Origin of the sequence: Actinokineospora pegani, from assembly GCF_009745975.1 — a bacterium.
Classification (GTDB): domain Bacteria; phylum Actinomycetota; class Actinomycetes; order Mycobacteriales; family Pseudonocardiaceae; genus Actinokineospora; species Actinokineospora pegani.
This window is the reverse complement of the sequence record NZ_WHOL01000117.1, coordinates 227,616-283,011: the sequence shown is the minus strand read 5'-3', so window position 1 is coordinate 283,011 and position 55,396 is coordinate 227,616. Positions and strand designations below refer to the sequence as shown.

60 protein-coding genes (2 of these 60 only partly in view) are annotated in these 55,396 nt (G+C 72.5%); 48 read left to right on the top strand and 12 right to left on the bottom strand.

Translation table 11 applies throughout. The features are described 5' to 3' along the window. Positions 1-1,172: the 3' portion of a lipopolysaccharide biosynthesis protein gene (locus GCL84_RS25540; protein ID WP_197523501.1), read on the top strand. 295 nt of this gene lie to the left of the window's left edge; the window shows 1,172 of its 1,467 coding nt (coding positions 296-1,467); its start codon lies off the left edge, out of view; it ends in the stop codon at positions 1,170-1,172. Beyond that, on the top strand, positions 1,169-1,975 hold the full coding sequence (locus tag GCL84_RS25535; RefSeq protein WP_156758083.1) for a glycosyltransferase family 2 protein: 807 nt from the start codon (positions 1,169-1,171) through the stop codon (positions 1,973-1,975). Before GCL84_RS25540 ends, GCL84_RS25535 begins: the two co-directional genes overlap by 4 nt. 121 nt (positions 1,976-2,096) lie before the next feature. On the opposite strand, the gene GCL84_RS25530 is transcribed toward GCL84_RS25535, so the two are convergent. Next, positions 2,097-3,260, bottom strand: coding sequence for a pyridoxal phosphate-dependent aminotransferase (locus GCL84_RS25530; protein WP_156758082.1), 1,164 nt, complete (start codon positions 3,258-3,260; stop codon positions 2,097-2,099). A 29-nt stretch (positions 3,261-3,289) separates the two neighbouring features. Between GCL84_RS25530 and GCL84_RS25525 the strand changes: the two genes are divergently transcribed. From GCL84_RS25525 to GCL84_RS25510, 4 genes are all read left to right on the top strand, one after another. Then, the gene (locus GCL84_RS25525) at positions 3,290-4,549 is read left to right on the top strand and encodes a DUF445 domain-containing protein (protein ID WP_407924431.1); all 1,260 of its coding nucleotides are present in this window, start codon (positions 3,290-3,292) and stop codon (positions 4,547-4,549) included. A gap of 88 nt (positions 4,550-4,637) precedes the next feature. Next, entirely contained in the window at positions 4,638-5,162 is a 525-nt protein-coding gene (locus GCL84_RS25520) for a PadR family transcriptional regulator (RefSeq protein WP_156758081.1), read from the top strand. Continuing rightward, positions 5,159-5,836 (top strand): ABC transporter ATP-binding protein, encoded by a 678-nt coding sequence (locus GCL84_RS25515; RefSeq protein ID WP_197523500.1) that lies wholly within the window; start codon positions 5,159-5,161, stop codon positions 5,834-5,836. Before GCL84_RS25520 ends, GCL84_RS25515 begins: the two co-directional genes overlap by 4 nt. Next, positions 5,837-8,146, top strand: a complete 2,310-nt coding sequence (locus tag GCL84_RS25510) for an ABC transporter permease (protein ID WP_156758080.1) — start codon at positions 5,837-5,839, stop codon at positions 8,144-8,146. A gap of 66 nt (positions 8,147-8,212) precedes the next feature. Here the strand turns inward: GCL84_RS25510 and GCL84_RS25505 are convergent, their stop codons facing one another. After that, positions 8,213-8,923 (bottom strand): phytanoyl-CoA dioxygenase family protein, encoded by a 711-nt coding sequence (locus tag GCL84_RS25505; protein WP_197523499.1) that lies wholly within the window; start codon positions 8,921-8,923, stop codon positions 8,213-8,215. 91 nt (positions 8,924-9,014) lie between these two features. On the opposite strand from GCL84_RS25505, the gene GCL84_RS25500 reads away from it, so the two are divergent. The 8 genes from GCL84_RS25500 (at position 9,015) to GCL84_RS25465 (ending at position 13,643) form a co-directional block, all read left to right on the top strand. Further along, on the top strand, positions 9,015-9,455 hold the full coding sequence (locus GCL84_RS25500; RefSeq protein WP_156758123.1) for a TFIIB-type zinc ribbon-containing protein: 441 nt from the start codon (positions 9,015-9,017) through the stop codon (positions 9,453-9,455). Positions 9,456-9,479: 24 nt separating this feature from the next. After that, on the top strand, positions 9,480-10,109 hold the full coding sequence (locus GCL84_RS25495; protein WP_156758078.1) for an AAA family ATPase: 630 nt from the start codon (positions 9,480-9,482) through the stop codon (positions 10,107-10,109). Between the two features lie 125 nt (positions 10,110-10,234). After that, complete coding sequence (locus GCL84_RS25490) at positions 10,235-10,702, top strand: helix-turn-helix domain-containing protein (protein WP_197523498.1); 468 nt, start codon at positions 10,235-10,237, stop codon at positions 10,700-10,702. A gap of 4 nt (positions 10,703-10,706) precedes the next feature. Further along, positions 10,707-11,336: a hypothetical protein gene (locus GCL84_RS25485; protein ID WP_156758077.1), complete on the top strand. Its 630-nt coding sequence runs from the start codon at positions 10,707-10,709 to the stop codon at positions 11,334-11,336. Positions 11,337-11,425: 89 nt separating this feature from the next. Continuing rightward, positions 11,426-11,719 carry a DUF2516 family protein gene (locus GCL84_RS25480; protein WP_156758076.1) on the top strand — a complete coding sequence of 98 codons (294 nt, stop codon included), beginning with the start codon at positions 11,426-11,428 and terminating at the stop codon, positions 11,717-11,719. 25 nt (positions 11,720-11,744) lie between these two features. Further along, on the top strand, positions 11,745-12,293 hold the full coding sequence (locus GCL84_RS25475) for a YbaK/EbsC family protein (RefSeq protein ID WP_156758075.1): 549 nt from the start codon (positions 11,745-11,747) through the stop codon (positions 12,291-12,293). Between the two features lie 97 nt (positions 12,294-12,390). After that, complete coding sequence (locus GCL84_RS25470) at positions 12,391-13,080, top strand: response regulator (protein ID WP_156758074.1); 690 nt, start codon at positions 12,391-12,393, stop codon at positions 13,078-13,080. Positions 13,081-13,202: 122 nt separating this feature from the next. Continuing rightward, positions 13,203-13,643, top strand: coding sequence for an SRPBCC family protein (locus GCL84_RS25465; protein WP_156758073.1), 441 nt, complete (start codon positions 13,203-13,205; stop codon positions 13,641-13,643). Between the two features lie 181 nt (positions 13,644-13,824). Here the strand turns inward: GCL84_RS25465 and purU are convergent, their stop codons facing one another. Continuing rightward, positions 13,825-14,697 carry a formyltetrahydrofolate deformylase gene (gene purU, locus GCL84_RS25460; protein ID WP_156758072.1) on the bottom strand — a complete coding sequence of 291 codons (873 nt, stop codon included), beginning with the start codon at positions 14,695-14,697 and terminating at the stop codon, positions 13,825-13,827. A 321-nt stretch (positions 14,698-15,018) separates the two neighbouring features. Next, entirely contained in the window at positions 15,019-16,134 is a 1,116-nt protein-coding gene (locus GCL84_RS25455; protein ID WP_235926692.1) for a UDP-N-acetylmuramate dehydrogenase, read from the bottom strand. 25 nt (positions 16,135-16,159) lie between these two features. On the opposite strand from GCL84_RS25455, the gene GCL84_RS25450 reads away from it, so the two are divergent. Genes GCL84_RS25450 through GCL84_RS25440 form a run of 3 tightly spaced genes read left to right on the top strand, consistent with a single transcriptional unit; the run spans position 16,160 to position 18,278 of the window. Beyond that, positions 16,160-16,660: a DUF2505 domain-containing protein gene (locus GCL84_RS25450; protein ID WP_156758070.1), complete on the top strand. Its 501-nt coding sequence runs from the start codon at positions 16,160-16,162 to the stop codon at positions 16,658-16,660. A gap of 5 nt (positions 16,661-16,665) precedes the next feature. Further along, a complete protein-coding gene (locus GCL84_RS25445) occupies positions 16,666-17,481 on the top strand; it encodes a class I SAM-dependent methyltransferase (protein WP_156758069.1) in 816 nt (271 codons plus the stop codon). 59 nt (positions 17,482-17,540) lie between these two features. Beyond that, positions 17,541-18,278, top strand: coding sequence for a MerR family transcriptional regulator (locus GCL84_RS25440; protein ID WP_156758068.1), 738 nt, complete (start codon positions 17,541-17,543; stop codon positions 18,276-18,278). Between the two features lie 49 nt (positions 18,279-18,327). Here the strand turns inward: GCL84_RS25440 and GCL84_RS25435 are convergent, their stop codons facing one another. Continuing rightward, positions 18,328-19,062 carry an SDR family NAD(P)-dependent oxidoreductase gene (locus tag GCL84_RS25435; protein ID WP_156758067.1) on the bottom strand — a complete coding sequence of 245 codons (735 nt, stop codon included), beginning with the start codon at positions 19,060-19,062 and terminating at the stop codon, positions 18,328-18,330. Between the two features lie 117 nt (positions 19,063-19,179). On the opposite strand from GCL84_RS25435, the gene GCL84_RS25430 reads away from it, so the two are divergent. From GCL84_RS25430 to GCL84_RS25415, 4 genes are read left to right on the top strand one after another with little or no spacing between them, the layout of a single operon-like run. Further along, positions 19,180-20,382 (top strand): L,D-transpeptidase, encoded by a 1,203-nt coding sequence (locus GCL84_RS25430; protein WP_156758066.1) that lies wholly within the window; start codon positions 19,180-19,182, stop codon positions 20,380-20,382. A gap of 15 nt (positions 20,383-20,397) precedes the next feature. Next, a complete protein-coding gene (locus GCL84_RS25425) occupies positions 20,398-21,222 on the top strand; it encodes an alpha/beta fold hydrolase (RefSeq protein WP_235926689.1) in 825 nt (274 codons plus the stop codon). Positions 21,223-21,236: 14 nt separating this feature from the next. Continuing rightward, positions 21,237-22,523, top strand: a complete 1,287-nt coding sequence (mshA, locus tag GCL84_RS25420; protein WP_235926687.1) for a D-inositol-3-phosphate glycosyltransferase — start codon at positions 21,237-21,239, stop codon at positions 22,521-22,523. Between the two features lie 20 nt (positions 22,524-22,543). Then, on the top strand, positions 22,544-23,035 hold the full coding sequence (locus tag GCL84_RS25415; RefSeq protein ID WP_407924433.1) for a type III secretion system chaperone family protein: 492 nt from the start codon (positions 22,544-22,546) through the stop codon (positions 23,033-23,035). Between the two features lie 63 nt (positions 23,036-23,098). Here the strand turns inward: GCL84_RS25415 and GCL84_RS29505 are convergent, their stop codons facing one another. Further along, on the bottom strand, positions 23,099-23,302 hold the full coding sequence (locus tag GCL84_RS29505; protein ID WP_197523497.1) for a hypothetical protein: 204 nt from the start codon (positions 23,300-23,302) through the stop codon (positions 23,099-23,101). A 271-nt stretch (positions 23,303-23,573) separates the two neighbouring features. Between GCL84_RS29505 and GCL84_RS25410 the strand changes: the two genes are divergently transcribed. From GCL84_RS25410 to GCL84_RS25370, 9 genes are all read left to right on the top strand, one after another. Continuing rightward, positions 23,574-24,479, top strand: coding sequence for a DUF4349 domain-containing protein (locus tag GCL84_RS25410; protein WP_197523496.1), 906 nt, complete (start codon positions 23,574-23,576; stop codon positions 24,477-24,479). A gap of 491 nt (positions 24,480-24,970) precedes the next feature. Continuing rightward, the gene (locus GCL84_RS25405) at positions 24,971-25,717 is read left to right on the top strand and encodes a phosphoglyceromutase (protein WP_156758062.1); all 747 of its coding nucleotides are present in this window, start codon (positions 24,971-24,973) and stop codon (positions 25,715-25,717) included. 279 nt (positions 25,718-25,996) lie between these two features. Beyond that, entirely contained in the window at positions 25,997-27,220 is a 1,224-nt protein-coding gene (locus tag GCL84_RS25400) for a sensor histidine kinase (RefSeq protein WP_156758061.1), read from the top strand. Then, the gene (locus GCL84_RS25395) at positions 27,217-27,906 is read left to right on the top strand and encodes a response regulator transcription factor (RefSeq protein WP_156758060.1); all 690 of its coding nucleotides are present in this window, start codon (positions 27,217-27,219) and stop codon (positions 27,904-27,906) included. The genes GCL84_RS25400 and GCL84_RS25395 overlap by 4 nt, the downstream gene beginning before the upstream one ends. 24 nt (positions 27,907-27,930) lie before the next feature. Then, a complete protein-coding gene (locus GCL84_RS25390; RefSeq protein ID WP_156758059.1) occupies positions 27,931-28,884 on the top strand; it encodes a Ppx/GppA phosphatase family protein in 954 nt (317 codons plus the stop codon). A gap of 88 nt (positions 28,885-28,972) precedes the next feature. After that, entirely contained in the window at positions 28,973-30,673 is a 1,701-nt protein-coding gene (locus tag GCL84_RS25385) for a hypothetical protein (protein WP_156758058.1), read from the top strand. Then, positions 30,670-31,476 (top strand): sugar phosphate isomerase/epimerase family protein, encoded by an 807-nt coding sequence (locus tag GCL84_RS25380; protein ID WP_156758057.1) that lies wholly within the window; start codon positions 30,670-30,672, stop codon positions 31,474-31,476. Before GCL84_RS25385 ends, GCL84_RS25380 begins: the two co-directional genes overlap by 4 nt. 40 nt (positions 31,477-31,516) lie before the next feature. Beyond that, on the top strand, positions 31,517-32,437 hold the full coding sequence (locus tag GCL84_RS25375; RefSeq protein WP_156758056.1) for a proline dehydrogenase family protein: 921 nt from the start codon (positions 31,517-31,519) through the stop codon (positions 32,435-32,437). Positions 32,438-32,534: 97 nt separating this feature from the next. Beyond that, complete coding sequence (locus tag GCL84_RS25370) at positions 32,535-33,389, top strand: thioesterase family protein (protein ID WP_156758055.1); 855 nt, start codon at positions 32,535-32,537, stop codon at positions 33,387-33,389. Here the strand turns inward: GCL84_RS25370 and GCL84_RS25365 are convergent. Continuing rightward, positions 33,362-35,587 (bottom strand): ATP-binding protein, encoded by a 2,226-nt coding sequence (locus tag GCL84_RS25365; protein WP_156758054.1) that lies wholly within the window; start codon positions 35,585-35,587, stop codon positions 33,362-33,364. The two genes, GCL84_RS25370 and GCL84_RS25365, sit on opposite strands and share 28 nt — an antisense overlap. Continuing rightward, the gene (locus GCL84_RS25360; protein ID WP_156758053.1) at positions 35,584-36,078 is read right to left on the bottom strand and encodes a hypothetical protein; all 495 of its coding nucleotides are present in this window, start codon (positions 36,076-36,078) and stop codon (positions 35,584-35,586) included. Before GCL84_RS25360 ends, GCL84_RS25365 begins: the two co-directional genes overlap by 4 nt. Before the next feature lie 58 nt (positions 36,079-36,136). On the opposite strand from GCL84_RS25360, the gene proC reads away from it, so the two are divergent. The 5 genes from proC (at position 36,137) to GCL84_RS25335 (ending at position 39,843) form a co-directional block, all read left to right on the top strand. Further along, on the top strand, positions 36,137-36,970 hold the full coding sequence (proC, locus tag GCL84_RS25355) for a pyrroline-5-carboxylate reductase (RefSeq protein WP_156758052.1): 834 nt from the start codon (positions 36,137-36,139) through the stop codon (positions 36,968-36,970). Positions 36,971-37,161: 191 nt separating this feature from the next. Further along, entirely contained in the window at positions 37,162-37,389 is a 228-nt protein-coding gene (locus GCL84_RS25350) for a helix-turn-helix domain-containing protein (RefSeq protein ID WP_156758051.1), read from the top strand. 146 nt (positions 37,390-37,535) lie between these two features. Further along, a complete protein-coding gene (locus GCL84_RS25345; protein ID WP_018684825.1) occupies positions 37,536-37,637 on the top strand; it encodes a 30S ribosomal protein bS22 in 102 nt (33 codons plus the stop codon). Between the two features lie 179 nt (positions 37,638-37,816). Next, the gene (locus tag GCL84_RS25340) at positions 37,817-38,845 is read left to right on the top strand and encodes an NAD-dependent epimerase/dehydratase family protein (RefSeq protein WP_156758050.1); all 1,029 of its coding nucleotides are present in this window, start codon (positions 37,817-37,819) and stop codon (positions 38,843-38,845) included. Between the two features lie 23 nt (positions 38,846-38,868). Further along, complete coding sequence (locus GCL84_RS25335; protein WP_156758049.1) at positions 38,869-39,843, top strand: lysophospholipid acyltransferase family protein; 975 nt, start codon at positions 38,869-38,871, stop codon at positions 39,841-39,843. Positions 39,844-39,848: 5 nt separating this feature from the next. Here GCL84_RS25335 and GCL84_RS25330 read toward each other — a convergent pair whose 3' ends face one another. Beyond that, positions 39,849-41,114 (bottom strand): cytochrome P450, encoded by a 1,266-nt coding sequence (locus GCL84_RS25330; protein ID WP_156758048.1) that lies wholly within the window; start codon positions 41,112-41,114, stop codon positions 39,849-39,851. Between the two features lie 280 nt (positions 41,115-41,394). On the opposite strand from GCL84_RS25330, the gene GCL84_RS25325 reads away from it, so the two are divergent. The 5 genes from GCL84_RS25325 to GCL84_RS25305 all read left to right on the top strand — a co-directional run bounded on the left by GCL84_RS25325 (position 41,395) and on the right by GCL84_RS25305 (position 43,552). Continuing rightward, positions 41,395-42,228, top strand: a complete 834-nt coding sequence (locus GCL84_RS25325; RefSeq protein ID WP_197523495.1) for a helix-turn-helix domain-containing protein — start codon at positions 41,395-41,397, stop codon at positions 42,226-42,228. A 2-nt stretch (positions 42,229-42,230) separates the two neighbouring features. Continuing rightward, positions 42,231-42,386, top strand: coding sequence for a DUF397 domain-containing protein (locus GCL84_RS25320; RefSeq protein ID WP_156758046.1), 156 nt, complete (start codon positions 42,231-42,233; stop codon positions 42,384-42,386). A 70-nt stretch (positions 42,387-42,456) separates the two neighbouring features. Beyond that, a complete protein-coding gene (locus GCL84_RS25315; RefSeq protein WP_156758045.1) occupies positions 42,457-42,903 on the top strand; it encodes a hypothetical protein in 447 nt (148 codons plus the stop codon). Between the two features lie 26 nt (positions 42,904-42,929). Then, the gene (locus tag GCL84_RS25310; RefSeq protein WP_156758044.1) at positions 42,930-43,151 is read left to right on the top strand and encodes a DddA-like double-stranded DNA deaminase toxin; all 222 of its coding nucleotides are present in this window, start codon (positions 42,930-42,932) and stop codon (positions 43,149-43,151) included. Beyond that, on the top strand, positions 43,139-43,552 hold the full coding sequence (locus GCL84_RS25305) for an Imm1 family immunity protein (RefSeq protein ID WP_156758043.1): 414 nt from the start codon (positions 43,139-43,141) through the stop codon (positions 43,550-43,552). The genes GCL84_RS25310 and GCL84_RS25305 overlap by 13 nt, the downstream gene beginning before the upstream one ends. Here GCL84_RS25305 and GCL84_RS25300 read toward each other — a convergent pair. The 3 genes from GCL84_RS25300 to GCL84_RS25290 form a co-directional block, all read right to left on the bottom strand. Further along, positions 43,549-44,448, bottom strand: coding sequence for an HAD family hydrolase (locus GCL84_RS25300; RefSeq protein WP_156758042.1), 900 nt, complete (start codon positions 44,446-44,448; stop codon positions 43,549-43,551). The two genes, GCL84_RS25305 and GCL84_RS25300, sit on opposite strands and share 4 nt — an antisense overlap. A gap of 94 nt (positions 44,449-44,542) precedes the next feature. After that, on the bottom strand, positions 44,543-45,847 hold the full coding sequence (locus GCL84_RS25295; RefSeq protein ID WP_156758041.1) for a DUF5667 domain-containing protein: 1,305 nt from the start codon (positions 45,845-45,847) through the stop codon (positions 44,543-44,545). A 137-nt stretch (positions 45,848-45,984) separates the two neighbouring features. Then, on the bottom strand, positions 45,985-46,665 hold the full coding sequence (locus tag GCL84_RS25290) for a sigma-70 family RNA polymerase sigma factor (protein ID WP_156758040.1): 681 nt from the start codon (positions 46,663-46,665) through the stop codon (positions 45,985-45,987). A gap of 233 nt (positions 46,666-46,898) precedes the next feature. On the opposite strand from GCL84_RS25290, the gene GCL84_RS25285 reads away from it, so the two are divergent. From GCL84_RS25285 to GCL84_RS25250, 8 genes are all read left to right on the top strand, one after another. Further along, positions 46,899-48,395 (top strand): AMP-binding protein, encoded by a 1,497-nt coding sequence (locus tag GCL84_RS25285; RefSeq protein ID WP_156758039.1) that lies wholly within the window; start codon positions 46,899-46,901, stop codon positions 48,393-48,395. A gap of 9 nt (positions 48,396-48,404) precedes the next feature. After that, positions 48,405-48,647 carry a glutaredoxin family protein gene (locus GCL84_RS25280; protein ID WP_156758038.1) on the top strand — a complete coding sequence of 81 codons (243 nt, stop codon included), beginning with the start codon at positions 48,405-48,407 and terminating at the stop codon, positions 48,645-48,647. Positions 48,648-48,684: 37 nt separating this feature from the next. Beyond that, entirely contained in the window at positions 48,685-50,253 is a 1,569-nt protein-coding gene (locus GCL84_RS25275) for a molybdopterin-dependent oxidoreductase (protein WP_235926685.1), read from the top strand. 129 nt (positions 50,254-50,382) lie between these two features. Then, the gene (locus GCL84_RS25270) at positions 50,383-51,054 is read left to right on the top strand and encodes a fasciclin domain-containing protein (protein WP_156758037.1); all 672 of its coding nucleotides are present in this window, start codon (positions 50,383-50,385) and stop codon (positions 51,052-51,054) included. Positions 51,055-51,411: 357 nt separating this feature from the next. Continuing rightward, the gene (locus GCL84_RS25265; RefSeq protein WP_156758036.1) at positions 51,412-52,206 is read left to right on the top strand and encodes a redox-sensing transcriptional repressor Rex; all 795 of its coding nucleotides are present in this window, start codon (positions 51,412-51,414) and stop codon (positions 52,204-52,206) included. Beyond that, entirely contained in the window at positions 52,203-53,507 is a 1,305-nt protein-coding gene (locus tag GCL84_RS25260) for a glutamyl-tRNA reductase (protein WP_156758035.1), read from the top strand. The genes GCL84_RS25265 and GCL84_RS25260 overlap by 4 nt, the downstream gene beginning before the upstream one ends. Next, complete coding sequence (gene hemC, locus GCL84_RS25255) at positions 53,504-54,463, top strand: hydroxymethylbilane synthase (protein ID WP_156758034.1); 960 nt, start codon at positions 53,504-53,506, stop codon at positions 54,461-54,463. The genes GCL84_RS25260 and hemC overlap by 4 nt, the downstream gene beginning before the upstream one ends. Before the next feature lie 24 nt (positions 54,464-54,487). Then, positions 54,488-55,396: the 5' portion of a bifunctional uroporphyrinogen-III C-methyltransferase/uroporphyrinogen-III synthase gene (locus GCL84_RS25250; RefSeq protein WP_156758033.1), read on the top strand. Its footprint extends 624 nt past the window's final position; 909 of the gene's 1,533 nt are visible here — the first part of the coding sequence; it begins with the start codon at positions 54,488-54,490; its stop codon lies off the right edge, out of view.

Sequence of the window (55,396 nt, the reverse complement as noted above, 5' to 3'; positions counted from 1 at the left end):
TGGCCACCAGCCTGGCGATGTACGCGCTGGTGTTCTTCGCCGCCCCGGCGTTCTGCGACCTGATGAACAGCCCCGGCGCGGTGCCGGTGGTGCGGGTGCTGTGCCTGGCCGTGGTCTTCGACGGCGTCGCCGTGGTCCCGGCCGCCATCCTCAACCGGGAGTTCTTGCAGCGCACCAGGTTCCTGTGCGACGCGGCCGCGTTCGTCGTGGTCACCTCGACCACGCTGGGGCTGGCGCTGTCGGGGGCCGGGCCGATGAGCTTCGCCATCGGGCAGATCGCGGGCAACGCGGTGTCGGTGGCCTGCTACCTGGCGCTGTGCCCGGTGAGGGTGCGGCCGGGCTGGGACCGGGCGGTGGCGGGCGAGCTGATCCGGTTCGGCCTGCCGCTGGCCGCGGCCAGCCTGCTCGTGCTGTCGGTGACCAATGTGGACAAGATGGTCGTCGGACCGGTGGTCGGCGAGGTCGCGCTCGGGCTGTACGTGATGGCGTTCAACCAGTCCTCGCTGCCGTTGCAGGTGTTCTCCGAGGCCGCGCGGCGGGTGTCGCTGGCCGGGTTCGCCAAGCTCGTCGACGACCGGCGCGCGCTGGAGCAGGCGCTCGCGCGGGGGGTGGCGCTGCTGGTGGCCGCGTCGGTGCCGGTGTGCGCGATGCTCGCCTGCTACGCCGCGCCCATGCTGCACGTGGTCTACGGCGCGCAGTGGGTGCCCGCCGCGGTGGCGTTGCAGGTGCTGGCGGTGCTGGGGCTGCTGCGCATCCTGCTGTTCATCGGCTACGACCTGCTGGTGGCGCTGGACGGCAACCGGGTGCTGATCGGGTTGCAGGCGCTGTGGCTGGGCGCGCTGGTGCCCGCGCTGCTGGTCGGCACGCACCTCGACGGCATCCGCGGCGCGGCGCTGGCCCAGGCGGCCGTGGCCGGTGTTGTGGTGCTGCCCGCGTTCGCCCTGGTCATCCGGCGGCGCGGGCTGCGGTTGCGCCCGTCGCTGCTGGCCATCCGCCGCCCGGCGGTCGGCGGCCTGCTGGTGGTCGCCTCCGCCTTCGCCGTCCGGTCGGTCCTCGACGGCCCGTGGACGCAGTTGCTCGTCGGCGGCGCGGTCGCCGTCGCCCTCTACCTGCCCGTCGTGTACCCGATGCGGTCGCTGCTGCCCGGCCGCGCACAGAAGGAGACGTCGTGACCGCCCCGCTGCACGACCGCAACACCCTCTCCGCCGCCACCCGCCGCGCCCTGCGCGACGCGTTCGGGCTGTGGCCGATGCACGAGGCGGTGAACAGGGTGCGCCTCGGCCCGAAGGTGCCCGCACTGCGCCGCTTCGAGGACGCCGAGGTCGCCCGCCTCGCCCCGGCGGTGTCACCGTCGTCGCTGGTCACGACGATCATCCCGACCTACCGCCGCCCCGACCTGCTGCCGCTGGCCATCGAGTCCGCCCTCGCCCAGACCATCACCGACAACCACGTCGTGGTCGTCGACGACGGCGGCGGCCTCCCCGAGCTGCCCGCCCACCCCCGCCTGTCGGCGGTCAGCCTCTCGCGCAACTGCGGCGTCCTCGGCCTCGTCCGCAACGTCGGCATCCGCCTGTCCACCTCGAAGTACCTGGCCTTCCTGGACGACGACAACACGTGGCGCCCGGACCACCTGGAGCTCTCCCTGGCCGCCCTGGCCTCCGGCGCCGACTTCACCTACACCGCCCTGGACCGCCGCCACCCCGACGGCACCCGCCTGGACATCCTCTCCGAACCCTTCGACCGCACCCGCTTCGCCGACGACACCCCCTTCGTCGACTCCAACGCCATCGTCCTGCGCCGCACCCCGGACGCACTGTTCAGCAGGCTCCCCCGGACCAGGGACACGCTGCCCAAAGAGGACTGGGAGTTCGTGCACCGCCTCACCCGGACCCGCGTGGTGACCCACGTCCCGGAGCCCACGGTCCGCTACCTGGTGAACACGTCCAGCTACTACACGACGTGGAAGAAGGACTGACACCGCGACGGCGTCACGTCCCGGAGCCGAGGCGGCGACCGCCGAGGTGCTCGGCGCGCACGCAGGCCCCGTCGTCGGATCGTCCCGGAACGCGCGTCGGTGGTCACCCGGTTGGTGAGGGTCAGCTGAGCTTGCTCAAGCGCGAGATCGCTTCGTCGAGGACCTCGTCCTTCTTGCAGAAGGCGAAGCGCACCAGGTGCTTCCAGTTCTCCGGGTGGTCCGTGAACACCTGCACCGGGACGGCCGCCACCCCCACCGACTCCGGCAGCGCGTAGCAGAACTCCACACCGTCGGTGTGGCCCAACGGTCGGATGTCAGCGCACACGAAGTACGTGCCCTCCGCCTGGCTGACCCCGAAACCCGCGGCCGCCAACCCTTCGGACAGCCGGGTTCGCTTGTCCGCCAACGAGTCCCGCAGCCCCTCCACCCAGGCCCGCTCGTTGCGCAACGCGTGCGCGACGGCCGGTTGGAACGGCGCGCCCGCCACGAAGGTCATGAACTGCTTGGCGGCGCGCACGGCGGCCACCAGCGCGGCGGGCCCGCAGACCCAGCCGATCTTCCACCCGGTGCAGTTGTAGCTCTTGCCCGCGCCGGAGACGGTCAGCGTGCGCTCGGCCATGCCGGGCAGCGACGCCAGCGGCACGTGCGCCCGCCCGTCGAACAGGAGGTCCTCGTAGACCTCGTCCGTGATCGCCACCAGGTCGTGGCGCACGCACACCTCGGCGAGGGCGGCCAGTTCCTCGGCGGTGAAGACCGAGCCGGTGGGGTTGTGCGGGGTGTTGACCACGATGGCCTTGGTGCGCGGGGTGACGGCCGCCCGCAGGGCCTCGACCGGCAGCGCGAAGCGGCCCGACTCCTGCCGTTCCAGGGGGAGCACGACGCGGGTGGCGCCCGCCATGGCGACCGAGGCGGCGTAGGAGTCGTAGTAGGGCTCGAAGAGCACCACCTCGTCACCGCGCTCGACCAGGGCCACCAGCGCGGCGGCGATGCCCTCGGTGGCGCCGACCGTGACCAGGATCTCGGTGTCCGGGTCGTACGGTGTGCCGAAGCGGGCGCGGGACTCGGCGATGGCCGCGCGCAGCTCCGGGGTGCCCGGTCCGGGTGGGTACTGGTTGAGCCCCGAGGTGATGGCGTCCCTGGCCACGTCCAGCATCGCGGCCGGTCCGTCGGTGTCCGGGAAGCCCTGGCCGAGGTTGACCGCCCCGGTGCGGGCGGCCAGCGCGGAGACCTCGGCGAAGATCGTCGAGGCGAACGGTCGCAGCCGGGGAACGAGAGGAGAGGGCACGACGCCACATCCTCACGCAGAATGGCGCCGTGGAGCAACTGAACCCGGTCCCCGGCGAGGCGGAGAAGCTGCGCGCCCTGCGCACGATGAAGCTCGTCGCACTGTCCTTCCTGCTCGCCGCCACCGTCATCTTCCTGGTGACAGTCCTGTGGACCGACCCGCCGCCGTGGGTCGGCTACGTGCGCGCCGCCGCCGAGGCGGGCATGGTCGGCGCCCTGGCCGACTGGTTCGCGGTGACCGCGCTGTTCCGGCGGCCGCTGGGCCTGCCGATCCCGCACACGGCGATCATCCCGACCAAGAAGGACGTCCTCGGCGACAGCCTGGGCGAGTTCGTCGGCTCGAACTTCCTGTCGGAGGCGGTGGTGCGCGAGCGGCTGCGCCGGGTCGGGGTCGCCGAGCGGCTCGGCGAGTGGCTGGCCAAGCCGGAGAACGCCGACCGGGTCACCGCGGAGCTGTCCACGATGGTGCGCGGCGCCGTCACCGTGCTGCGCGACGAGGACGTGCAGGCGGTGCTGGAGCAGGCGATCGTGACCAGGGTCATGGCGGTGCCGTGGGGCCCGCCGATGGGCAAGCTGCTCGAGCGGGTGATGGCCGACGGCGGCCACCACAAGCTCGTCGACCTCGTGTGCGACCAGGCCTACGAGTGGGTCAAGCGCAACGAGGAGCGCATCCAGGGCCTGGTGTCGAACCGGGCGCCGTCCTGGTCGCCGAAGTTCGTCGACTCGCTGGTGGCCGACAAGCTCTACGACGAGGTGCTGGAGTTCGCCTGGTCGGTCAAGGCCGACGGCAACCACCCGATGCGGCTGGCCGTGGACAAGTTCCTGCAGGAGTTCGCGGGTCAGTTGCAGACCGACGAGAAGGTCATGCGGCGGGCTGAGGACATCAAGCGGCAGGTCTTGGAGCACCCCGAGGTGCAGAACGTGTTCGGGTCGGTGTGGGCCACGGCGAAGAAGCTGCTGCTCAACGCAGCCGAGGACCCGTCGAGCGAGTTGCGGCAGCGGGTGCGGTCCGGGTTGCAGACCCTCGGTGGCCGGCTGGCCCAGGACGCTGGTGTGCGGGCCAAGGTCGACGGGTGGGTTGAGGGTGTTGCCGCGTACCTGGTGTTGAACTACCGCGACGAGATCACGACGCTGATCACTGACACCGTGCAGCGTTGGGATGCTGATGAGACCGCGCGGAAGGTGGAGCTGCAGGTGGGGAGGGACCTTCAGTTCATCCGGATCAACGGGACTGTGGTCGGGGCGTTGGCTGGGTTGGTGATTTACACGGTTGCTCAACTGATCGGTTAGCGGGCCGCGGAGCTACGGGGTGACCTGGGCCAACTGGGTCTGAGCTAGGTATTCGCAGTGTGTATACACGTGCTGTAGAGTGCTGGGTATGTCAATCGGACACGCTTTGCTCGGGCTCCTGGAGACCGGGCCCAGACACGGGTACGACCTCAAGCGCGTCTACGACGAGCGCTTTGGGCAGGATCGGCCGTTGGCCTACGGGCAGGTCTACTCGACCCTGTCGCGGCTGTTGCGCAATGGGCTGGTGGAGGAGCGCGGGGTTGAGGCGGGGGGAGGTCCGGACCGCAAGCGCTACGCCATCACCGATGCCGGGGTCACCGACGTCTCGTCCTGGCTCGTGACGCCGGAGAAGCCGGAGATCTACCTGCAGAGCGCGCTCTACACCAAGGTTGTGCTGGCCCTGATGTCCGGTCGCGACGCCGAGGACGTGCTCGACGCGCAGCGGCGGGCGCACTTGGGGGCCATGCGCGAGTTGACGCAGCGCAAGCAGCGGGGTGACCTCGCTGATCAGTTGATCTGCGACCACGCCCTGTTCCACCTGGAGGCCGACCTGCGCTGGCTCGAGCTGACCACCGCGCGCCTGGCCGACCTCGGCAAGGAGGTCATGCCGTGAACGAGCCGCTGCTGCGCGGGGTCGACCTGCGCAAGTCGTTCGGGCAGACGCCCGCCCTCGACGGTGCCGGGATGGGGGTCGCCGCGGGCGAGGTCGTCGCCGTCATGGGGCCGTCGGGGTCGGGCAAGTCGACGCTGCTGCACTGCCTGGCTGGGATCGTCCCGCCGGACGGGGGCACGGTCAGCTACGGCGACCGCGACCTCACCGCCATGTCGGACAAGGAGCGCAGCGCGTTGCGCCGCTCGGAGTTCGGCTTCGTGTTCCAGTTCGGGCAGCTCGTGCCCGAGCTGTCCTGCATCGAGAACGTCGCGCTGCCGCTGCGCCTGGGCGGGGCCAAGCGCAAGGCCGCCGAGCAGGCCGCCCGCGAGTGGCTGGCCAGGCTCGAGGTCGACCAGTTGGCGGACAAGCGGCCCGGCGAGGTCTCCGGCGGCCAGGGCCAGCGGGTCGCGGTCGCCCGCGCGCTGGTCACCCGGCCCAGGGTCGTGTTCGCCGACGAGCCGACGGGCGCGCTCGACTCGCTCAACGGCGAGCAGGTGATGCGGCTGCTGACCGCGACCGCGCGCGAGACCGGGGCCGCGGTCGTCCTGGTCACCCACGAGGCCAGGGTGGCCGCGTACTCCGACCGCGAGGTCATCGTGCGCGACGGGCGCACCCGCGAGCCGGTGGTGATCTGAGTGTCCGTGCGCACTGACCTGGGCATCGGGGTCCGGCTGGCCGTCGGGGGCGGCCGGACCGCGATGACCAGGCTCGTCCTCGGCGCCATCGGCGTCGGCGTGGCCGTCGCCGTGCTGCTGCTCGCGGCCTCGGTCGGCCCGCTGATGCAGGCCCGCAGCGAGCGGGCCAACCTGACCACGGTCTCGACGGAGGCGATCGCGGGCGTCGACCCGCTCTACGAGCACAGGGTCAGCGCCGAGCACCGCGGCGACGGGCTCAGCCTGCGGTACGTGAACGCGGGCGGGCCGTCCTCGCCGGTGCCGCCCGGCGCCGACCGGGTGCCCGCGCCCGGCGAGGCGGTCGTCTCGCCGGCCCTGGCCGAGCGGCTGGCCGAGCCCGGCGCGGCCGACCTGCGCCAGCGGCTGCCGGAACGGGTCATCGGCACCCTGCCCACGACCGTGCTCACCGACCCGCACGACCTGACCGCCTACCTCGGCGTCGGTCCCGAGGTGCGCGCCAGCGACCGCACCACCGAGGTCTACTCCTACGGCGGGTTCCCGGTCGACGAGTCCCTCGACCCGACCCTGCTGCTGCTCGTGCTGCTGGGCACGGTCGCGCTGCTGGCCCCGGTCTTCGTCTTCACCGCCGCCAGCACCCGCATCGCGGGCGCCGAGCGCGACCGCAGGCTCTCCGCGCTGCGGCTGGTCGGCGCCGACTCCCGCCAGGTCCGCCGGATCGCCACGGCCGAGGCGCTGGTCAGCGCCGTCGTCGGCCTGGTGGTCGGGGCGGGGTTGTTCTTCGCCGGTCGGGCGCTCGCGCCGGGGGTGACGATCTCGGGGGTCACGGTCAACTCCGCCGACGTGACGCCGATCTGGTGGCTGGCGGTGGCGGTCGTGGTCCTGGTGCCGGTGCTGGCCGTGCTGACCGCGCAGTTCGCGCTGCGCCGCACGATCGTCGAGCCGCTGGGGGTCGTCCGGTTCTCCAAGCCGATCCGGCGCAGGCTGCTGTGGCGGCTGGGCGTGGCCGCGGCGGGGGTCGGGCTGCTGTTCTGGCACGGCGGCGTCACGGCGGGCCACAGCCTCTGGGTCTACTCGATCACCGCGGGCGCTGCGCTGCTGCTGTTCTCGGTGCCCGCGCTGCTGCCGTGGGTGGTCGAGCGCTCGGTGTCGCGGGTGCGCGGCGGGCCGACGTCCTGGCAGCTCGCCGTGCGCAGGCTGCAACTGGACGCGGGCACCTCGGCGCGCGTCGTCGGCGGCGTCGCGGTGGTCCTCGCGGGCGCCATCGCGCTGCAGTCCGCGCTGTACTCGCAGTCCACCGAACTGGGCGGGCCGCAGGCGAGCCCGTCGGCCCAGAACTCCGGCATCGAGCTCTACCCGGAGGCGGGCCTGTCGGCGGAGGCGGAGCGGCTGGTGGCCGGGGTGCCCGGCGTGCGCCAGGCCTTCACCGAGGGCACGGTCACGTTCGTCAGCTCGGCGGACGAGGACACCGCCTCGATCCCGGTCTACGACTGCGCGACGGTCCAGCGCCTGTTCGCCGTCACCGACTGCGCGCCGGGGGTGGTCTACGGGGTCGGGGACACCAACCTGCAGGACTACCGCATGCAGGCGGGGGAGCAGTGGTGGGTCTACGAGTGGGACCACAAGACGAAGACCGCCACCAGGGGCGCGAGCTGGACGGTGCCGCAGGTGCGCTCGATCCCCGAGCCCGCGGTCAGCGGCGACCTGGACTCCTCGACCCGGCCCGAGTCGCTGTTCGTCACGCCGGGGCCGGGCTTCGTCCCCGACGTCACCGAGGGCCTGGTGACGCCCAGGATCCGGGTGTCGGTCGACGTCGCGGACCAGGGCGTCGCCGACCGCGTCTACGCCGCGCTGGCCCCGTTGTCGTGGCAGGTCATGGGCGTCCAGTGGGGCAGCCGGTCGGGCGATGACCGGGCCGCGTTCACCGCCATCAGCCGCGGCCTGCTCATCGGCTCGGTGTTCACGCTGCTGCTGGCCGGGCTGAGCCTGCTGGTGCTGGCCCTGGAGCACATCCGCGAGCGGCGCAGGCCGCTGGCGGTCCTGGCCGCCTCCGGCGTGCCGACCGGCGCGCTGGGCCGGTCGCTGCTGTGGCAGATCGCCATTCCGATCGCGGTGGGGGTGGTCATCGCGATCGGCGCCGGGATCGGGCTGACGGCCCTGGTCCTGCGGCTGGGGTCGACGCCGATGGTCGTGGACTGGTCGAGCGTGGGGCTGATGGTGCTGGCGGCCGCGGTCCTGGCCGGGCTCGTCTGGGCGATCACGCTGCCGTTCCTGCGCGGGGCCACCCGGCTCACCTCCCTCCGCACGGAGTGAGCTGAGCCGGGTCGGGGGGACACCCCGGGGAGCGGTGTCGGGGCCGCTTCCCGGGGGCTCCCCCGTTCACATGAGCAGGTACGCGGCTGAGCCGAGGCGCTCGATGGCCGCGTCGGCGGGCCGGTCGTCGAACAGGGTCGTGCCCGCGCCCCGGCGGTGGAAGCCGATCAGCACCGCGTGCCGGACGTCGGTGGGGTCGTTGCGGGCGCCCGAGTGCCACAGGTGCGAGTTGAACAGCCACGCCGTGCCCGCCTCGCCCACCAGCCGGGTCTCCTCGGGGTGGGGCTCGTGGCCCTCGGGGGCGACGAACGCGTAGTCCAGGTGCGAGCCGGGCACGACCCGCGTCGAGCCGTTGTCCTCGGTGAAGTCGGCCAGGGCGACGATCGCCGTGCACTCCTGCCAGCGCCCCGGGCCCGACCCGTCGACGCTGTTGGCGCGCAGCGCCTGGCCGCCGTGCTCGGGCGCGCCAGCCCGGTAGCGCACCTCGTCGACGCGGAACTCCGGGCCGAGCAGGTGGCGCACCGCGGCCAGCAGGCCGGGCCGCAGCCACAGCGCGTCGAACACCGGACCGGCCGCCAGCAGGCTCTTGAGGTGCAGCGTCGCGCTCTGCCCGGTCGCGGCGGGCAGCAGCCGCTCGACCTCGGCCAGCGCCGAGCCGACCTGGGCCGGGCGCAGGAACGCGTCGAACCGGCAGAAACCCAGTTCGTCGAGGTCCACGAGCTGCTGGGGTTGCAGCAGGTCGGAGCGGACCCCCAGTTCGAGGAGGACATCATGCACGCCTCCGGTGTAGTCCAGGGCCCGGCTGGGCGCCACCGCGTTCACCTGATGAGGACGTGGAACCGCGCACTCGGGCGCCGACATGGAGGAGATGCCGCCACCGGGGGCCCGACCTGCGTACCCTGGTCCCGTGATTTGTCCGAAGTGTCAGAACGTGATGCAGACGGTCGAGCGCCAGGGCGTGCACATCGAGCAGTGCCACGGCTGCAAGGGCATCTTCCTCGACCACGGGGAGCTCGAGCAGATGGCCGCCGCCGAGAAGCGCTACCACGCCGCCGCCCCGCCGCCGTCGTACCAGCCGGGCCCGCCCGCGGGGGCTTACCCGCCTGCGGGCGCCTACCCGCCCGCGGGCGTCCCCTACCCGCCACAGCCGCCCCGCGGCTACCGGGACTCGCCCCCCGGTTACCGGGACTCACCCCCGGGGTACGGCCACGCGGGCGGCTACCGCGACTCGCCCCCCGGCTACGGCCACCACGGCGGCTACGGCCACAAGAAGCGTCGCAAGAGCTTCCTCGAGGACCTCTTCGACTGAACCCCTCGTCCGACTGTGAACCCGATGATCTGCCCGGCCTGCGGTGAGTGGGCCGACACCCCGCTGGTCGAGGGCGACAGCGCCGCCGCCGAACTCGTCTGCGCGCTGTGCGGGCACCGGGAGCCCTACCGCAGGCTCCCGGTGTTCGCCCTGACCGGCCCGAGCGGCACCGGCAAGTCGACCGTGTGCCGCCGCCTGGGCCCCCTGCTCGGCGATCGCGCCATCGTGCTGGAACAGGACGTGCTGTGGGTCGGCGCCCTGCGCGACCCGCACGACGACTTCGCCGCCTTCCGCCAGACCTGGCTGCGCCTGCTGGCGATGCTCAACCAGTCCGGCCGCCCCGCCGTGCTCTGCGGCACCGTCGCGCCCCCGCAGTTCGAACGCCGCCCCGAACGCACCCTCTTCGGCGAGATCCACTACCTCGCCCTGGTAGCCGACGACGACGTCCTCACCACCCGCCTCCGCGCCCGCCCCGCCTGGCGCGAGTGGTCCGACGACCGCCGGATCGCCGACATGCTCGCCTACAACGCCTGGATCAAGGCCAACGCCACCACCACCACCACCGACGCCCCCATGACCCTCCTGGACACCTCACGCGCCACCCCCGAGCAGACAACGGCGGAAGTGGCCCGCTGGATCCTCGACCGCCTGTAACCCCACCACCACCCGCCCCGTTTTCGCTCTTGATGCAGCGCGCGCACCCACCGCCGCCCCAGCAACGGATCCGTTCTTGCAAGCACTCCGCTTGCAGTAGCTAGCACTTGGGCGTACCGTGGAACATGTCAGGAGGAGAGGAACCCCGGGTGAGCGAGTCCGAACCCGATGTCAGCCCCATCGACAAGGTCGCCGACCTGGGTCGCGACATCGGCGAGTACATCAAGGCGCAACGCAACACCGCCAAGATCTCCTTGCGCCAGCTCTCCAAGCTCGCAGGTGTCTCCAACCCCTACCTGAGCCAGATCGAACGAGGCCTGCGCAAGCCGAGCGCGGAGATCCTGCAGCAGATCGCCAAGGGGCTGCGGATCTCGGCCGAGGCGCTGTACGTGCAGGCGGGCATCCTCGACGTCCCCGTCGGGGGCCCGGTGCCCGACGCCGTGCGCGCCGACCCGGAGCTGACCGAGCGCCAGAAGCAGGTGCTGATGGACGTCTACGAGTCGTTCCGGCGCGAGAACAACGCAATCCGACAGTCCACACCGGAGGGGTCCGATGTGGATTATGTGAAACGGGACCCCAAGAGTGAGGAGTGACGACATGGCCACCACCGACACCGCCAAGGCCAAGCAGGACGCCGACAAGCTGCCCGCCCCGCTGCTGGCCGTCCTCGGCGCGGGCGACCTCGCCGCCAAGGCCGTCGCCGACGCGTTCGGCAAGGCCCGCGAGCGCGCCGAGGCCACCCGCAACGTCGTCGAGGAGCTGCCCGGCGAGGTCGCGGGGCTGCGCGAGCGGCTGGACCCGGCGGAGCTGCGCAAGCTGCTCGACGACTACACCTCCGCCGCCCTGTCGCTCTACGGCAAGCTGACCGAGCACGGCGTCGACGCCCTGGTCGAGCTGCGCAAGCAGCCCCAGGTCAAGCAGCTTGAGGAGACCCTCGAGGCCGCCCAGGCCCGCCTCGGCGACGCCGCGGGCGACGCCCGCGCCGCCGCGGACGACCTGCTGGCCAGGATCACCCGCCAGACCCGCTCGGTGGGCGAGAAGACCGCGCGCGCCGCCGAGGGCTTCGCCGAGGACCTGGCCGAGGAGATCGTCGAGACCGGTGGCGAGGTCGCGCACGAGGTGCGCAGCACCTCCCGCCGCGCGGCCAACAAGACCGCCCCGGCGTCGAAGACCCCGGAGCGCTCGACCACCCGCAAGCCCGCCGCGAAGCCCACCTCGGCCAAGTGACCGCGTTTGCCCAGTTGACGGCCCCCTGACCCTGGTCAGGGGGCCGTCGCGTGTGGTGGAGGTGTTCGGTGCACCCGTAGGCTTGGGGTGTGCCGCTCCTCGCCTCCTGGATCCTGCTGTTCATCTTCTGGGCGTCCGTCCCCGTCGGCGTCTTCGCCTTCGTGCACGCGCTGCTGCAACGGCCGGACGCCTACGCGGCCGCCGACCGCCGCACCAAGCCCTTCTGGCTGGGCGTCACCGGCGCCGCCGCCGCGGGGCTGCTCCTGGTCGTCGTGGCGGGCCTGCCGTGGCTGTTCTGGATGGCCGCCCTGGTCGCCGCGCTGGTCTACATCGTCGACGTGCGCCCCAAGCTCATCGACGTCCAACGCGGTCAGCGCTGGTAGGACGCCCCGGCGCTACCCTCGCCGGGTGACATGGACCATCGCGGGCAGCCTGACCGTCTCACCCGTCCTCGACCGGCTCGACCTGGTCGCCGAACCCGTCGCCACGGCGCTCCGAGCCGTCGCGGCCGAACGCGTCGGCGTCGCCGAGATCGATCCCGACCTCGCCGACACGGCCGCCTTCTGCGCGCACTACGGCTCCCCGCTGTCCGCCTCCGCGAACTGCGTGGTGATCCTCGGCAAGCGGGGCGAGGTGGAGACGATGGCCGCCTGCGTCGTGCTCGCCACGGCCCGGGCCGACGTCAACGGCATCGCCCGGCGGCACCTGGGTGTGCGCAAGGCCTCTTTCGCGCCGATGGACCGGGCGACCGCCGACAGTCACATGGAGTACGGGGGCATTACCCCGATCGGGCTGCCCGCGGGGTGGCCGCTGCTGATCGACCAGGCCGTCGCCGACGCTCCGGAGTTGGTGATCGGCAGCGGTGTCCGGGGCAGCAAGCTGCTGGTGCCCGGTGACCTGCTGGTCGGGTTGTCCTCGGCCGAGGTGATCGAGGGATTGGGCCGTCCGGTCGGGTGAGATCGGCGGGAACCTACCTTCGTCGGTTGTCCCCGACCCGGCGGTTCGGGTCCCATTTGCTGTGATCGCACGTGCCGGGCCGCGGGAAGGGCGGGTCATGACGACGCAGGTCGAAGCCGACAGGGACACCGCTCGGAGCACGATCCGGGTCGGGGTCGTCGACGACGAGGCCATGGCGAGGGCCCTCGTCGGCAAGATCCTCGCGTCCGCGCCGGACGTGACCGTGGTGGCCGAGGGCGCGGACGGGGCCGAGGCGCTGGAGCTGGTCCGGACCGCCGACCTCGACGTGCTGCTGCTGGACCTGCGGATGCCGAGGATGGACGGCCTCGGCGCGCTGCGCGAGCTGCGCAGGCTGCCCACCGCGCCCGCCGTCGTCGTGCTCACCACCTTCCACGCCGACGAGGCCGTGGCCACCGCGCTGAACCTGGGCGCCCGCGGTTTCCTGCTCAAGCACGTCGACCCCGCCGAACTGGTCCGAGCGGTGCGCATCGCCGCCAAGGGCGGCGCCGTGCTGGACCCCTCACTCACCCAGAACCTCATGGGCCACCTGGCCTCGCACCACCTCGACCGGATCGGCGCCACCAGCGAGATCGCCAAGCTCTCCACCAGACTGCTCGACGTCCTCAAACTCGTCGGCCTGGGCAAGAGCAACAACGAGATCGCCGCCGACCTGCGGCTCTCGGATTCCACGGTGCGCGGCTACGTCTCCGAGATCCTGGCCACCACCGGCTGCGCCAACCGAGTCACCGCCGCTGTGCTGGCCCAACGCGCGGGCCTACTGGACTAGCCCACCCAAAGGCACTCCCACACCCACCCAGCACACGCAGGCCCCCGAACAGACCTATCTCACCCCACAGGCCGAGCCGTGTCGTGAAGGCCATCCTCGCCGTATCGGTAACCTCCTCGGATATGAACCAGGTCCAGGCAGTCACCGCGCGCAGTTTCGCCGCCCCCGTGGACACCGTCCGCGCCGCTGTCGCCGACTACACGGGCGTCCGCAGCAAGATCCTCCCCGAGAACTACTCCGAGTACGAGGTCCGCGAAGGCGGCACCGGCGCGGGCACCGTCGTGCACTGGAAGCTGCAGGCCACCAAGAAGCGGGTGCGCGACTGCCTGCTCGAGGTCTCCGAGCCGCAGCCGGGCACCCTCGTCGAGGCCGACCGCAACTCCACCCTCGTCACCACCTGGACCGTTGACGGCTCCGCCGACGCCGCCTCGGTGCGCATCGCCACCACCTGGGAGGGCGCCAACGGCGTCGGCGGCTTCTTCGAGCGCACCTTCGCCCCCGCCGGGCTGCGCCGCATCCACGACGAGCTGCTGTCCAACCTGGCCAAGCACCTCAACGCCTGAGAGGTGTGAAATGCCGCCCCGGAGCCGAGCGGGCTCCGGGGCGGCGTCGTATCAGGCCGCCCACTCCCGGTCGTCGGGCGGCACCTTTCCGTTGTTGGTCGCGAACTCCCCAGTGATCATGAGCAATACTCTCCCCCGCGCGCGCCACCGGGGGCAACCGAATAAGCGGGCGGTCGGCTCGTCAGAGCACCACGGTCTTGTTGCCGTGCACGAGGATTCGGCCTTCCAGGTGTGCGCGCAGCCCGCGCGCCAGCACGACCTTCTCGATGTCGCGTCCCTTGCGGACCATCGCGGCCACCGGGTCGCGGTGGTCGACCCGGATCACGTCCTGCTCGACGATCGGGCCCGCGTCCAGCTCGGCGGTGACGTAGTGGCAGGTCGCCCCGATCAGCTTCACCCCGCGCCGGTGCGCCTGGTGGTACGGGCGCGCGCCGATGAACGAGGGCAGGAAGCTGTGGTGGATGTTGAGCGCGCGCCCCGCCCACGCCGCGCACACCTCGGGCGGCAGCACCTGCATGAACCTGGCCAGCACCACCGCGTCCGGGGCGGCCGCGTCGACGAGCTGGCGCAACTGCGCGAACGCCGCCGCCTTGCCCTCGGTGTCGACCGGGAACGGCACGTGGTGGAACGGGATGCCGTGCGCGCGGGTGATCGGCGCGAGGTCGGCGTGGTTGCCCACGACCGCGCGAACGTCCACGTCCAGCTCCCCGCTGTGCACGCGGCCGAGCAGGTCGTAGAGGCAATGGCCCTCTTTGGACACCAGGATCACCACCCGGCGCGGCACGCCGGTGTCGATCACCGCCCAGTCGGACTGGGCGCTGAGCCGGGTGGCCACCGCGCCGAAGCGGGCGCGCAGCTCGTCCACGCCGAAGGTGAGCGAGTCCGCGAGCACTTCCTGGCGGGTGAAGAACCAGTTGGTCTCCCGGTCTGTGTGGTAGGCGGCCTCGACGATGGAGCCGCCCAGTTCGGCCAGGAAGCTGGCGATCGTGGCGACGATGCCGGTGCGGTCGGGGCAGGCCAGGCGGATCACGTAGCGGCGTTCGGTGGTGGGCACGCGCTGATTGTCACACTCGGGCGTTGTCCACGATGGTGTGTGGGGCGGGGGCTGCGGGCGTGGGTTGGGGAGCCTGTCCTTTGGGGCCGCGGATTGTTTAACTCTGGGGAGCCGGTGTCAAGGGCGCTTCGCGTCGGCTTCGCCGATGGGCTTCGCCCACCCTTGACACCGGCTCCCCAGAGTTAAGTGCGGCCAGGAGTGGGTCCAGGCCGGGGACTGACAGGGCTTGGGGGGAGTGGTTGCCCGGTGAGATTTGGGGGGGCCTTGGGTGGGTGGGTGGGGTGTTGGGTCGGGTGGTGTTGGGTCGGGTGGTGTGGGGGGCTAGGGAGTGCTGGGGGTGGGGGTGTCGAGGGTGCAGTTGATCAGCACGGGCTCGGGGTGCAGGGCCACGCCGAAGGTTTTGTCCACGCCGGTGCGGATCGTTGTGGCCAGGGCCAGCAGGTCTGTTGTGGTGGCGGTGCCTCGGTTGGTGAGGGCGAGGGTGTGTTTGCTGGAGAGGGCGGCTGTGCCGGGGGGGATGGTGAAGCCCTTGGTGAAGCCGGCTCGTTCGATCAGCCAGGCGGCGGAGAGCTTTGTCGCGCCGGGGCCTGCTGGGTAGCGCGGGACGGTGACGTCCGGGCCCACGGTGTCGGTGATGCGGGTCATGACCGCTTCGGCGTTCTCGTCGGGGACGATCGGGTTGGTGAAGAACGAGCCCGCGCTCCACGTGTCGTGGTCGGTCGGGTCGAGCACCATTCCCTTGCCCCGGCGCAGTTCCAGCACCGCGGCGCGGGCGTCGGCCACCGGCACGCGCTCGTCCTGGCGCACGCCGAGCGCCCTGGCCAGCTCGGTGTAGCGCACCGGCATCGACCTGCCGTCGTCGGACAGGGCGAAGGTCGCCCGCAGCACCACGGCCCGGTCGGTGCCCTTGAGCACGCTGGTCCGGTAGCCCAGGCCCAGCTCGTCGGCGGTCAGGGTGCGGACCTCGCCGGTCGTGCGGTCGTAGATGTCGACCGATTGCAGCACCTGGCTGATCTCGACGCCGTAGGCGCCCACGTTCTGCACCGGGGTCGCGCCGACCAGGCCGGGGATGCCGGACAGGCACTCGATGCCGCCCAGCCCGGCCTCGACCGCGCCCGCCACGACCTGGTCCCAGTCCTCGCCCGCCTCGACGGTCAGCAGCACCCGGCCGTCGTCGTCCGGTTCGACCCTGGTGCCGCGGTTGGCCAGGTGCACCACCGTGCCGTCGAACCCGGCGTCGCCGATGACCAGGTTGGACCCGCCGCCGAGGACCAGCAGCCGGGCGTCGGCGGCGTCGGCGGCGCGCACGGCCTCGACCACCTCGTCCGATGTGGTCGCGGTGGCGAACGCGCTGGCTGGACCGCCCAGGCGCAGGGTCGTGTACCCGCTGAGCGGGACGTCGGAGCGCGGTCGGTCGCCGAGGGGGAGGCTCGTCACGGGCACAAACGGTAACCTCCGGCCCATGCCCAGCCGCATCGAGCACCGCGCCGAGTTCACCGCCCCCGCGAAGGCGGTGCACGCGGCCTTCGTCGACAAGGCCTTTCTGGACGCCCGCCTCAAGGAGCTGGGCGGCACCGGCGCGCGGTTGCTCGACTACACCTCGGGAACCGGGCGCGTCTCGTTCACCCTCCGCCAGGGCGTGCCCGCGGACAAGCTGCCCTCGGCCGCCCGCGCGCTGATCAAGGGCGACCTGGACGTCGAGCGCACCGAGACCTGGTGGCCCGCCGCCACCGGCTTCGCGGGCGACACCACCGCGGCGGTCACCGGTGTCCCCGGTTCGGTCAAGGGCGTGTTCGCCCTGGTCGACTCCGGTGCGGGCAGCACGTGGACGACCAGCGGCGAGGTGACCGTCCGGGTCCCGCTGGTCGGCGGCAAGATCGAGAAGACGATCGCCGAGCAGGTCGGCAAGCTGCTCGCCGCCGAGGCCGAGTTCACCGCGGCCTGGCTGGCGAAGCACGCCTGAGCGCGGTGGCCAAGACCCCGAGGCTGGCCGCGGGCCGGGCCAGGGCGCTGGGCGCCCCCACCCGGGGCACGACCAACCCCAACCGGCTGCGCCGGGTCGACCGCTGGCTGGCCGCCTGGCCCGCCACCCGGTCGGTGCTGCTGGCCGGGGAGGTCCCGCTGGTCGTCGACCTCGGCTACGGCGCCACCCCGGTCACCACGGTCGAGCTGGCCGCCCGGCTGCGCGCGGTGCGCCCGGACGTGCGGGTGCTGGGCCTGGAGATCGACCCGGAGCGGGTGGCCGCCGCGCTGCCCTCGGCCGACCCCCCGCTGCTGGACTTCCGGCGGGGCGGGTTCGAGCTGGCGGGCGCGCGGCCCGCGCTGGTGCGCGCGTTCAACGTCCTGCGCCAGTACCCGGAGGAGGAGTCCGCGCGCTCCTGGGCGGCGATGCTGGCCCGGCTGGCGCCGGGCGGCCTGCTGGTCGAGGGCACCTGCGACGAGATCGGCCGCCGCTGCTCCTGGGTCCTGCTGGACGCCTCCGGCCCCCTGACGTTCACCCTGGCCTGCAAGCCCGCCGACCTCGAACGACCTTCTGACCTGGCCGAGCGGCTGCCCAAGGCGCTCATCCACCGCAACGTGCCCGGCGAGCGCGTGCACGACCTGCTGACCGCCCTGGACGCCTGCTGGGACACCGCCGCCCCGTTCTCCCCCTTCGGCCCCCGCGCTCGCTGGGTGGAGGCCGTGCGGCTGCTGTCGGCGTCGTGGCCCGTGCTCGACACCCGGCGCCGGTGGCGGCTGGGCGAGGTCACGCTCCCCTGGGAATCGGTCGCGCCTTCGGCTTGACCTTCTCGTCGCGTCAACTTCTAGCGTGGTTGAGGACAGGGAAACGGGAGGTGGGAGCGGTGGCCTGGTCGATCCAGCAGGTCGCGCGGATGGCGGGGGTGACCTCGCGCACGCTGCGCCACTACGACGATATCGGCCTGCTGCCGCCTGCGTACGTGGGTGCCAACGGTTACCGCTACTACGAGCAGAACGAGATGTTGCGCCTGCAACGCGTCCTCGTGCTGCGCGAGCTGGGCCTCGGCCTGGACGCCATCGCGGCCATCGTCGACGACCAGCAGGACGCGGTGGTCGCCTTGCGCGCCCACCACGAGCACCTGCTCGCCGAGCGGGACCGCTTCGACCGCCTCGCCCACACCGTCTCCCGCACCATCGCCGATGTGCAGAGGGGAAAGACCATGAGCAACGTCGACCACTGGTTCGAGGGCATGATCGACACGGCCAAGCAGAAGGAGTTGGAGCAGGAGGCGCGGCAGCGGTGGGGCGACGCCGCCGTGGACAGGGTCAGGAACACCTGGAGCAAGGAGAAGGGCGAGCAGTGGGGCCGGGCCGTGCTGGCCTTCGTCGCCCACATCGACGCCGGGCGCGCGCCGGAGGACCCGGCCGTGCAGGAGACCGTCGCGGGCCACCACGAGTGGCTCAGCGGGCACTGGACGCCCAACCGCGAGTCCTACAAGGGCCTGGCGGACCTCTACGCGGACGACCCGCGCTTCCGGGCCAACTTCGACAAGACCGACGTGCGGCTGGCGGAGTACCTCCGGACGGCGATGAAGGTCTACGCCGACGCCAACCTGGACTAACCGGACACCGAACCCCGGGCCCCGCGAGGGGTCCGGGGTTGTCCGGGTGCTACTTCTCGCGGTGGGCCCGCGTGGCGGAGGCCTGGGCGCGGGGCTTCATGACGATCTGGTCGAGGTTCACGTGCGCGGGGCGGGTGACCGCGAAGGCGACCACCTCGGCGACGTCCGCGGCCGTCAGCGGGTCGATGCCCTGGTACACGGCCTCGGCGCGGGCGGTGTCGCCGTCGAACCGGGTGAGCGAGAACTCGGTCTCGACCATGCCGGGGAGGACCTCGGTGAAGCGGACCGGCTCGCCGAGCAGCTCGCCGCGCAGGGTGCGGTGCAGTGCGGACTGGGCGTGCTTGGCGGCGGTGTAGCCCGCGCCGCCGTCGTAGACCTCGACCGCGGCGATGGACGTGATCGTGACCACGTGGCCGTCGCCGGACTCGAGCAGCGCCGGGAGCAGGGCCTTGGTCATCCGCAGGGTGCCCAGGACGTTGGCCTCGAACATCCAGCGCCAGCGGTCCAGGTCGGCCTCGTCGACGCGGTCGAGGCCCAGGGCGCCGCCCGCGTTGTTCACCAGCACGTCGACCCGGCCCAGGGCGGCGGAGAAGGCGTCGACCGACTCCTGGGAGGTAACGTCGAGCTCGAGGGCCCGTCCGCCGACGGAGTCGGCGACCCGCCGGAGGCGGTCCAGCCTGCGGGCGCCGAGCACGACCTCGAAGCCCGCGCCGGCGAGGGCGGTGGCGGTCGCGGCGCCGATCCCCGCGCTGGCCCCGGTCACTACTGCAACGCGCTTGTCCACGAATCCGATGATCCCCGTTGGGCACAGCCGCCCCCAACCAGGGGCTTATGACAACTGTCACACCAGTTCGGCCCCACGCCCGGCCGCCTGGGACGTCTCCCGAACAGGGAGACACACATGAGGACTTGGAGGTCACCCGTGCCGTCGACGGCCGTGAAGACCAGAACATCCGCGCTGGTGGGAGGGTTGGTCTCGGCCCTGCTGGTGCTGGCGTCGTGCAGCTCCGGCGAGTCCGGGACGTCCGCGCCCGCCGAGCGGACCAGCGAGGCGCCGCCGCTGGCGAAGCTGACGGCCACGCCCGCCGACGACGCCACCGAGGTGCCGCCGGGCGAGCCGGTGACCATCACCGTGGCCAACGGCGCCATCGACGAGGTCGAGTTGACCAACGCCGACGGCAAAGCGGTCAAGGGCGAGGTGGCGGCGGACAAGCTGACCTGGACCTCCGGCGAGGTCCTCGGCTACGCCAAGACCTACAGCTACGACGCCTCCGCCACCGGGTCCGACGGCAAGAAGGTCGAGCTCAAGGGCTCGTTCACCACGCTCAAGCCCGGCTCCACCCCGCGCGCCACGATCAACCCGACCGACGGCGCCAACGTCGGCGTGGCCATGCCGATCAGCGTGAAGTTCCCCGAGGGCGGGGTCGCCGACAAGGCCGCGGTGGAGAAGGCGCTCAAGGTCACCACCTCGGCGCCGGTCGAGGGGTCCTGGGCCTGGCTCAACGCCCAGCAGGTCGACTGGCGGCCCAAGGAGTACTGGCCCGAGGGGGTCGAGGTCACCGTCAACGCCGACCTCTACGGCGTGGCCTACGGCGGCGGCGCCTACGGCAAGGCCGACTTGAGCACCGAGTTCACCATCGGCCGCAACCAGGTCGTCAAGATCAACACCCCCGACCACAGGATGGACGTCTACCGCGACGGCAAGCTGTTCACCAGCTACCCGGCCAGCAACGGCCGCGACGACGACCCGAACCTCAACACCCCCAACGGCACCATGATCGTCATGGCCAAGGAGGAGGTCGGGGACTTCTCCAACCCGCGCTACGGCTACACCAACGTCAAGAAGAAGTGGGCCGTGCGGTTCTCCAACCACGGCGAGTTCATCCACGAGAACAACGAGAACGCCGCCAACATCGGCAAGGCCAACACCTCGCACGGCTGCGTCAACCTGCTCGAGGCCGACGCCAAGGCCTACTTCGACTCCGCGCTGATCGGCGACCCGGTCGAGGTCACCGGCTCCAAGGCGGACATGCCGACCACCTCCGACGTCTACGACTGGCTGATCCCGTGGAGCCAGTGGCAGAGCATGTCGGCGCTGAGCTGAGGCGGGGGCTGGACCGTGGCAGGGGTAGTGAGGCTGGTCACCGGCCACGACGGGACCCGGATCGCCGTGCGCGAGTCCGGCGACCCGGCCAACCCGCCGGTGGTGCTGGTGCACGGCTGGGCGCAGTCCGGCGCGGTGTGGGACGGGCAGGCGCGCGCCCTGGCCGCGGACTTCCACGTCCTGGCGCCCGAACTGCGCGGCCACGGCGCATCCGAGGACCCCGGGTCCGGGTACGGCGACAGCGCCGCCTGGGCCGGGGACCTGGCCGCCGTCCTGGCGCTGAACGAGCGGCCCGCCACCGTCGTCGGCTGGTCCTACGGCGGCCTGGTCCTCACCGACTACCTGCGCGAACACGGCGACGACCGGCTGGCGGGCCTGGTCCTGGTCGGCGCGCTCACCGAGATCGGCCGGGGCAGGCCGGGCGGGACCGTCGGCGAGGCGATGCGCGCGGCGCTGCCCGCCGTCCTCGACGAGGACCCGGCCCTGGCCATCCCCGCCCTGGTCGCGCTGGTCGAGGGCATGACCGCCGAGCCCGCCCCCGGACCGGACGTGCAACGGCGGGTCGGCGCGGCCCTGGCCGTCGCGCCCGCCGTGCGCCGCGCGCTGTTCGCCCGCACCGTGGACAGCGCGCAGGTCCTGGACAAAGTTCGCAAACCGGCGGTGGTCGTGCACGGCACGGCTGACGCCGTCGTCGCCCCGGCCGCCGCGGAGTACGCGGCCGGGAAGATTCCGGGGGCGGTAGCGCGTTGGTTACCCGGAGTGGGGCACCAGCCCTTCACCGAGCGTGCCGACCTCTTCACCGACCTGGTCCGCGCGCTCGCGGGTGGTCGGAAGGAGTGACTGGAGTGCCTGGAGTGACGCAGCTTCACCGGCCGCGCAGGGTGGCGGTGCTGTCGGTCCACACGTCCCCGCTCGAACAGCCGGGCACGGGCGACGCAGGCGGGCTCAACGTCTACGTCAGTGAGACAGCGCGCAGGCTGGCCGCGCGGGGGGTGGCCGTCGAGGTGTTCACCAGGGCGACCTCGTCCGACCTGCCGCCGTCGGTCGAGCTGGCCCCCGGCGTGCTGGTCCGGCACGTCACCGCCGGGCCGTACGAGCCGCTGGAGCGCTCCGAGCTGCCCAGCCAGCTCTGCGCGTTCACCTCGGGGGTGCTGCGCGCCGAGGCCCGCCAGGAGCCGGGCCACTACGACCTCGTGCACTCGCACTACTGGCTCTCCGGCCAGGTCGGCTGGCTGGCCAGGGAGCGCTGGGGGGTGCCGCTGGTGCACACCGCGCACACCCTGGCCAAGGTCAAGAACGCCGCACTCGCCGACGGCGACGCCCCGGAACCCCGGGTCCGGGTGATCGGTGAGCAGCAGGTCGTCGAGCAGGCCGACCAGTTGGTGGCCAACACCGCCGTCGAGGCCGGGCAGATCGTCGACCTCTACGGCGCCGACCCGGACAAGGTCCGCACCATCGCCCCCGGCGTGGACCTGGACCGCTTCCGCCCGGCCGACCGGCACGCCGACCGGGCCGCGCTGGGCATCCGCCCGGACGCCGTCGTGCTCGCCTTCATCGGCCGGGTGCAGCCGCTCAAGGCCCCGGACGTGCTGCTGCGCGCCGCCGCCGAGCTGCTCGCCCGCGGCGGGGTGCCGCGCGAGCGCCTGGTCGTGCTGATCGTGGGCGGGCCGTCGGGCTCCGGCCTGGAGCAGCCCGCCGCCCTGCAGGAACTCGCGGCGAGCCTGGGCATCACCGACGTGGTGCGGTTCCTGCCGCCGCAGGCCGGGGCGGCGCTGGCCGCGGTCTACCGCGCCGCCGACGTGGTCGCCGTGCCCAGCCACAACGAGAGCTTCGGCTTGGTCGCCCTCGAGGCCCAGGCCTGCGGCACGCCGGTCGTGGCCGCCGCCGTCGGCGGGCTGCCGGTCGCGGTGTCCGACGGCTGCTCCGGCCTGCTGGTCGCGGGCCACCGCACCGGGGACTGGGCCGACGCCCTGGGCAGGCTGGTGCGCAGCCCGGCCCTGCGGTCCGAGCTGGCGGGCGGCGCGGTGCTGCACGCCCACGAGTTCTCCTGGGACCGGACAGCCGACGCCCTGCTCGCCGGGTACCTCGACGCGGGCCGCGCACTGCGGCGGGCACTGCCCCGTGTTGGAGTAGCGGTGTGAGCACCCAACTCGACCAGGTCATCAAGGCCGCCCTCGACGAGCGCGAGCTGGCCTACGACAACCCGCAGCCCGGCCGGTTCATGGTGGTCCTGCCCGGGACCAAGAAGCAGCAGACCAACTGCTGGCTGATCGTCGGCAAGCACGCCATGCTGGTGGAGGCCTTCGTCTGCCGCCACCCCGACGAGGCGTTCGAGGACGTGTACCGCTGGCTCCTGCGCCGCAACGCCCGCCTGTACGGCGTGCACTACACCATCGACAAGGCAGGCGACATCTACCTGGTCGGCCGCGTCGGCCTGCACGCGGTGACCCCCGACGAACTGGACCGCCTGCTGGGCCAGGTCCTCGAAGCCGCCGACGGCGACTTCAACACCCTGCTGGAGATCGGCTTCGCGACGGCCATCCGGCGGGAGTGGGACTGGCGGACCTCACGGGGCGAGTCGCTGGCCAACCTCAAGGCCTTCGAACACCTCCTCGAGCCCGCCCAGCGCCAACCCATGTCGGACGAGACCTGACACCACCGCTCTGTCGTCGCACCGAGGTGGCTGTAGAGCGTGTGACCTGGGTGCGGGTCAAGATCAGTGGGAGTCGCCGCACTTGGTGGGCTGATGGTCGTGACCGCGGGGTTCTTCGGATCGAGAGATCAAGGCGAACACGACGGCACCGAACATCAGGATCAGCGCCATGTGGAAGCTGCGTTCGGAACTACCGATCGATGGCCAGGACAGCAGGTCGACGAGCGCACCGAGCAGCCACAGCCCGACCGCGAAATATCTGGTCATTCCACAAGTGTTCCTGATCGGGACCGGTCAGCGCCGCGCCCAAGACGCGGCGGTGGTCAAAGGCACCACCCTGCTCGGCGCTGAGCCGTGGGCCGACGACACCCCGGCATGCGCTCACCTGACGGCCGCTGCGCTCGCCAACAATCTCCCCACCTGGTGCAGTCCAACCCTTCCCGTGTCGACGCGCAGTCGTGACCATCCCGGCTTGAACCGCTGTCCCCCCAGTTCCGTCTTCAGGGTGAAGCTCACTCGGACTGAGGGGACGCAGGACATGGACAGCACCACCTCGAGACGGGCCCGTCGCACGGCGGGCTTGCTGGTTTCCCTGACCGCGATGGTCGCCGTGGCGTCGTGCTCGGCGGACATGTCGGGGTCGGGCGCCGCGCCCGCGGCGGTGGCCCCCGACGCCGGGGTCGCGGCGCCCGAAGGGGCCAGGGGCGGTGGGGGGACGGGGCGCGAGCAGGCCCGGCAGCAGGAGCAGGTCGCGGCGCCGGGGGTGGACCGGAAGCTGGTCCGCCGGGCGGATCTGACGCTGGCCTCGGACGACGTCGGGGAGGCGGCGGACCGGGTGCGGTCGGAGGTGTTGGCCGTCGGGGGGTTCTCGGGGGACGAGAAGATCACCGAGCGCGTGGCGACGATGACGCTGCGGGTGCCAGCCGACAAGCTCGACGCGGTGCTCGGGCGGATCACCGGCGGGGAGATCGGCGAGGTGCGGTCGCGGGGGCAGTCCGCCGAGGACGTGACCGAGCAGTCGGTCGACCTGGAGAGCCGGATCAAGACCCAGCAGGCCAGTGTGGAGCGGGTGCGCGCGCTGCTGGCGGACGCGAGCTCGGTGGGCGACGTGGTCCAGATCGAGGGTGAGGTGACCCGCCGCGAGGCGGAGTTGGAGTCGCTGCTGGCCCGTCGGGACGCGCTCGCGGGCAGCGTGGCGTTGTCGACGGTGAGCGTGCGCGTCGAGCGGACCGATGCCGTCACCGCGCCCGAGGAGCCCGACGAGCCCGGGTTCCTCGACGCGTTGGCCGTCGGGTGGGACTCGCTGGTGTTCGGCGGCAGCGTGCTGCTGCGGATCGTCGGCTTCGTGCTGCCCTTCGCGGTGCCCGTCGCGCTGGTCTGGTGGTTGGCGCGGCGGCTGCGCAAGCGCTTCAAGCCGACCCCGGCGCCCGCGGCGCAGGACTGATGGTGGAGTCGCGGGGCGGTCCGAGCGAGGGGGGAGTCGCGTTCCCGGACCGCCCCGCGGCTCCAGACCCACCGGGCCACCGAGGCGGGGGGCACCTGGGGCCCATGTGGGTTCCTGCGGCTCGGCAGGGGAGTCGAGCCGCGCGGGACACCCCACACGGATCAGGGAGTGCATGGAGCTGATCCGTCGAGGCTGATGCCAACTTGTCAGATAGTGGACATCGGCACAAGGCCGCAACGTCCTTCGATCGGGCGGTTTTTGGTGGTCAACGTCTCAATCCTGTAACGCGCTTGTCCTGTTGTCGGGACCCATACCGGATGGCGACGTTTCCTACATCTGAATGGGTGTCCTCCTATAGGGGGATGACCTGGGCTGAGCCATTCGGGGCAACCCGGCGCGTCCGACGGACGCACGCGCAACCGCGATGCCCTGTCAAGCGCACCGCGCCCGCGGCGCTGCTGCGGGCGGCGCGGATCTGGCAGGCTGCGCGCATGTCCATCGGAACCTTGGTGCTGCTCCGGCACGGCGAGAGCGTCTGGAACGCACAGAACCTGTTCACCGGCTGGGTCGACGTCCCCCTCTCGGAGAAGGGCGTCGTCGAGGCGTCCAGGGGCGGGACGCTGCTCAAGGAAGCGGGCATCCTGCCCGACGTGGTGCACACCTCGCTGCAACGCCGGGCGATCACCACGGCCAACCTCGCGCTCGACGCGGCCGACCGGCACTGGATCCCGGTCAAGCGCGACTGGCGGCTCAACGAGCGGCACTACGGCGCGCTGCAGGGCAAGAACAAGAAGGAGACCCTGGCGGAGTTCGGCGAGGAGCAGTTCATGCTCTGGCGCCGCTCCTTCGACACCCCGCCGCCGCCCATCGAGAGGGGCAGCGAGTTCAGCCAGGACGCCGACCCGCGCTACGCCGACATCGGCGGCGAGGCCCCGCTGACCGAGTGCCTCAAGGACGTCGTCGTCCGGCTCGTGCCCTACTGGGAGAGCGAGGTCGTGCCGGACCTGCGCGACGGCAAGACCGTCCTGCTCGCCGCGCACGGCAACTCGCTGCGCGCGCTGGTCAAGCACCTCGAGGGCATCTCCGACACCGACATCGCGGGCGTCAACATCCCGACCGGCATCCCGCTGCGCTACGACCTCGACGAAGACCTCAAGCCGGTGACGGCGGGCGGGACCTACCTCGACCCCGCCGCGGCCCAGAACGCCATCTCCGCGGTGGCCAGCCAGGGCCGCTGACCCCTTCGCCGAGCAGAGCCGGGCGGGAGCGATCCCGCCCGGCTCTCCGTTTTCCCGACAGGTCCTCGGGCCGCAACCCGGGCGTCGGCCACGCGCCACCCGGGCGGCGGCAAGTGGGTGACACCGGGACCACCGGCGGCTTACTACCGACTAGTAGGACACGGTCGGGTGAACTGATGTCGTCCGCCGCGCGAACAACACCCAGGTCAGTGTCGCCACTGTCACGGAAAGCGTGATCAGGCTGGTCAAAACCCTCGTCCGGCTGCTTACGATCCCCCCGTGGCCGCTTCGGTCTGTACCGCGATCTCGCTCGGCGCCCTCGGGGTCGGGCTCCTCATCGGCTTCGTGCTCGGCCGGGGCAGGCGCGCCGGGGCGCGCCGGGGCCCGGTCGGCCCGACCGTCGCCGAGCTGGTGCGCAGGGTCATCCACTCCTCGCACTCCGCCGTGCTGGTGCTCAACCGCTTCGGCGACGTCGTCATCCACAACCCGAGGGCCGAGGCCCTCGGGTTGGTGCGCAACCACCGCGCCGACGACCGGGCCCGCAAGGCCGCCGAGGTCGTCCGGGAGACCGGCGACCCGATCGAGGTCGACCTGTCGCCGCTGGAGTTCCGGGGCGGGCGCAGCCCCGAGGCCGTCCTCGGCGAGATCCGCCCGCTCGGCGACGGGTTCACCGCCGTCGACGCCGACGACCAGTCCGAGATGGTGCGGCTGGAGGCGACCAGGCGCGACTTCGTGGCCAACGTCAGCCACGAGCTCAAGACCCCGGTCGGGGCGATGGCCCTGCTCGCCGAGGCCGTGCTCGACGCCGCCGACGACCCGGTCGAGGTGCGCCGGTTCACCACCAAGATCCTCAGCGAGGGCAACCGGTTGGGCACCCTGGTCACCGAGCTGATCGCGCTCTCGCGGCTGACCGGCGCCGAGCGGCTGCCCGACCTGCACGCCGTCGACGTCGACGCGGTGGTCGCCGAGGCGATGGGCCGGGCCGCCCCGGCGATGGACAAGGCAGGCATCCAGATCACCCTCGACACCGAGAGCGAGCTGCTCGTCGAGGGCGACCGGCCGCTGCTGGTCACCGCCCTGTCGAACCTGCTGGAGAACGCGCTGGCCTACTCCCCGTCCGGGTCCCCGGTCTCGGTGAGCCGCAGGCTCGCCGAGGACGAGATGGTCGAGATCGCGGTCACCGACCGGGGCATCGGCATCGCCGAGGAGGAGCAGCAGCGCGTCTTCGAGCGCTTCTACCGGCTGGACAAGGCCCGCTCGCGGGCCACCGGCGGCACCGGCCTCGGCCTGGCCATCGTCAAGCACGTCGCGGCCAACCACGGCGGCGAGGTCAAGCTCTGGAGCAAGCCGGGGCTGGGCTCCACGTTCACCCTGCGCATCCCCGTCCACCACGCCGCCGTGCTCGCGCGCGTCGGCGACCGGGGCGACCGCCAGCCGGCGGAAAGAGGAGCCCTGTCGAAAGTCGACAGCGGCGCTAGCGATCATCACGGAGGACCGGCATGACGAGGGTGCTGATCGTCGAGGACGAGGAGTCCTTCGCCGACCCGCTCGCCTTCTTGCTGCGCAAGGAGGGGTTCACCGCCGCGGTGGCGGTGACCGGGCAGCAGGCGCTGGAGGAGTTCGACCGCAACGGCGCCGACATCGTTCTGCTCGACCTCATGCTCCCCGGCATGAGCGGCACCGACGTCTGCAAGGCGCTGCGCCAGCGCTCCGCCGTCCCGGTGATCATGGTCACCGCCCGCGACAGCGAGATCGACAAGGTGGTCGGCCTGGAGCTCGGCGCCGACGACTACGTCACCAAGCCGTACTCGGCCCGCGAGCTCATCGCCCGCGTCCGCGCCGTGCTGCGCCGGGGCGGGGAGGCGGGCGGCGAGGGCGAGCTGCTGCCCCAGGTGCTCTCCGCCGGGCCGGTCCGGATGGACGTCGAGCGGCACGTGGTCACCGTGGCCGGGACCGAGGTGCCGCTGCCGCTCAAGGAGTTCGACCTCCTCGAGTACCTGCTGCGCAACGTCGGCCGGGTGCTGACCCGCGGCCAGCTCATCGACCGGGTCTGGGGCGCGGACTACGTCGGCGACACCAAGACGCTCGACGTGCACGTCAAGCGGCTGCGCTCGAAGATCGAACCGGACCCCGCCGCTCCCCGGCACCTGGTCACCGTGCGCGGCCTGGGTTACAAGTTCGAGTCCTGATCGGGGCAATGTACGGTTCAGCCCGTGCGCCTCGGTGTGCTAGACGTCGGCTCCAACACCGTCCACCTGCTCGTGGTGGACGCGCATCGTGGTGCCCACCCGACGCCCGCGCGCTCGGAGAAGACGGTGTTGCGGCTGGCTGAGCGGCTGACCCCGGACGGGCTGCTGTCCGCCAAGGGCGCGGACGACCTCGTCCGCACGGTGGCCGAGGCCAAGGCCTCTTCGGTGCGGCTGGGCTGCGCGCAGCTCCTCGCCTTCGCCACCTCCGCGGTGCGCGAGGCGGGCAACTCCGCCGAGGTCCTGGCCAGGGTCGCCCGGGAGACCGGGGTGGAGCTGGTCGTGCTCTCCGGCGAGGACGAGGCCAGGTACACCTTCCTCGCCGCCCGCCGCTGGTACGGCTGGTCGGCGGGCAACCTGCTGGTCGCCGACATCGGCGGCGGCTCACTGGAGCTCGCGGCGGGCATCGACGAGGAGCCGGACTTCGCCGTCTCCGTCCCGCTGGGGGCGGGCCGGGTCACCAGGACCCGGTTCACCGCCGACCCGCCGACCAGGACCGAGGTGGCCGCCACCGCCGAGTGGCTGGCCGACCAGCTCGCCCCGGTGGCCAAGCGCGCGGCCAAGTTCGGCGCCCCCGACCGGGCGGTCGCCACCTCCAAGACGTTCCGCAGCCTGGCCAGGCTGACCGGCGCCGCGCCGTCGTCGTCCGGGCCGCGGGCGCGGCGGGTGCTCACCGCGGCCGGGCTGAGCCAGCTCATCAGCTTCGTCTCCCGGATGTCGGCCGCCGACCTGGCCGAGCTCGACGGGGTCAGCCCGAGCCGGTCGCACCAACTGGTGGCCGGTGCGCTGGTGGCCCAGGCCACTATGCGAGCGTTGTCACTGGCCGAACTGGAAATCGGCCCGTGGGCGCTGCGTGAGGGTGTCATCCTTCGACGGCTGGACCAGACGAATGGTGAGGACCACACTGACAAAGCTGTATGACTGGTAAGTGGGCGGCCACCGACCGGGTGCCGCCGCGGGATCGTGTGGGCCCTGGACTGTTCGGCCCGCACGGGGCACGGTGGAGTGGATGAGTCAAGAAGGCGGACCGGAGCGCACGCAGCGCACCGTGGCCGAGTTGCTGGCCAAGTACGGCGGCAACTCGGACGAGGGCACGCCCAAACGGCGCCGCCGCAGAGCGGACGACGCCTCGGACACCGCGCCGCAGGCCATCATCGACCGGGTCATGTCCGACAGCGGCCAGATGCTGCCGATCCGCGACGACCAGGGCCCGCACGAGCGCGCCTCGCACCGGCCGCGCCGCGACCAGCGGCCATCAGAGCCCCAGGCGGATCGACAGCCCCCGGCCGACCGACAGCCCCCGGCCGACCGACAGCCCCCGGCCGAGCAACAGCCCCCGCGCAGGCAGCCGCCGCCGAACCAGCAGCGGCCGGGCCCCCCGCCGCCGCAGGCCAGGGCCGCCCAGGACCAGCAGGCCCCCGAGCGGCCGCCGAGCAGGCCCATGCCCAGTGGCGCGCACGAGCGCCCGCAGGTCGACCGGTCCCCGGCCGCCGAGCAGCCCCCGACCGAGCGCGGCATCCCGCCGCTGGCAGGTCCCCCGGACCGCCAGCCGCCGCCGCGCAGACGCACGCTCCCCCCGCAGGGCGGCGCCCCCGCCCAGCCGCAGGCCGACGCCGAGCCTGCGCCGCGCAGGTCGCTGCCGGCGCGCGGGCGCTCCGGCGACGCCGCGCTCGAGACCGGCCGGTTCGACCCGGCCGCCCGCCCCGACCAAGCCCGGCCGGAGCAGCCGCGCCAGGAGGGCCACCAGGAACCGCCGCGCCGCGACACCCGGATGGAGGGCACCCGCCCGGACATGCCCGACCTGGGCCGGGGCGAGAAGTCGGTGACCGACCTGCCGCGCCGCCAGCGCGGCCGCCAGGAGCCGCCGCAGCCCGACCCGATGACCGAGCTGCTCCCCAGGGTCCCCGACGACGCCGAGCCCGGCGCCCGTCGGCGCTCTCCGCTGCTGCCCCGGCGCGCCCCCGGCACCTCCCGCCGCCCCGGCGGACCCGCGCAGGGGCCGCCGGTCGCGCCGCAGCACTCCCAGCCGCTGCCCCGCGGCGGGGAGTTCGCGGGCAGCGCCGACGAGACCGCCATCGACCCGCAGGGTCCGCCGACGGAGTTCCACGAGCCCGTCGAGGGCTTCGACGACAAGGCCGCCGCCCGGTTCGACGGCTACCAGGCCCACGACGACTACCCCGAGCTCGGCGGCCAGCGCGGCCGCCCGGCCCTGGCGGACCGCGGCCAGGGCGGGTCCGACGAGTACGACCTGAGCAGGCTCGACGGCTTCGACCCGGACGCCGACGACGACGACCGCCCCGGCCGGACCAGGACCGACCAGCGCGGCGACTTCGGTGACCGCGATGACTTCGGTGACCGCGACGACTTCGACGCGCCCGGCGGCCAGGACGACCTCGAGGAGCTCACCGACCTCGACGAGGACGCCGACGACGAGGGCGGCGAGGCCTCCCCGGCCCGCGAGTGGCTGGTGATGGCGGGCCAGCTCGCGCTCGGCGTGGTCGGCGGCGCGGCCGTGTGGCTCGGCTTCAACTGGCTGTGGCGGGTGGTCGCGCTCGCCGCGCTGTTCGGCGCGGTGGGGATCATCGTCGGCCTGGTGCTCATCGTCCGCAAGATCCGCAAGGCCGAGGACCTGCAGACCACCGTGCTGGCCGTGCTCGTCGGCTTGGTCGTGACCGTCTCACCGGTGGTCCTGCTGCTGCTCGGCCGTTGACCGGCGTCCCGGTCGGCCTGTCCACGGCCTCGGTCTGGCCGCAGACCGCGGCGACCGCGTTCGCGCTGTCGGCCGACCTGGGCTACGACGGCCTCGAGGTGATGGTCTGGGCCGACCCGCTCAGCCAGGACGTCCCCGCGCTCGCCCGCCGCTCGCGCTCCACCGGGGTGCCGGTGCTGGCGGTGCACGCGCCCTGCCTGCTGATCACCCAGCGGGTCTGGTCGCCGGACCCGGTGGTGCGGCTGCGCAAGGCGGTGCAGGCCGCGCAGGACCTCGACGCGCGGACCGTGGTGGTGCACCCGCCGTTCCGCTGGCAGCGCCGCTACGCCGACGGGTTCGCCGACCTGGTCGCCGAGCTGGAGGACGCCAGCGGGGTCGCGGTGGCGGTGGAGAACATGTTCCCGGTGCGCCGCGGCCTGGGCCGGGGGCGCGCGGTGGAGCTCTCGGCCTTCCGCCCGTCCATCGATCCCACCGACGAGGGGCACCGCAACTACACCCTGGACCTGTCGCACTCCTCGGCCGCGCGGATGGACGCGCTGGCCCTGGCCGACCGGATGGGCGACGGCCTGACCCACGTCCACCTCGCCGACGGCAGCGGCCTGCCGCGCGACGAGCACCTGGTGCCCGGTCGCGGCGACCAGCCGTGCGGGCCGCTGCTGGAGCGGCTGGCCGCCACCGGGTTCGCCGGGCAGGTCGTGCTGGAGGTCAACACCCGGCAGGCCAGGGCGCCGGGAGCGCGGGTCGCCCTGCTGCGCGAATCACTCGCCTTCGCCCGCCTGCACCTGGCCCGCCAGCGTCCCTGACCAGGGGCGCGGGCACCCGGGCGGTCGTAGAGTCCGGGTGGTGAACCCACTGCGCTCCTTGATCCTCGCCGCCGCGCGCAACGGCCCGACCCGGAGGCTGGTGGCCACCGCCCCGGGCAGCCGGGCGGTCGTCCGCCGGTTCGTGGCGGGCGAGGGCACCGCGTCGGCCGTCGCCGCGACCCGGCGGCTGGTCGACTCCGGCCTGTCGGTGTCCCTGGACTACCTCGGCGAGGACACCACCGACGCCGCGCAGGCCGACCGCACGGTGGCGGCCTACCTCGACCTGCTCGCCGCCCTCGGCCCGCTCGCCGCGCACGCCGAGGTCAGCGTCAAGCTCTCCGCCGTCGGCCAGGTGCTCGACGAGCGGCTCGCCCTGGTCAACGCCGCCCGCATCTGCGCCGCCGCGGCGGAGGCGGGCACCACCGTCACCCTCGACATGGAGGACCACACCACCACCGACTCCACGCTGCGCGTGCTCGCCGAGCTGCGCCGCGAGCACCCGTGGGTCGGCGCGGTCCTGCAGTCGTACCTGCGCCGCACCCTCGACGACGTCCTCGCCCTGCGCGGCCCCGGGTCGCGGGTGCGGCTGTGCAAGGGCGCGTACGCCGAGCCGGAGCCGGTGGCGTTCCAGGGGACCGCCGAGGTCGACAGGAGCTATGTGCGCTGCGCCAACGCCTTGCTCGCGGGCGAGGGCGTGCCCATGCTCGCCACCCACGACCCCAGGCTGGTGCGCATCGTCGAGGAGCGCGCGCGGGCGCACGGGCGGGAGCCGGGCAGCTTCGAGTTCCAGATGCTCTACGGCATCCGCCCCGACGAGCAGGCGCGGCTGGCGGGAGCGGGGCACACCGTGCGCGTCTACGTCCCCTACGGTGGCCAGTGGTACGGGTACCTGATGCGCAGGATGGCCGAGCGACCAGCGAACACGGCCTTCTTCCTGCGCGCCCTGATGACCCGTTCCTAGTCCGCGAGAACGCGGGAGCGACCGGTCGCGCGCAGACGGGTGGCCCGGCGCGCGGCACGGCGTCGGGGAAGGCGGACCGGCGTGGCAGGCTGTGGCCATGAATAGCGCTGCTGGGCACGGCGACGTGCCTGCGTTCGCCCCGGCCGGGGCGGGGGCGTTCGCCTCAGCGGTGCGGGTGCGCCCGCTGGGCGACGGCACCTTCACCACCGACCTGCCCGCCGCGTGGACGGTCGGCGGCCGCCCACACGGGGGATTTCTCATGGCCCTGCTGGCGAAAGCCGCGGTGGCCACGCACAGCGGCAACGGCGCCCCGCTGGTCGACCCCCTCACGGTGAGCGCGCAGTTCCTGCGCCCACCAGGGGTCGGCCCGGTGCTGCTGCGCACCGACGTGCGCAAGTCGGGCAGGCGGACGACGGTCGTGTCCGTCTACTTGGAACAAAGCGGGCGCAGTTGCGTCGAGGCCGTGGTCACCACCGGCCGCCTGCCGCGCGAACGCGCCGCCTGGACCGACCTGCCCAACCAGGCCCCGGAGCCGCCGGGCAACGCCATCGACCTGGCGGCGATGCCCTCGGCGTCGGTCTTCAAGCTCAGCGAGTCCTGCGACGTGCGCCTCGACCCCAACGGCGCGGGTTTCCTGCACGGCCAGGTCGGCGACCCGCTGCGGCTGCGGCTGTGGGCGCGCCCGCGCGGCGAGCACCCCGACCCGCTGTTCGCGCTGGTCGCCGGCGACATCTCGATGCCGGTCACGTTCAACCTCGGTCGGGTCGGCTGGTCGCCGACGGTCCAGCTCACCGCGCACCTGCGGTCGCGGCCCGCGCCGGGCTGGCTGCGCATCCTGGTGGAGTCCAAGGCGGTGCACGGCATGTGGTTCGACGCCGACGCCACCGTGGTCGACTCCACGGGTCGGCTGGTGTGCCAGGCGCGTCAGTTGGCGCTGTCGGCGATGGGCTGATCGCTCGCGGCGTCGATGAGCGCGTTGGCCTCCTCGATCTGCAACCACGCCAGCCGGGGGCGCAGGCCGAGTTCCTGCTTGGCCGTCGCCAGCAGCTCGTAGGGCCTGCGCCGGTGGCGCAGCAGTTCGTCGTTCTCGGCGGTGAAGACGCGCAGCAGGGTGGCGCAGTGGTAGAGGTAGGCGGCGGCCTGGTTGGCCAGCCTGGTCAGCTCGGGTGAGCCGTCGCCCATCTCGCGCAGCCGGACGGCGGCCTCGGACAGGTGGCCCGGCGTGGGGCGCAGGTCGCGCAGCAGCCGCAGCAGCTCGGTCGCGTCGGCGTCGTCGGGGAGCTGGCCGGTGGCGATCTGCATCGCGTGCGTCTTGCGCTCCAGGTCCTCGGTGATCAGCCGGTCGGCCACGTCCGCCAGCGAGGGGCGCTCGATGACACCCGCGACGGCAACCATCGCGCGGGTGAACCGCCGCACGTCGCGGGGCAGGCCGCCCGCCAGGCAGTGCGCCAGCCGCACGAACGGCTGCGGCAGCCCGACGACCCAGCTGTTGAGCAGCGTCGAGGTGTCGGACAGGTCGAGGTGGTCGACGCGCACGATGTCCTCGAACGCGCTGTCGAAGGCGTCGCGCACCGGCATGCCGCGCCGCTCGAACGCCGCCAGCGCGTCGTCGGACACCGAGATCACGAACTGCGTCCGCGGCGCGGCGAACGCGCCCTTGATCTCGTTGACGAACCGCTGCGCCGCCTCCGGCGACTCGATCTTGTCCAGCTCGTCCACGGCGATCACCACCGCGGGCTCGCCCGGCGCCACCTCGGCCACCCGCCCGAGGAACGCGGCGAACTGGTCGATCACCTCCGGGTAGGTCAGCGCTTGCTCGGCCAGTTGCAGCGACCGGTTCCACGCCCCCTCGGTGCCCGCGACCGCGAGCTTGCCCGACCAGCCGTGGGTGTGGGTCTGCAAGTAGCGGATGCGCCGCAGTTGCTCCTCCGCGTGCTCGGCGAGCTGGGTGAACGGGCCCTGCCCGTCGCCTGCGCGCCGTCCGAGGAGCCACCGCCCGGCCGCGCGCAGCCCGCGCAGCGCGGGGAGCACCACCGGGGCCAGCGCGACGGCGAGCAGGACCACCGCCACGGCCGCCAGCACACCTGCCGGGATCAGGCCGAGGTGCGGATCGGCCGCCCGCTGCCACAGGGCCTTGCCGACCAGCCCGCCCCAGCCGACCACCGGCACCGCGGCCAGTGCCGCCGCGGCCAGGACGATCAGCGCCAGCACCGCGAACCGGGCGACGTGGTAGCCCGCCCCGGTCCGCCGCGGCCGCGGCCGCTCCTGCTCGGCCCGGTCCAGCACGGCCAGGCACACCTTGGCGAACAGGTGCAGCAGGAAGTCCCTGGCCTCGTACTGCACCGGCGCGGACACGACCACCTTGAGCGGGCGCACCCCGGCCGCGGCCTGTCCGGCGAACGCCTCGATCAGCGTCGTCTTGCCCACCCCGCGCGGCCCGGCCAGCCCGATCGACCCGCTGCGCACCCGCGCCACCGCGTCCCGGAACCGGACCACCGACCCGGTGACCTGCGCGTCCGTGGCGGCCCGGTCGCCGACCAGGCCGGGGGCGTCCCCCGGGGCGATCTCCAGGGTGGTGCGCTGCCCCGACGGACCCAGCTCGCGGTTGATCGCCTGCCGCATGACCGACAGCACGCTGGCCCGCGCGGCGGTCCGCCACGCCGCGCGGGCCTGCTCCAAGTCCTCCCTGGCCCGCCGGACCCGGTCGCGGACGGTGTCCGGCAGCACCTCCAGGAACATGGTCAGCAGCCCGAACAGGGCGATCAGCCCTGCGGGGACGACCGCGACGTAGCGCCAGAAGCCCATCGGCTCCCAGAACGAGATCACCGCCCCCAGCGGGACCAGCCCCACCAAGCCCAGCGCGACGCCGATGGTCCGGTCTCGCTCGGTCGACTCGACCGCGTTGGTGTTGCGGGCGGCTCCCAGCGCCCCGATGGCGTCGGCCAGCGCCTTCTCCGCGGCGTCGACCCGGACGGTCAGCGGGGACACCGCGGCCAGGATGTCGGCCCACTCCCCGTCGACCCTGGCCACCAACTGCTGCCGGTCCACCCCGGCGCGCTCACGGCCCGCGGCGATCTCGGGGTCGTCGGCGGCCTCGTCGGCGATCGCGGTCAGCTGCTCGTACAGCCAGGTGCCGCCCGGCTCGGTCACGGCTGCATGGCGCGGTAGCTGTCCACCGCCTCGTCGACGGCGGCGGGGACGTGGTCGTGGCGCAGCACCCGCTCCCACAGCTCGTCGTCGGTGCCGCCGCCGAGGTGGTTGCGGTCGACGGTCTTCTGGAAGGCGCCGAGCACCAGCGCGCCGCCCGCGGCGGCCAGCAGCACGCTCACGCCGAGGACCCACAGCCGGGCGCCGGGGTCGATGTCGTTCCACTGCACGCCGACGACCACGAGCAGCGGCACCAGCAGGGCCGCGCCGATCAAGCCCATCACCCCGGCGGGTGGCCTGCGCTCGACGGCCGCGCGGGACGCGGCGGCGCGGCGGACGTCGCGGGCGGCCTCGGCGGCCAGCTCCGCGCGGCGGGCGTCCAACTCGGCCCAGAGCTCGTCCTGCGGCATCCCCGCGGCGGTCATGGCGGCGACGGCGGCGGGTTGGCGGACGGCCTCTTCGATGATCTCGGTCAGCATCTCGTCCCGGGTCACCACAAGATCGTAGAGCCCTCGGCAAACCGCCCTCCCGGATGGCCGATAGCCTGCGGGTATGGCTGAGAACAGGGCGCAGCGGCCGGTCATCGGGGTGTTCGGTGCGGGCAAGATCGGGGAGGCGCTGCTGTCCGGCCTCCTGCACGGCGGGCGGGAGCCGGGTGAGCTGGTGTTCACCGAGAAGTCCGCGGAGCGCGCCGCCGCGCTGACCGAGGCGCACGGGATCGCCTCGGCAGGCGTGGCCGAGGCCGCGGCACGGGCCGACGTGCTGGTCGTGGCGGTCAAGCCGCAGGACATCGAGCCGCTGCTGGACCAGTTGGCCCCGGTGGTCGACAAGTCCAAGCTGGTCGTGTCGCTGTGCGCTGGGCTGCCCACGGCGCTGTTCGAGCGGCGGCTGGCCGCGGGCGTGCCGGTCGTGCGGGTCATGCCGAACACGCCGATGCTGGTCAACAAGGCCATGAGCGCGATCTCGGCCGGGGCGCACGCCGGTCCGGAGCACCTGGCGCTGGTCGAGGACGTGCTCGGCGTCGTCGGCAAGGTCGTGACCGTGCCCGAGGCGCAGCAGGACGCGGTGACCGCGCTGTCGGGCTCCGGCCCGGCGTACTTCTTCTTCCTGGTCGAGGCCATGATCGACGCGGGCATCCTGCTCGGCCTGCCGCGCGCGGTCGCCCAGGACCTCATCGTGCAGTCGGCCGTGGGCGCCGCGGCGATGCTCGACGAGGGCGGCAACCACCCGGTGACGCTGCGCGAGGCGGTCACCTCCCCGGCCGGGACGACGATCATGGCGATCCGCGAGCTGGAGCGGCACGGGGTGCGCGCGGCCCTGATCGCGGCCATCGAGGCCGCCCGCGACCGCTCCGCCGAACTGGGCGCCGCACACCGACAAGAGTGAGTTCCAGCCCGAGAATTTGATCGATACAGCTCCTAATAGGGCCTTGTCAGCGAGGTGCGGGCGGATTTTTTATCCGAATGAGGCGTCGCATCAGTCACACGTGTCCCGCTACCCTCGATCGGAGCACGTGCGTGTCGATACCGTTGGTGGGGAAGCCGACGGCGCGACGCGTGTTGAAGGTTGCGGTGATCATGGCTGTGAAACGCGAGGAGGGGCGGCGGGATGACCCGCCGACATTGCCCCAGGTCAAGTTCCTGACCGTCGCCGAGGTGGCCACGCTGATGCGGGTCTCCAAGATGACGGTCTACCGGCTGGTCCACGGCGGCGACCTACCCGCGGTGCGGGTGGGCAAGTCGTTCCGGGTCCCGGAGAAGGCGGTGCACGAGTACCTGCAGAACGCCTACTTCGACGCCGGGTGACGACGGGCCCCCTCGTCGGGGGCCGCGAGTCCACCAGGTAACCTGGACCCTCGTTGTGCCTGGTGTCTTGGCGCGCGTCCCCTGGACGTGGCAGCACCGGAGCGCCGGACACCAGTACGACCAACGGACAGGAGCTGAGGACCCACATGGGCTCGGTCATCAAGAAGCGCCGCAAGCGCATGTCGAAGAAGAAGCACCGCAAGCTGCTGCGCAAGACCCGCGTCCAGCGTCGCAAGCTCAAGAAGTAGCTTCTCGACAGCATTGCGACGGCGGCCTGTGCTCACTTGAGCACAGGCCGCCGTCGCGTTCGGAGCAACCACCCGAACACCCCATGTGACCTGCGTTAAGAGTCTGTTGCCCGAGTGGCGGGCCGGGCAGGTCCGCGTACAGTCGGTAGGGCCTACCGCCCCCTCTTGTCGGGATTGCCATGACACCCAAAGTGGTCCTGGTGACCGGTGTCGGCGGCTATCTCGGCGGCCACCTCGCCGCCCGGCTGGCGGCCAACCCGGACATCGAGCGCGTGCTCGGCGTGGACACGGTCCCGCCGCACCGCGACGTGGTCCGCACCCTGGGGCGGGCGGAGTTCGTCCGGGCCGACATCCGCAACCCGCTGATCGCCAAGGTCATCACCTCGGCGAACGTGGACACCGTGCTGCACGCCTCCCTGACCGCCGTCCCGCCGGGCCCGACCCGGCGCACCGCGCTCAAGGAGATGAACGTCATCGGGACCATGCAGCTCCTGGCGGCCTGCCAACGGGCCCCGTCGGTGCGCAAGCTGGTCGTGAAGTCCACGGCGGCGGTCTACGGGGCGGGCGCCCGGTCGCCCGCGGTGTTCACCGAGGACGACACGCCCAAGGACATCTCCGCCAGCGGGCCCGCGCGCGACGCGGTCGAGGTGGAGCAGTACGTGCGCGGGTTCGCCCGCCGCCGCCCGGACGTCGAGATCGCCCTGATCCGGCTGACCAACCTGATCGGCCCCCGGGTCGACACGCTGCTCACCCGCTACTTCTCGCTGCCGGTGGTGCCGACCGTGCTCGGCTACGACGCGCGCATCCAGCTCCTGCACTCCGAGGACGCCCTCGCGGTGCTCGAGCAGGCCGCGCTGCGCCCCGGCGGCGGGGTGTTCAACGCGGGCGGTGACGGGGTGCTGATGCTGTCGCAGGCCATCCGCCGCGCGGGCCGGGTGCAGCTCCCGATGCCCGCCGCCGCCATGCCCACCGCGGGCAGGCTGCTGCGCGGCGCGCGGCTGGTCGACTTCAACACCGACCACGTCCGCTACCTGAACTACGGCCGGGTCGTGGACACGACCCGGCTGCGCACCGTCTTCGGGTTCACCCCCCGGTGGACCACCCGGCAGGCCTTCGACGACTACGTGCACGGCAGCGGGATGCGCCCCGTGCTCGACCCGTCGCTGTTGGCCGGTTTGGAGAGCCGGGTCCTGGGGACCCGGAACTAGCCGACGCACGCGGAGGAGCAGGAATGCAGGAAGCCAGGGTGATCCCGCTCCAGCGGACCGAGCGGCACCGTCGGTTCAATCCGCCGCCGGTGGTCACCGAGGGGCCCGCTGTGGAGCCCACCCCGCTGCGGCCGGGGGCGGTCGAGCCGGAGGTGGCCGGTCTGCGCCGCGGTGTCGCCGACGCGCTGGCCTTCGCCCGCCGCCGGATGACCGGCGACTACCAGGTCGACGAGTTCGGCTTCGACCCCGACCTCACCGAGACCGTGCTGCTGCCCCCGCTGCGGGCGGTCTACCAGAAGTGGTTCCGCGTCGAGGTCAGCGGCGTGGAGAACCTGCCCGCCGACGGCGGCGCGCTGATCGTCTGCAACCACTCGGGGACCTTGCCGCTGGACGCGATGATGACCGCCATCGCCGTGCGGGACAACCACCCGGCGCAGCGGTACCTGCGGATGCTGGGGGCCGACCTGGTCTTCCAGGTGCCCCTCCTCGGGGCGCTGGCCCGCAAGTCCGGGCAGACGCTGGCCTGCAACCCCGACGCCGAGCAACTGCTGCGCTCGGGCGAGCTGGTCGGCGTGTGGCCGGAGGGCTTCAAGGGCATCGGCAAGCCGTTCTCGGAGCGGTACAAGTTGCAGCGCTTCGGCCGCGGCGGGTTCGTCTCGGCCGCCATGCGCACCGGGGTGCCGATCATCCCGTGCTCGATCGTGGGCGCCGAGGAGATCTACCCCAAGATCGGCGACCTCAAGGCCATCGCCCGGTTGTTCGGGCTGCCGTACTTCCCGATCACCCCGTTCTTCCCCCTCCTCGGCCCGCTCGGCGCCATCCCGCTGCCGTCCAAGTGGCACATCCGCTTCGGTGAGCCCATCCCCACGGACACCTACGAGAAGGACGCCCAGGACGACCCGATGCTGGTGTTCAACCTGACCGACCAGGTCCGGGAGACGATCCAGCAGACGCTGTACCGGATGCTGACCCAGCGCGGGAACCCGTTCCTCGGGTAGGAGGACTACCGCGCCAGGTGGTATTCCGTCAGACCCCGGATCACCGTCGTCTTCCGCCACTTGTGCCTGCCGACCGGCTTGAGGTCGGGGACGCGCTCGGCCAGTGCGGAGAGGGCGATCTCGCCTTCCAGGCGGGCCAGTGGGGCTCCCAGGCAGTAGTGCACGCCGCTGGAGAAGGACAGGTGCTCCCCGGCGTTCTCGCGGTGGACGTCGAACCTGTCCGGGTCCGTGAAGACCTCGGGGTCCCGGTTCGCCGCGCCCAGGCTGCACACGACCATCGTGCCTGCCCTGACCCGCTTGTCGGCGATCTCGATGTCTTCGTGCGGGAAGCGCTGGGTCATCTGCACCGGTGACTCGTAGCGCAGGACCTCGTCCACCGCTTTGGCCGCCAGGTCCGGGGCGGCGGTCAGCTCCGCCCACTGGTCCGGGTGGGCGGCGAAGGTGTGGACGGCGTTGCCGATGAGGTTCGAGGTCGTCTCGAAGCCCGCGATGAGGAGCAGTTCGCAGGTGGAGAGGAGTTCCTGCTCGGTCAGCTTGTCCTCGTCCAGTGCCTGCACCAGGGCGCTCACCACGTCGGGGCCCGGAGACGTGCGGCGTTCGGCGATGAGGCGGGCGAACAGCACCCGCAGGTCCCCGGTGGCGTCCCGCAGCGCCCTGGCGTGCGCGAGGGAGCGGACACCGTCCAGGGAGGCGCCCAGGACCCGGCCGTAGTGCAGGAACTGGGCCGAGTCGACGTCGGTGACGCCCAGGAGGTCGCTGATGACGGCGATGGGCAGCGGGGCGGCGAAGTCGGCGATGAGGTCGAAGGTGGGACGGGCCAGGGCGTCGTCCAGGAGGCGGTGGGTGGTCTTCTCGATGCTCTCCCGGTAGCCGGCGATCTTGGCCGGGCCGAAGGCGGGCCGGGCCAGGGCGCGCAGGCGGGTGTGGTCGGGGGCGTCCTGCTCCAGGAAGCTGTGGGACACCTCGTGCGCGGCGGGCAGGGGCGAGCGCGTGACCGGCTCGGGCTGTGCGCCGTCCGCCGTCCGGACCCCCAGGCGGCGGTCGCGGAGCAGCTTGGCGACCACGGCGTGCCTGCCCACCGTCACCGCACCGGTCCTGCTCCGGTGCACGCCCGTGCCCCCGCGCATGGCGGCGTGCCAGGGGTACGGGTCCTTGCGCCACGGGGCGGCGACCAGACGCGCCAGGGGGTCGCCGTTCGCGGCGATGCCCCAGACGGCGACGCGCATGAGGGTGAGCCTGCTGCCGACGACCAGTTCATCCCGGATACCCATGGGATTCAGACTAGGCGCGCGGCGGCCCGCGGGGGAAGGGCAGCCGCGATCGGGCCATCAGGCCACGATTTCTTTGACTCTCCAAACGGGTGAATTGGGCGGGTCTCGACTCCTTCGATCCTTTGTGGTCTGCTTGTTCTGACTAGTATTACCGTGTTTTATATGGTGTAACCGCGGTTCGGTGCCGAGTGCCGGTCGACGACCGCCCGTCGGATGCGTCCCACACAGTAAATTTCCCGCTTCAGCGCACGCGCGTCCTTGCGGGGGTGGAAAGGAAGACGTGTCCGGTCAGAGGAAGAATCCACAAGCGCGCGATCGCACCATCGGCGCGCAACTCAAGGCCGTTCGGGTGGAGCAGACGTCGCTGAGCCTGGAGGCCGCCGCGAAGGCCCTGGGTTGGTCGGCGGCGACCCTCAGCCGCACCGAGAACGGCAAGCGGCACATCACGAGCGAGGACGTCGCTGTCGTCTTGACTACCTACGGGGTGCCGGTGGCGCAGCGCGAGGAACTGATCGAGAGCGCCCGGTCGGGCGTGCAGGCGGCCGGGTGGTGGTCACGCCCGCTGCCCGGGGTGCTCCCGGACGTAGGCACCCTGGCCAGCTACGAGGCATCCGCCAGGGCGATCACGAACTGGTCGATCAACTCCGTCCCCGGGCTGATGCAGACCGAGCGGTACGCCAGGGGGATCATGGTGAGTGACGGCTACGGGCCGCAGGACGTCGAACTCCGCTGGCTCGCGCGCAAACGGCGGCAAGGGGTGCTGCCCAAGGTCGACTACGTGGCCTTCCTCCACGAGAGCGCCCTTCGCCACCCGTTCGGTGGCATTGACGCGCTTCGGGAACAGTTGGACCACTTGATGGAGGCATCCACTCGGGGCTACAGCGTTCGCGTCGTGCGGGGACGTGTGCCGCACCGCGCGCTAATCCATCCCTGGATGCTGCTGCACTTTCCCGAAGCGCCCCCGGTGGTGAATGTCGAGCTGTACGAAAGCAGCGTTTATCTGCACGACGGCGAGGTGGACAGCTATGAGAACATGCGCTCGGTGCTCGATCGTTTGGCCCTGTCAACTGCGGAAAGCCGCAGTACGATCGAGCAACTACGAGAGAGGTTGTGATCATGGAGTGGCGCAAGTCTTCCCGTTCCGGCAGTAACGGTGACTGTGTCGAGCTGCGGCAGGATTTGGCGGCCGTGCGGGACAGCAAGCGCCCCGGCGTCAGCCTGCCCGTCACCCGGGACGCCGTTCGCGAGCTGATCACCCGACTCACCCGCTGAGCAAGCCCCGGGTGGTCACCGATCCCGGTGACCACCCGGGCGCCAGGGAGCTCGTGTGAGCGTAGAACGGATGGCCGCTGCCGTGCGCGCGGCGCTCGACCAGCTCCCTCCCGTCGCGCTGGACGAGGCGGAGACTCGGCTGGATGAAGCCCATCAGGTGTTGCAGAACGCAGTGGGCGGGTCGAATCAGCCTGATATCGGCCAGGCTGTGGCAAAGCTCGCCGAGGCGCGGCAACACCTGGCGGACGTCCGCTCGTTGACCCAGCGGACGCGTGCTCTCCTGGAGGGGTACCTCGGCCGGGTGGCGGGCAGGTCCACGACGGTTGCTGCTGCCACGGCCCCCATCGGAAGGGCTGGTCCGCCTGTCGCCAGTTCGGGACCGCGCAAGCAGGAGCGCCCGCCCCCGCCTCCGGATGTGTTAGCTCTCCTCGGCGACCTGCCAACCAAGGTTCCCAAACCGAACCCGGATGGCCGCAAGACTTACGGCAAGGTCCTCGGCACCCGACCGGTGAAGTGATCAAAAGTGCGGACGACGCCGAGTCCATGGAGGTCAAGGAACTGCTGGCCAAGGCTGGACTGAACCCACGCGGGACAGTGGTCACGCAAACCCGCGAAGCCGTGCTGGTAATCAATAATCGCGCGTGTGAAGGTTTTATGGGGTGTCGGGCTTTGCTGCCGGTGATCTTGCCTGTCGGGTACACCTTGACCGTGTACGGTCCCGGTTATCACGAGGTCTTCAAGGGAGGAAAGAAATGGCCGAGCTAGGTGTCTGGTACGACCAGGACAGCAGCGACGCCTATCAGGAGGGTGATCCTGTCATCCCCGTGCGAACCGCCGGTGAACTGGACGCTCTGATCGACCGGGTGCGCGCGGAGACCGTGAGCCACCGCTGCCCAGCCATGATCCAAGTTGGTCTCCTCGGCAACGAGGGCTACCCCGTGCTCGAGGTCGGACTGGGCCAAGACAAGGGCTTCATCCACTACAACGCCCAGGACGCCAGGCGCACCATCGGCGACGGCGACCCCAACGCGAACGTTGAGTACGTCTACATGGGCAGCCTCGGCGAAGTCCCCGCCGACTCCGAGGTGTCGATCGACGTCGTCCGCCAGGGCCTCCACGAGTTCCTCGCCACCGGAACCCGCCTCTCGGTGGTCCGCGAGGACTAGACCAGGCGCTTGCGGTAAGCCAATCCCGCTGCCACGGCCCCAGCGAGCGCCCCCGCCCCCAACACCGACGGGACGCCGATCTTGGCGGCCTTGCGGCCGGTGCGGAAGTCCCGGATCTCCCAGCCGCGCTTGCGGGCGACCTCGCGCAGGGTCCCATCGGGGTTGACCGCCACCGCCGTGCCGACGACCGAGAGCATGGGGACGTCGTTGGACGAGTCGGAGTAGGCGGTGCAGCGGCGCAGGTCCAGGCCCTCGCGGGCGGCGAGGGAGCGCACGGCGTGGGCCTTGGCGGGGCCGTGCAGCATCTCGCCGACCAGCTTGCCGGTGAAGACCCCCTCCGCGCTCTCGGCGACGGTGCCCAGCGCGCCGGTGAGGCCCAGGCGGCGGGCGATGATGGTGGCCAGTTCGACCGGGGTCGCGGTGACCAGCCAGACGCGTTGACCGGCGTCCAGGTGCATCTGGGCCAGTGCGCGGGTGCCTGGCCAGATCTTGTCGGCCATCAGCTCGTCGAAGATCTCCTCGCCGAGGTCGATGAGCTCATCGACGGTGTGGCCCGCGACGAAGGAGAGGGCCTGTTCGCGGCTGCTCTTGATGCCGTCGGCGGTTTCCTTGCCGCCGACGCGGAAGAGCACCTGCTGCAGGGTGAACTTGAGCAGGTCGGAGTTGGTGAAGAACTTCCGGGCGGCCAGGCCGCGGGCGAAGTGGAAGATCGACGCGCCCATCATGATGGTGTTGTCCACGTCGAAGAACGCTGCGGCGGTCAGGTCGACCGGCGCCTGCGGGGGTACCGGGTCCGCTGCCTCGATGGCGACCGCGGCTTCGGCGCTCGCCGCGCCCGCTACCGCCGCGAGGCGCTCGAGTTCGGGGTCGTCATGACCCCCTCGCCACAGGGACACCGCGCGCCTTCCCTTCCTCGCTGGTCCGTCCAGCACAGCCTAGCGCCGAACGGTGTGGCCAACCCGACACGTCCCGGCGGGTCGCCCGCGGCGGCTAGCCGATTTCGATGCCCGGCAGCCCGAGCAGTGGCGGGATGGCGATCGTCGGCAGCGGCAACGGCAGGTTGAGCGACAGCGTCGGCGGGGCGGGCGGCGTCGAGCCACCGGGCTGTTCGGTCTTCGGCGGCGCCCCCGGCAGCAGGGTCGGCAGCTCCACCAGTGGCGGCCTGCTGGTCAGCGGCGGGTTCGCGGGGTCGGTGCCGCCCGCGTCGCCGCCTGCGCCGGGGGCGGTCCGCGGCGGCTGCGGGGCGCCGGGGACGGGCTGCCGGGTGGCCGTCGCCCCGCCGTCGGCGGGCGGGGTGTCCCCGGTCCGCGACGACGGCGGCACCGCGTCGGGCCGCACCGCGCACGGGGCCGTGGCGGGCAGCGGGCCGAGGTCGTCGACCGCGCCGGAGGTCACCTCGAAGCAGGGCAACCGCTCGGCCAGCGCCTGCGAGCGGGCCTGGATCTCGGTCAGCAGTGCGGAGGTGGCCTGCTCGCGGTTGGCCACGGTGGCGGGCAGCCGGTCGCGCACGGCGGCCAGCCTGCTCGCCTGCTGGGCCGCCCAGCCGCCGAGCACCGGCAACTGGCTGCCGTCGCCGGTGGTGGTCACCGCGAGCAGCCTGCGGGTGCCGGCGGCGGTGTCGGTGTCGAAGTCGTGCAGCGCGTCCAGGTAGGAGCCGATGGGCGCCGTGCCCGGGTCGCGGTGGCGCTGGGCCAGGGTCTCGATCTCGGCGATCCGGGCGGTGGCGAACTGCAGGTGCTTGAACGCCCGGTCCTCCTCGCCGAAGGTCAGGCCGAGCTCGGCGGCCTCGCCGGTGCGCTTGATGCCGTAGAGCGGGTCGCCGGGCAGCGCGTCCCTGGCCAGCAGCAGGCTCATCCCGCCCAGGGACAGCACCATGACCAGCACCGCGACCGCGGCGACGGCGAAGCGTCCGCGAACGCCGTGCACACCGGCTCTTGGCGGCTCGCCGGGGCGCTTGCCGCCCGAGGCGCCGCCGGTCCGGCGGGTGCGCGGCGCGCGGCCCGCGCGGACGGGCCGGGGCGTGGGGGACGGGCGCGGTTGGCGGTCGAGCGCGGTGGACGTCGTCGCGGGCTCGGACACGCCCGCCAGGACCCGCTCGCGCATCCGCGCGCGGGCGGCGGGGTCGGGTCCGGTGTCGCGGGCGAGCCCGGTCAGGAGCCCGACGACGGCGCGGTCGTCGTCGGTGAAATCCTCGTCGAGGTCGGCGAGCAGCGCGGCGAGGTCCGGGCGCACCGGTTCCACGCGCCTGCCCGACGCGCTCTCCCGGTCCGACTTCCCCGTTCCGCTCTCCACCATCCCACTCCGGTTCGTGATGACTGCTGCACCCGGTGAAACGATTGCCTGCCCAGGGGGTTACGGCCCCGGCGGGGGCGCACCCGGCACCACCACCCGGACGGCGTACCCGGCCGCACCGGGGCGCCGCGGCCGGTCGGTCACCGCAGCCCGGTCGGCAGGAGCTGGGCCAGCCTGCGCACCGCGCGGTGTTGCAGCGCCTTCACCGCCCCCTCGTTCCGGTTCATGATCTCCGCCGTCTCCGCCACCGACAAGCCCTGCAGGAACCGCAGCACGATGCACTCGCGCTGGTCGTCGCCGAGCTGGTCGACGCAGCGCAGCAGCGCGTCCCTGGTCGCCATCGACAGGACCTGCTGCTCGGGGCCGGGGTCGTCGCGCTCGGAATCGCGGAACTCCGGGGTGGCGACCTCCAGCTTGTAGCGGCTGGACTTCACGTGGTCGAGGATCAGGTTCCGGGCGATGGTGACGAACCACGCTCCCACGTCGCGGCCCTGGTAGGTCACCGAGGTGATCCGGCGCAGCGCCCGCAGGAAGGTCTCGCTCGTGACGTCCTCGGCCAGCTCGCGGTCGCCCACGCGGAACAGGGCGTACCGGAAGACCACGTCGACGTAGCGGTCGTAGAGCTTGCCGAAGGCCACCTTGTCGCCGCCCTGGGCGGCGTGCACCAGCTCCCACGACTCGCGGTGCGCCTCCTCCGGGGCCGCCTGCCCCGGACCCGGCTCCACGACGTCCCCGCCCACGGCGCTGTCCCCGACCGGCTTCGGCGCCGGTCGGGCGTGTGGCACGGAGGCAGCCGTGTTCGTACGGGTCTGGCGGGGCATCGGGCAGCCGCACACTCCCTCGACGGTCCCAAGCGGTCGGTGCACACGTTGGGGATCAGCTAGAGCTTACGTGTCGTTACTTTTTAGTAGGTGATAAGTCTTCAGGTAAAGCATGTGTCATCTTATGTAGTGAACCGTGATGTGAGTGATGCGTGCCACACTGCGGTTGTCCGACGTGGTTCTCAGAGCATGTTTTGACCAACGAAACGACACTGCGACGAGAGGTCCGTCCGATGGCACAGGCGCCAACCGGAACCATTGCCGACCTGGTCGCGGCCGCCCGCGCCCGCGTCCCGGCGCACACCGCGCTGGTCGACGGGACCACCGGCGCCTCGCTGAGCTGGGCGCGGTTCGACGCCGCGGTCGACGCTTTCGCCCGCACTCTCGTCGCTCAGGGTCTTACTCAGGGTGACCGCGTTGTGCTCATGCTCCCCAATGGGATCGATTTTTGCGTCGCCCTGTTCGGCGTCATCCGTTCGGGTGGCGTGGCCGTCCCGATCGACACCGAGGTTCCTGCCCGGGAGGCCGCCAGGGTCGTCGAGCACAGCGGCGCCGCGTTCGGCCTGGGCGTCGACGCGCCGACCGCGCTGCCCGCCCCGGACCTCGACGCGCCCGCGGCCGAGCCGTTCCCCGCCGTCGGCGGCGGCGAGGACATCGCCGTGCTCGCCTACACGTCCGGCACGGCGGGCCTGCCGCGCGGTGTGATGCTGTCGCACCGGGCGCTGCTGGCCAACGTCGAGCAGTGCTCGGCGCTGCGCCCCACGCCGGTCAACACCGCCGACCGGGTCCTGCTGGCCGTCCCGCTCTCGCACGCCTACGGCCTGTCCGCGCTCTGGCAGGTCGCCGCGGCGGGGGCCACCGGGGTGCTGCTCGACCGCTTCGGCGTCGACCGGGCGCTGGCCGTCTGCCAGGAGCGCAGGGTCTCCACCATCGTGGGCGTTCCCGTCATGTACCGGGCGTTCGTCACCGCGGGGGCCGAGCGGCTGGGCGAGGCGCTGTCCACCGTCCGGCTGGCGACCTCCGGCGCCGCCCCGCTCGACCCGCGCACCCTGGCCGAGTTCCGCGTCGAGACCGGCCTGTCCATCTACGAGGGCTACGGCCTGACCGAGACCGGCCCGGTGCTCACCTCCACCCTGGCCAGCGGCGTGGCCAAGCCCGGCTCGGTGGGCAAGCCCATCCCCGGTGTGGAGCTGCGGCTGGTCGACAGCGACGGCAGCACGCTGGAGGTCGTCCCGGACGAGGACGAGGTCTACTACACCGAGGAGGACACCGGCACCGGCCTGGTCGCCGCGCGCGGGCCCAACCTGTTCAGCGGGTACTGGCCGGACGGGGCGCACGGCCCCGACGCCGAGGGCTGGTTCCGCACCGGCGACGTCGGCTACCTCGACACCGACGGCGACCTGCGGCTGGTGGACCGGGCCAACGACCTGATCATCGTCAACGGCTTCAACGTCTACCCGCACGAGGTCGAGCGGGTGGTGGGGGAGCTGCCCGAGGTCGCCGAGGCCGCCGCCGTGGGCGTGCCGGACGAGCGCGCGGGCGAGCGGGTCAAGGTCGTGCTGGTGCTGCGCCCCGGCGCGGAGCTGACCGAGGAGGCCGTCCGCGCGCACTGCGCCGACCACCTCGCCCGGTTCAAGGTGCCGGAGGCGGTCGAGTTCACCCTGGAGCTGCCGCACTCGGTCACCGGGAAGCTCAGCCGCGCCGGGCTGCGCGGTCGCCGGGATCGGTAGGTTCGCGGCATGGACGAGCCGAGGGTGACCGTGGTGACGCGCGTTGGCTGCCACGCGTGCGAGGTGGCCGAGGCCGACGTCGCCCGGATCTGCGCCGACCTCGGTCTGGGGTGGACCGCGCAGGACGTGGACGCCGACCCCGAACTCCGCGCGGAGTTCGGCGACCGCGTCCCGGTGATCCTGGTCGACGGCGACGAGCACGGGTACTGGAAGGTGGAGGAGGAGCGGCTCCGGCGAGCTCTCACCCGATAGGGGCCATCCGGACGGGCGCTGGCGCCGAACACCAGGTGTGAAGACGCTCGAGCACGACTCCGTGTCCACGCCGCGGCGACCGCTGCGCTGGCTGGTCGCCGCGCTGATCGGCGTCCTCGCGGTCGCCGCCGCGTTGGCCGTCGGCGAGTTCGTGTCCGCTTTCACCGGGGCCGGCTCCTCGCCGTTCCTGGCCGTGGGCAACTCCGCGATCGACCTGACACCCGAGTGGCTCAAGCAGTTCGCGATCCGCAACTTCGGCACCAACGACAAGCTGGTGCTGCTGGCGGGCATGGCCGTGACGATCCTGGTCGCCGCGATCGTCGCCGGGCTGCTCTCGCGCCGGTCGCCGCTGCCCGGCATGGCCATCGCCGCCGCCTTCGGCGCGCTCGCCGTCGTGGCCGTGCTGACCAGGCCGGACACCGACGTGCTCGGCGTGCTCGCGCCGCTGGCCAGCCTGGTCACCGGCGTGCTGGTGTTCCGCTGGCTGCACGGTGTGGCGATGGACCGGCTCGCGGCCGCATCGTCTGAAAAGGACGGTCTGACGCGGCGGAGGTTCCTCTACTCCGCGGCGGGCACCGCCGTCGGCGCCGGGGTGCTCGGCGGGGCGGGCAAGCTGCTGACGGGCAGCTCGGACATCGAGGCCTCGCGCGCGGCGATCGGCAAGCTGACGGTCGGGTCACCCGCGCCGCCCATCCCCGCGAGCGCGGGGTACGAGTCGCTCGGCGCGACCAAGTTCATCACCGACAACCGCGAATTCTACCGGATCGACACCGCGCTGACGCTGCCCCGGCTGACCGCGGAGGACTGGCAGCTCAAGATCCACGGCCTGGTGGACAACGAGGTCACCTTCGACTTCGCCGACATCCGCGACCGCGAGCTCATCGAGAAGACCATCACGATGACGTGCGTGTCCAACGAGGTCGGCGGTCCTTACATCTCCACATCGAACTTCATCGGCGTGCCGCTGCGCGACCTGCTCGACGAGGCGGGCGTGCAGGACGTGGGCGGGCAGGTCTTCGCGACCAGCGTCGACGGCTGGACCACGGCCACCCCGGTGCGGGACATGCTCGACGAGGAGCGCGGGGCGCTGCTGGCCATCGGCATGAACGGCGAGGCGCTCCCGCTCGAGCACGGCTTCCCGGCGCGCATCATCGTCCCCGGCCTCTACGGGTACGCCTCGGCGTGCAAGTGGGTCGTCGACCTCGAGCTGATCCGCTACGGCCAGAAGAGCTTCTACTGGCAGGACCGCGACTGGGCGGTGGAGGCGCCGATCAAGACCCAGTCGCGCATCGACGTCCCCGCCGGGTTCGCCACCGTCCCGGCGGGCCGGGTCCAGATCGCCGGTGTGGCCTGGGCGCAGACCATCGGCATCGACAAGGTCGAGATCCGGATGGACGGCGGGCAGTGGCAGACCGCCGAGCTGGCCACCGAGGTCAACGACCGGACGTGGCGGCAGTGGCGCGCCGAGGTGGACCTTTCGAGTGGTAGTCACCGAGTCGAGGTGCGCGCCACCGACCGCAGCGGTAAGACCCAACCGCAGGAAAGGGTTCCGCCCATCCCGGACGGGGCCACCGGCTGGCACTCCATCCTGTTCTCTGTGGACTGACCGGCCCGCCGTCGGCCGCCGGGCGGAAAACTTCCTGGAATTTCGGCGAACCGACCCATCCGGGCCCCGACCGGCCTCGAATCCCCCATGACGCAAAACAAAACAGTTCTCGAAACGGAGTGATCACTGGTGAGCAAGCTCAAGCTGGCAAACGGCGCCGCCGCCATCATCGCCGCAGGTCTGGCGCTGACGGCCTGCAGCAGCAGCGACACCCCCAGCACCGATTCCGGCTCGGGCAGCAGCGCCCCCGCCCCCGCCCCCACCTCCGAGAGCTCCACCTCGGCCGCCGCGTCCGACGGCGTCACCACCGCCGCCGACGTCTTCGGCCCGGCCTGCTCGCAGCTCCCGCAGGGCGACGCCCCCGGCGGCCTGACCTCCATGGGCCCGGAGCCGGTCGCCACCGCCGCGAGCACCAACCCGCTGCTGACCAAGCTCGTCGCCGCCATCGGCGCCGTCGACGGCCTGGGCGACACCCTCAACACCTCGCCCGCCCTCACCGTCTTCGCCCCCGCCGACGCGGCGTTCGACGCCCTGGGCGAGGCGAAGTTCCAGGAGCTGGCGGCCGCTCCGGACCAGCTCCAGCCGATCCTGACCTACCACGTGCTGGGCCAGCGCTACGACGCCGAGGGCCTCGAGGACGCGGGCACCGTCCAGTCGCTGAACACCGCGGGCGGCGACATCAAGATCGAGGGCTCGGGCGAGAACATGACCGTCAACGGCGCCAAGGTGCTGTGCGGCAACATCCCGACCAAGAACGCCACCGTCTTCGTCATCGACACGGTGCTCACCCCGGGCGCCTGATCCCCGCGGTGTCCGCACCGCGACCCCCACGCCGAACGGGCGGAGCGCACCGCGCTCCGCCCGTTCGGCGTTCCCGGGTCCCCACCGCGCCCCCGCAGTCGAACGCATGTTCGATCTTGTGCTAGGCTCAGGGCATCCGGAATTGGTCGACGGGGAAGGTCGACCAAGGTCGGGTGCCTGGCAGCGGGCGGACCCACCGGGTCCGCCCGCTGTTGGCTTCGCGGCCCTCGGCGCCCCGGGAGCGGGCGGATGGCGGTGTGGCGTGTGTCAAGCCCCTGGCCACTGACTTTGTGCACACGTTCACAAGCGGTACCGTGGTCACCATCCCGGAGACGTTTCCTGTCGAGGAGTACCAGCGTGGCGGCACAGCGAGGCCAGCGGAACGGGGTCGGCGGCGACACCCCTCCCGCCCCGACCGCCGCTGAGATCACGACCCCGATCCCCAGGGTGGCCGAGGTCCCGGCGGCGCGTGAGCGCGCCAGGGCGATCCCCGAGGCCGCGGTGGCCCGGTTGGCCGTCTACCTGCGTGTCCTCTCGGCCATGCAGGAGCAGGGCGCGGTCACGGTCTCCAGCGAGGAACTGTCCGCGGCGGCCGGGGTCAACTCGGCCAAGCTGCGCAAGGACCTGTCCTACATCGGGTCCTACGGCACCCGCGGGGTCGGTTACGAGGTCACCGTCCTGATCGAGGAGATCGAGCGCATCCTCGGGCTCACGCGCAAGCACAGCGTGGCCGTGGTGGGCATCGGCAACCTGGGCCACGCGCTGGCCAACTACGGCGGGTTCCCCGGCCGGGGCTTCCCCGTCTCCGCGCTGTTCGACGTCGACCCGGACCTGGTGGGCGTGCCCGTCGGCGGGATCGCGGTGCACCACATCGACGACATCCCGGCCGTCTGCGCCGAGCGCGAGGTCTCGATCGGCGTCATCGCCACGCCCCCGCCCGCCGCGCAGGCGGTGTGCGACCGTTTGGTCGAGGCCGGTGTCCAGTGCATCCTGAACTTCGCGCCCGTCGTGCTCCAGGTGCCCGACCACGTCGAGGTGCGCAAGGTCGACCTCGCGGTCGAGTTGCAGGTGCTGTCGTTCCACGTGGCGCGTCGAGCCGATGACGCGGCCGCGATGGAGGGGCGTCAGGTCAACGGGATGGTGGTGTCATGAGCGTGCTCGCGGTCGGCATGTCGCACCGCAGCGCCGACGTCCGCGTGCTGGAGCGGGTGACGGTCCCGGCCGTCGACGTGCCCAAGGTCCTGCACGACCTGCTCGCCTGCCCCACGGTCTCCGAGGCCGTCCTGGTCTCCACCTGCAACCGCACCGAGGTCTACGCCGTCGTCGAGGCCTTCCACGCCGGGCTCTCCGACGTCGTGGGCGTGCTGGCCCGGCACGCGGGCGAGGACCCCACCGCGCTTTACGACCACTTGTACGTGCACTACGCCGCCGCCGCGGTCCAGCACCTGTTCACCGTGGGCGCGGGCCTGGACTCGATGGTCGTCGGCGAGTCGCAGATCCTCGGCCAGGTCCGCACCGCCTACAACACCGCCGCCGAGCACGGTGCCGTCGGGCGCTCGCTGCACGAGCTGGTCCAGCAGGCGCTGCGCATCGGCAAGCGCGTGCACACCGACACCGGCCTCGACCAGGTCGGCGGCTCGGTCGTCACCGAGGCGCTGGCCGACGCTGAGCGCGCGCTGGGCACGCTGGCCGGTCGCAAGGCCCTCATCGTCGGCGCGGGCTCGATGGGCGGCCTGTCGGCCGCCGCGCTGCGCCGCGCCGCCATCGGCGAGGTGGTCATCGCCAACCGCTCGGCCGCCAACGGCGAGCGGCTGGCCGCGTCCCTGGTCGAGCAGGGCGTCCCCGCCCGCGCGGTCGTGGGCCTGGGCACGCTGCGCGAGCTGATCTCCGAGGCCGACGTCGTCGTGTCCTGCACCGGCGCGGGCGGCTCGGTCATCCCGGTCGAGGCCGTCGCCGCGCGCACCAGCCCGCTGGTCGTCTGCGACCTGGGCCTGCCCCGCGACGTCGCCGACGGCGTCGGCGAGCTCGACGGCGTGCACGTGGTCGACCTGGTGAGCCTGCAGCAGCGGCTGGCCGAGGCCCCCAGCGGCCTGGACACCCGCCGCGCGACCGAGATCGTGGCCGAGGAGGTGCGCGGCTACCTCGCCGCGCAGCGCTCGTCCGAGGTCACCCCCACGGTGACCGCCCTGCGCCGCCGAGCGGCCGAGGTCGTCGACGCCGAGCTGCTGCGGCTCGACTCGCGCCTGCCCGACCTCGACGGCGGTACCCGCGACGAGCTGGCCCGCACCGTGCGCCGGGTCGTCGACAAGCTGCTGCACACCCCGACCGTGCGGGTCAAGGAGCTGGCCTCCGGACCCGCGGGCACCGGCTACGCCGAGGCGCTGCGCGAGCTGTTCCAGCTCGACCCGCACAAGCCGGCCGCCGTCGCCGCGCCCAGTGAGGACAAGACGTGACCAGGACCATCCGCATCGGCACCAGGGGCAGCGCGCTGGCCCTGGCGCAGACCGGCACGATCGCCGAGCTGCTCGAGCAGGCGGGCGCCAAGACCGAGATCGTCGTGGTGTCCACCCCCGGCGACCGCTCGATGGCCCCGATCGCCGAGATCGGCATCGGCGTGTTCACCTCGGCGCTGCGCGACGCGCTCGCCCACCGCGAGGTGGACGTCGCCGTGCACTCCTACAAAGACCTGCCGACCGCCCCGGACCAGCGCCTGTCGCTGGCCGCGGTCCCGCCCCGCGCCGACCCCAGGGACGCGCTCATCGCGCGCGACGGGCTCACCCTGGGCGAGCTGCTGCCGGGCGCGAAGATCGGCACCGGCTCGCCCAGGCGGGCCGCGCAGTTGCACGCGCTCGGTCTCGGTCACGTGATCGTGCCGATCCGCGGCAATGTGGACAGCCGGATCAAGAAGGTGCGCGACGGCGAGCTCGACGCCGTGGTGCTCGCCCGTGCCGGGCTCGCCCGGCTGGGCAGGCTCGACGAGATCACCGAGACGCTCGACCCGATCCAGATGCTCCCCGCGCCCGCGCAGGGGGCACTGGCGGTGGAGTGCCGGGTCGACGACGTCGACGTCGAACACCTTCTCCAGTCCACAGTGGACGATCATGCCAGCCGGGCGGCGGTGGCCGCAGAGCGCGCGATGCTGGCCGCGCTCGAGGCGGGCTGCTCCGCACCGGTTGGCGCACTGGCCGATGTCGTCGAAGACCTCGACGCGGACGACAAGGTGGTCTACCGCCTGTCGCTGCGCGGAGTCGCCGCCGCGTACCACGCGGACGGCGACCCGATCGGTCCCGTCGAGATCATGCGCGCCTCGGCCACCGGTGACCTGACCGCTGGAGAGCAGCTCGGCCGCGCGGTGGCCGCCGAGTTGCTGGAGCTCGGGGCCGGGGTGCTCTCCGGTCCCGAGGCGTAAGTTGATGAGGAAGTGTGGCCTGACATGACCACCCGTGCACGCAAGTCCCCCGGACGAGTCGCCTTCGTCGGCTCCGGGCCCGGTGACGCCGGACTGCTGACGGTGCGAGCCAGGGAACTGCTCGAACGCGCCGAACTCGTGGTGACCGACCCCGACGTGCCCTCCGGCGTGCTGGCCTCGGCCAACGCCGCCGCGGAGGTGCGCCCCGCGGTGGGGCAGCCCGCCGACGTGGCCAAGGACCTCGCGGGCGAGGCCAAGGCCGGGCGCGTCGTCGTGCGCCTGGTGGCGGGCGACCCGCTGACGCACTCGGCCGTCGTCGCCGAGGTGCAGGCCGTGGCCCGCACCAGCGCCGTGTTCGACGTCGTCCCCGGCGTCTCACCCGCGACCGCCGTCCCGGCCTACGCGGGTATCGCGCTGGGCTCCGGGCACACCGAGATCGACGTCCGGGGCGAGGTCGACTGGGCCGCCCTGGCCGCGGCCCCCGGCCCGATCGTGCTGCACGCCAGCGCCAGCCACCTCGCCGAGGCGGCCTCCTCGCTGGTCGAGCACGGCCTGGCCGCGCAGACCCCGGTCGCGGTGACCGCGGACGGCACCGCGACCAGCCAGCGCACCGTCGACACCACCCTGGCCTCGCTCGCCGCCGACGCGGGCGAGATCTCCGGGAACCTGGTCGTCACGGTCGGCGCAGCCGCCGCGGCGCGCTCGAAGCTGTCGTGGTGGGAGTCGCGCGCCCTCTACGGGTGGCGCGTGCTGGTGCCGCGCACCAAGGACCAGGCCGGGGAGATGAGCGAGCGCCTGCACCTGCACGGCGCCATCCCCAGCGAGGTGCCGACGATCTCCGTCGAGCCGCCGCGCAGCCCGGCGCAGATGGAGCGCTCGGTCAAGGGGCTCGTCGACGGCCGCTACCAGTGGGTCATCTTCACCTCGACCAAC

What these genes read in the sequence shown, in the direction of transcription:
- GCL84_RS25340 (WP_156758050.1), top strand. Translation starts at nt 37,817, where the DNA reads ATGACACCCAAAGTGGTCCTGGTGACCGGTGTCGGCGGCTATCTCGGC.
- GCL84_RS29505 (WP_197523497.1), bottom strand. Translation starts at nt 23,302, where the DNA reads ATGACCAGATATTTCGCGGTCGGGCTGTGGCTGCTCGGTGCGCTCGTC.
- GCL84_RS25280 (WP_156758038.1), top strand. Translation starts at nt 48,405, where the DNA reads ATGGACGAGCCGAGGGTGACCGTGGTGACGCGCGTTGGCTGCCACGCG.
- GCL84_RS25285 (WP_156758039.1), top strand. Translation starts at nt 46,899, where the DNA reads ATGGCACAGGCGCCAACCGGAACCATTGCCGACCTGGTCGCGGCCGCC.
- proC (WP_156758052.1), top strand. Translation starts at nt 36,137, where the DNA reads ATGGCTGAGAACAGGGCGCAGCGGCCGGTCATCGGGGTGTTCGGTGCG.
- GCL84_RS25370 (WP_156758055.1), top strand. Translation starts at nt 32,535, where the DNA reads ATGAATAGCGCTGCTGGGCACGGCGACGTGCCTGCGTTCGCCCCGGCC.
- GCL84_RS25470 (WP_156758074.1), top strand. Translation starts at nt 12,391, where the DNA reads ATGACGACGCAGGTCGAAGCCGACAGGGACACCGCTCGGAGCACGATC.
- GCL84_RS25430 (WP_156758066.1), top strand. Translation starts at nt 19,180, where the DNA reads ATGAGGACTTGGAGGTCACCCGTGCCGTCGACGGCCGTGAAGACCAGA.
- GCL84_RS25330 (WP_156758048.1), bottom strand. Translation starts at nt 41,114, where the DNA reads ATGGGTATCCGGGATGAACTGGTCGTCGGCAGCAGGCTCACCCTCATG.
- GCL84_RS25315 (WP_156758045.1), top strand. Translation starts at nt 42,457, where the DNA reads ATGGCCGCTGCCGTGCGCGCGGCGCTCGACCAGCTCCCTCCCGTCGCG.
- GCL84_RS25490 (WP_197523498.1), top strand. Translation starts at nt 10,235, where the DNA reads ATGTCAGGAGGAGAGGAACCCCGGGTGAGCGAGTCCGAACCCGATGTC.
- GCL84_RS25395 (WP_156758060.1), top strand. Translation starts at nt 27,217, where the DNA reads ATGACGAGGGTGCTGATCGTCGAGGACGAGGAGTCCTTCGCCGACCCG.
- GCL84_RS25385 (WP_156758058.1), top strand. Translation starts at nt 28,973, where the DNA reads ATGAGTCAAGAAGGCGGACCGGAGCGCACGCAGCGCACCGTGGCCGAG.
- GCL84_RS25310 (WP_156758044.1), top strand. Translation starts at nt 42,930, where the DNA reads ATGGAGGTCAAGGAACTGCTGGCCAAGGCTGGACTGAACCCACGCGGG.
- GCL84_RS25260 (WP_156758035.1), top strand. Translation starts at nt 52,203, where the DNA reads ATGAGCGTGCTCGCGGTCGGCATGTCGCACCGCAGCGCCGACGTCCGC.
- GCL84_RS25335 (WP_156758049.1), top strand. Translation starts at nt 38,869, where the DNA reads ATGCAGGAAGCCAGGGTGATCCCGCTCCAGCGGACCGAGCGGCACCGT.
- GCL84_RS25320 (WP_156758046.1), top strand. Translation starts at nt 42,231, where the DNA reads ATGGAGTGGCGCAAGTCTTCCCGTTCCGGCAGTAACGGTGACTGTGTC.
- GCL84_RS25410 (WP_197523496.1), top strand. Translation starts at nt 23,574, where the DNA reads ATGGACAGCACCACCTCGAGACGGGCCCGTCGCACGGCGGGCTTGCTG.
- GCL84_RS25305 (WP_156758043.1), top strand. Translation starts at nt 43,139, where the DNA reads ATGGCCGAGCTAGGTGTCTGGTACGACCAGGACAGCAGCGACGCCTAT.
- GCL84_RS25345 (WP_018684825.1), top strand. Translation starts at nt 37,536, where the DNA reads ATGGGCTCGGTCATCAAGAAGCGCCGCAAGCGCATGTCGAAGAAGAAG.
- GCL84_RS25465 (WP_156758073.1), top strand. Translation starts at nt 13,203, where the DNA reads ATGAACCAGGTCCAGGCAGTCACCGCGCGCAGTTTCGCCGCCCCCGTG.
- GCL84_RS25520 (WP_156758081.1), top strand. Translation starts at nt 4,638, where the DNA reads ATGTCAATCGGACACGCTTTGCTCGGGCTCCTGGAGACCGGGCCCAGA.
- GCL84_RS25500 (WP_156758123.1), top strand. Translation starts at nt 9,015, where the DNA reads ATGCCGCCACCGGGGGCCCGACCTGCGTACCCTGGTCCCGTGATTTGT.
- GCL84_RS25485 (WP_156758077.1), top strand. Translation starts at nt 10,707, where the DNA reads ATGGCCACCACCGACACCGCCAAGGCCAAGCAGGACGCCGACAAGCTG.
- GCL84_RS25405 (WP_156758062.1), top strand. Translation starts at nt 24,971, where the DNA reads ATGTCCATCGGAACCTTGGTGCTGCTCCGGCACGGCGAGAGCGTCTGG.
- GCL84_RS25350 (WP_156758051.1), top strand. Translation starts at nt 37,162, where the DNA reads ATGGCTGTGAAACGCGAGGAGGGGCGGCGGGATGACCCGCCGACATTG.
- GCL84_RS25295 (WP_156758041.1), bottom strand. Translation starts at nt 45,847, where the DNA reads ATGGTGGAGAGCGGAACGGGGAAGTCGGACCGGGAGAGCGCGTCGGGC.
- GCL84_RS25450 (WP_156758070.1), top strand. Translation starts at nt 16,160, where the DNA reads ATGCCCAGCCGCATCGAGCACCGCGCCGAGTTCACCGCCCCCGCGAAG.
- GCL84_RS25290 (WP_156758040.1), bottom strand. Translation starts at nt 46,665, where the DNA reads ATGCCCCGCCAGACCCGTACGAACACGGCTGCCTCCGTGCCACACGCC.
- GCL84_RS25495 (WP_156758078.1), top strand. Translation starts at nt 9,480, where the DNA reads ATGATCTGCCCGGCCTGCGGTGAGTGGGCCGACACCCCGCTGGTCGAG.